The 48,196-nt window shown below is 65.1% G+C and carries 55 protein-coding genes and 2 pseudogenes; 15 read left to right on the top strand and 42 right to left on the bottom strand.

Annotated features, from left to right (window positions below):
• Nucleotides 1-141: 141 nt before the first annotated feature.
• Complete coding sequence (locus tag FFS72_RS23130) at nucleotides 142-570, bottom strand: VOC family protein (protein ID WP_137876142.1); 429 nt, start codon at nucleotides 568-570, stop codon at nucleotides 142-144.
• Between the two features lie 104 nt (nucleotides 571-674).
• Here FFS72_RS23130 and FFS72_RS23125 point away from each other — a divergent pair, with 104 nt between their 5' ends.
• Nucleotides 675-1,331, top strand: coding sequence for a HEAT repeat domain-containing protein (locus tag FFS72_RS23125; protein ID WP_137876141.1), 657 nt, complete (start codon nucleotides 675-677; stop codon nucleotides 1,329-1,331).
• A gap of 29 nt (nucleotides 1,332-1,360) precedes the next feature.
• Entirely contained in the window at nucleotides 1,361-2,380 is a 1,020-nt protein-coding gene (locus FFS72_RS23120; RefSeq protein WP_137876140.1) for a MerR family transcriptional regulator, read from the top strand.
• On the opposite strand, the gene FFS72_RS26590 is transcribed toward FFS72_RS23120, so the two are convergent.
• Nucleotides 2,368-2,511, bottom strand: a complete 144-nt coding sequence (locus tag FFS72_RS26590; RefSeq protein ID WP_171018798.1) for a hypothetical protein — start codon at nucleotides 2,509-2,511, stop codon at nucleotides 2,368-2,370. The genes FFS72_RS23120 and FFS72_RS26590 overlap by 13 nt on opposite strands.
• 130 nt (nucleotides 2,512-2,641) lie before the next feature.
• Between FFS72_RS26590 and FFS72_RS23115 the strand changes: the two genes are divergently transcribed.
• Nucleotides 2,642-3,322, top strand: a complete 681-nt coding sequence (locus FFS72_RS23115; RefSeq protein WP_137876139.1) for an alpha-ketoglutarate-dependent dioxygenase AlkB — start codon at nucleotides 2,642-2,644, stop codon at nucleotides 3,320-3,322.
• Here the strand turns inward: FFS72_RS23115 and FFS72_RS23110 are convergent.
• The gene (locus tag FFS72_RS23110; RefSeq protein WP_137876138.1) at nucleotides 3,288-4,385 is read right to left on the bottom strand and encodes a 3-deoxy-7-phosphoheptulonate synthase; all 1,098 of its coding nucleotides are present in this window, start codon (nucleotides 4,383-4,385) and stop codon (nucleotides 3,288-3,290) included. The two genes, FFS72_RS23115 and FFS72_RS23110, sit on opposite strands and share 35 nt — an antisense overlap.
• 208 nt (nucleotides 4,386-4,593) lie before the next feature.
• The gene (locus FFS72_RS23105; protein ID WP_137876137.1) at nucleotides 4,594-5,031 is read right to left on the bottom strand and encodes a hypothetical protein; all 438 of its coding nucleotides are present in this window, start codon (nucleotides 5,029-5,031) and stop codon (nucleotides 4,594-4,596) included.
• Nucleotides 5,032-5,533: 502 nt separating this feature from the next.
• Between FFS72_RS23105 and FFS72_RS23100 the strand changes: the two genes are divergently transcribed.
• Both FFS72_RS23100 and FFS72_RS23095 read left to right on the top strand, forming a co-directional pair.
• Nucleotides 5,534-5,758 (top strand): hypothetical protein, encoded by a 225-nt coding sequence (locus FFS72_RS23100; RefSeq protein ID WP_137876136.1) that lies wholly within the window; start codon nucleotides 5,534-5,536, stop codon nucleotides 5,756-5,758.
• A gap of 219 nt (nucleotides 5,759-5,977) precedes the next feature.
• A pseudogene (locus FFS72_RS23095) lies at nucleotides 5,978-6,398 on the top strand (integrase core domain-containing protein); the annotation flags it as partial.
• 463 nt (nucleotides 6,399-6,861) lie between these two features.
• Here FFS72_RS23095 and FFS72_RS23090 read toward each other — a convergent pair.
• The 21 genes from FFS72_RS23090 to FFS72_RS27020 form a co-directional block, all read right to left on the bottom strand.
• Nucleotides 6,862-7,296 carry a hypothetical protein gene (locus tag FFS72_RS23090; RefSeq protein ID WP_137876135.1) on the bottom strand — a complete coding sequence of 145 codons (435 nt, stop codon included), beginning with the start codon at nucleotides 7,294-7,296 and terminating at the stop codon, nucleotides 6,862-6,864.
• Nucleotides 7,297-7,322: 26 nt separating this feature from the next.
• The gene (locus FFS72_RS23085; RefSeq protein ID WP_137876134.1) at nucleotides 7,323-7,673 is read right to left on the bottom strand and encodes a phage tail fiber protein; all 351 of its coding nucleotides are present in this window, start codon (nucleotides 7,671-7,673) and stop codon (nucleotides 7,323-7,325) included.
• 62 nt (nucleotides 7,674-7,735) lie between these two features.
• Nucleotides 7,736-8,071 (bottom strand): LtfC-like domain-containing protein, encoded by a 336-nt coding sequence (locus FFS72_RS23080; RefSeq protein WP_137876133.1) that lies wholly within the window; start codon nucleotides 8,069-8,071, stop codon nucleotides 7,736-7,738.
• Complete coding sequence (locus tag FFS72_RS23075; RefSeq protein WP_137876132.1) at nucleotides 8,068-8,460, bottom strand: hypothetical protein; 393 nt, start codon at nucleotides 8,458-8,460, stop codon at nucleotides 8,068-8,070. The genes FFS72_RS23080 and FFS72_RS23075 overlap by 4 nt, the downstream gene beginning before the upstream one ends.
• A 139-nt stretch (nucleotides 8,461-8,599) precedes the next feature.
• Entirely contained in the window at nucleotides 8,600-10,558 is a 1,959-nt protein-coding gene (locus FFS72_RS23070; RefSeq protein WP_137876131.1) for a DUF7257 domain-containing protein, read from the bottom strand.
• Between the two features lie 156 nt (nucleotides 10,559-10,714).
• Nucleotides 10,715-12,097, bottom strand: coding sequence for a hypothetical protein (locus FFS72_RS23065; protein ID WP_137876130.1), 1,383 nt, complete (start codon nucleotides 12,095-12,097; stop codon nucleotides 10,715-10,717).
• A complete protein-coding gene (locus FFS72_RS23060) occupies nucleotides 12,094-12,414 on the bottom strand; it encodes a hypothetical protein (protein WP_137876129.1) in 321 nt (106 codons plus the stop codon). The genes FFS72_RS23065 and FFS72_RS23060 overlap by 4 nt, the downstream gene beginning before the upstream one ends.
• A gap of 103 nt (nucleotides 12,415-12,517) precedes the next feature.
• Nucleotides 12,518-12,931, bottom strand: coding sequence for a phage gene 29 protein family protein (locus FFS72_RS23055; RefSeq protein ID WP_097211140.1), 414 nt, complete (start codon nucleotides 12,929-12,931; stop codon nucleotides 12,518-12,520).
• A gap of 41 nt (nucleotides 12,932-12,972) precedes the next feature.
• Nucleotides 12,973-14,652 (bottom strand): Gp37-like protein, encoded by a 1,680-nt coding sequence (locus tag FFS72_RS23050; RefSeq protein ID WP_137876128.1) that lies wholly within the window; start codon nucleotides 14,650-14,652, stop codon nucleotides 12,973-12,975.
• Nucleotides 14,649-15,404 carry a phage tail protein gene (locus FFS72_RS23045; RefSeq protein ID WP_249353474.1) on the bottom strand — a complete coding sequence of 252 codons (756 nt, stop codon included), beginning with the start codon at nucleotides 15,402-15,404 and terminating at the stop codon, nucleotides 14,649-14,651. The genes FFS72_RS23050 and FFS72_RS23045 overlap by 4 nt, the downstream gene beginning before the upstream one ends.
• Before the next feature lie 288 nt (nucleotides 15,405-15,692).
• Nucleotides 15,693-16,925 carry a hypothetical protein gene (locus tag FFS72_RS23040; RefSeq protein WP_137876126.1) on the bottom strand — a complete coding sequence of 411 codons (1,233 nt, stop codon included), beginning with the start codon at nucleotides 16,923-16,925 and terminating at the stop codon, nucleotides 15,693-15,695.
• Nucleotides 16,926-17,050: 125 nt separating this feature from the next.
• Nucleotides 17,051-17,581, bottom strand: coding sequence for a hypothetical protein (locus FFS72_RS23035; protein ID WP_171018797.1), 531 nt, complete (start codon nucleotides 17,579-17,581; stop codon nucleotides 17,051-17,053).
• A 115-nt stretch (nucleotides 17,582-17,696) separates the two neighbouring features.
• Nucleotides 17,697-18,086: a hypothetical protein gene (locus tag FFS72_RS23030; RefSeq protein ID WP_137876124.1), complete on the bottom strand. Its 390-nt coding sequence runs from the start codon at nucleotides 18,084-18,086 to the stop codon at nucleotides 17,697-17,699.
• Nucleotides 18,083-18,529 carry a hypothetical protein gene (locus tag FFS72_RS23025; protein ID WP_137876123.1) on the bottom strand — a complete coding sequence of 149 codons (447 nt, stop codon included), beginning with the start codon at nucleotides 18,527-18,529 and terminating at the stop codon, nucleotides 18,083-18,085. The genes FFS72_RS23030 and FFS72_RS23025 overlap by 4 nt, the downstream gene beginning before the upstream one ends.
• Nucleotides 18,530-18,567: 38 nt before the next feature.
• On the bottom strand, nucleotides 18,568-18,900 hold the full coding sequence (locus FFS72_RS23020; protein ID WP_137876122.1) for a hypothetical protein: 333 nt from the start codon (nucleotides 18,898-18,900) through the stop codon (nucleotides 18,568-18,570).
• Nucleotides 18,901-18,928: 28 nt separating this feature from the next.
• Nucleotides 18,929-19,102: a hypothetical protein gene (locus tag FFS72_RS26585; protein ID WP_171018796.1), complete on the bottom strand. Its 174-nt coding sequence runs from the start codon at nucleotides 19,100-19,102 to the stop codon at nucleotides 18,929-18,931.
• 140 nt (nucleotides 19,103-19,242) lie between these two features.
• Nucleotides 19,243-19,905, bottom strand: coding sequence for a phage tail tube protein (locus FFS72_RS23015; RefSeq protein WP_137876121.1), 663 nt, complete (start codon nucleotides 19,903-19,905; stop codon nucleotides 19,243-19,245).
• 101 nt (nucleotides 19,906-20,006) lie between these two features.
• Complete coding sequence (locus tag FFS72_RS23010) at nucleotides 20,007-20,456, bottom strand: phage tail termination protein (protein WP_137876120.1); 450 nt, start codon at nucleotides 20,454-20,456, stop codon at nucleotides 20,007-20,009.
• Nucleotides 20,456-20,689 (bottom strand): hypothetical protein, encoded by a 234-nt coding sequence (locus FFS72_RS23005; RefSeq protein ID WP_137876119.1) that lies wholly within the window; start codon nucleotides 20,687-20,689, stop codon nucleotides 20,456-20,458. The genes FFS72_RS23010 and FFS72_RS23005 overlap by 1 nt, the downstream gene beginning before the upstream one ends.
• 243 nt (nucleotides 20,690-20,932) lie before the next feature.
• Nucleotides 20,933-21,598, bottom strand: a complete 666-nt coding sequence (locus tag FFS72_RS23000) for a hypothetical protein (RefSeq protein WP_137876118.1) — start codon at nucleotides 21,596-21,598, stop codon at nucleotides 20,933-20,935.
• Nucleotides 21,599-21,618: 20 nt separating this feature from the next.
• On the bottom strand, nucleotides 21,619-21,753 hold the full coding sequence (locus FFS72_RS27020) for a hypothetical protein (RefSeq protein ID WP_283235445.1): 135 nt from the start codon (nucleotides 21,751-21,753) through the stop codon (nucleotides 21,619-21,621).
• Between the two features lie 548 nt (nucleotides 21,754-22,301).
• Between FFS72_RS27020 and FFS72_RS22995 the strand changes: the two are divergent.
• A pseudogene (locus FFS72_RS22995) lies at nucleotides 22,302-22,418 on the top strand (IS3 family transposase); the annotation flags it as partial.
• Nucleotides 22,419-23,018: 600 nt separating this feature from the next.
• Here the strand turns inward: FFS72_RS22995 and FFS72_RS22985 are convergent.
• The 4 genes from FFS72_RS22985 to FFS72_RS27150 all read right to left on the bottom strand — a co-directional run bounded on the left by FFS72_RS22985 (nucleotide 23,019) and on the right by FFS72_RS27150 (nucleotide 28,812).
• Complete coding sequence (locus tag FFS72_RS22985; protein WP_137876117.1) at nucleotides 23,019-23,504, bottom strand: DUF6301 family protein; 486 nt, start codon at nucleotides 23,502-23,504, stop codon at nucleotides 23,019-23,021.
• A gap of 79 nt (nucleotides 23,505-23,583) precedes the next feature.
• A complete protein-coding gene (locus FFS72_RS22980; RefSeq protein WP_137876116.1) occupies nucleotides 23,584-26,499 on the bottom strand; it encodes a hypothetical protein in 2,916 nt (971 codons plus the stop codon).
• Between the two features lie 863 nt (nucleotides 26,500-27,362).
• On the bottom strand, nucleotides 27,363-28,142 hold the full coding sequence (locus FFS72_RS22975; RefSeq protein WP_137876115.1) for a peptidoglycan recognition protein family protein: 780 nt from the start codon (nucleotides 28,140-28,142) through the stop codon (nucleotides 27,363-27,365).
• Between the two features lie 499 nt (nucleotides 28,143-28,641).
• Entirely contained in the window at nucleotides 28,642-28,812 is a 171-nt protein-coding gene (locus tag FFS72_RS27150) for a hypothetical protein (protein WP_171018795.1), read from the bottom strand.
• A gap of 551 nt (nucleotides 28,813-29,363) precedes the next feature.
• Here FFS72_RS27150 and FFS72_RS22970 point away from each other — a divergent pair.
• Nucleotides 29,364-29,933, top strand: coding sequence for an ImmA/IrrE family metallo-endopeptidase (locus FFS72_RS22970; RefSeq protein ID WP_137876114.1), 570 nt, complete (start codon nucleotides 29,364-29,366; stop codon nucleotides 29,931-29,933).
• 27 nt (nucleotides 29,934-29,960) lie between these two features.
• Here the strand turns inward: FFS72_RS22970 and FFS72_RS22965 are convergent, their stop codons facing one another.
• Nucleotides 29,961-30,704 (bottom strand): hypothetical protein, encoded by a 744-nt coding sequence (locus FFS72_RS22965; protein ID WP_137876113.1) that lies wholly within the window; start codon nucleotides 30,702-30,704, stop codon nucleotides 29,961-29,963.
• Between the two features lie 13 nt (nucleotides 30,705-30,717).
• A complete protein-coding gene (locus FFS72_RS22960; RefSeq protein WP_137876112.1) occupies nucleotides 30,718-30,987 on the bottom strand; it encodes a hypothetical protein in 270 nt (89 codons plus the stop codon).
• A gap of 267 nt (nucleotides 30,988-31,254) precedes the next feature.
• On the opposite strand from FFS72_RS22960, the gene FFS72_RS22955 reads away from it, so the two are divergent.
• The gene (locus tag FFS72_RS22955; protein WP_137876111.1) at nucleotides 31,255-31,635 is read left to right on the top strand and encodes a helix-turn-helix domain-containing protein; all 381 of its coding nucleotides are present in this window, start codon (nucleotides 31,255-31,257) and stop codon (nucleotides 31,633-31,635) included.
• A 746-nt stretch (nucleotides 31,636-32,381) separates the two neighbouring features.
• Here FFS72_RS22955 and FFS72_RS22950 read toward each other — a convergent pair.
• From FFS72_RS22950 to FFS72_RS22930, 5 genes are all read right to left on the bottom strand, one after another.
• Nucleotides 32,382-34,022: an amidohydrolase family protein gene (locus FFS72_RS22950; RefSeq protein ID WP_137876110.1), complete on the bottom strand. Its 1,641-nt coding sequence runs from the start codon at nucleotides 34,020-34,022 to the stop codon at nucleotides 32,382-32,384.
• A 425-nt stretch (nucleotides 34,023-34,447) separates the two neighbouring features.
• Nucleotides 34,448-35,404: a M56 family metallopeptidase gene (locus FFS72_RS22945; RefSeq protein WP_137876109.1), complete on the bottom strand. Its 957-nt coding sequence runs from the start codon at nucleotides 35,402-35,404 to the stop codon at nucleotides 34,448-34,450.
• The gene (locus tag FFS72_RS22940; RefSeq protein WP_137876108.1) at nucleotides 35,401-35,766 is read right to left on the bottom strand and encodes a BlaI/MecI/CopY family transcriptional regulator; all 366 of its coding nucleotides are present in this window, start codon (nucleotides 35,764-35,766) and stop codon (nucleotides 35,401-35,403) included. Before FFS72_RS22940 ends, FFS72_RS22945 begins: the two co-directional genes overlap by 4 nt.
• A 438-nt stretch (nucleotides 35,767-36,204) precedes the next feature.
• The gene (locus FFS72_RS22935) at nucleotides 36,205-36,729 is read right to left on the bottom strand and encodes a VOC family protein (RefSeq protein WP_171018799.1); all 525 of its coding nucleotides are present in this window, start codon (nucleotides 36,727-36,729) and stop codon (nucleotides 36,205-36,207) included.
• Nucleotides 36,730-36,741: 12 nt separating this feature from the next.
• Nucleotides 36,742-37,620 carry an oxidoreductase gene (locus tag FFS72_RS22930; protein WP_137876106.1) on the bottom strand — a complete coding sequence of 293 codons (879 nt, stop codon included), beginning with the start codon at nucleotides 37,618-37,620 and terminating at the stop codon, nucleotides 36,742-36,744.
• Nucleotides 37,621-37,860: 240 nt separating this feature from the next.
• Between FFS72_RS22930 and FFS72_RS22925 the strand changes: the two genes are divergently transcribed.
• On the top strand, nucleotides 37,861-38,520 hold the full coding sequence (locus FFS72_RS22925; protein WP_137876105.1) for a leucine-rich repeat domain-containing protein: 660 nt from the start codon (nucleotides 37,861-37,863) through the stop codon (nucleotides 38,518-38,520).
• A gap of 17 nt (nucleotides 38,521-38,537) precedes the next feature.
• Here FFS72_RS22925 and FFS72_RS22920 read toward each other — a convergent pair whose 3' ends face one another.
• A complete protein-coding gene (locus FFS72_RS22920) occupies nucleotides 38,538-39,062 on the bottom strand; it encodes a VOC family protein (protein WP_137876104.1) in 525 nt (174 codons plus the stop codon).
• Between the two features lie 92 nt (nucleotides 39,063-39,154).
• On the opposite strand from FFS72_RS22920, the gene FFS72_RS22915 reads away from it, so the two are divergent.
• The 4 genes from FFS72_RS22915 (at nucleotide 39,155) to FFS72_RS22900 (ending at nucleotide 42,851) form a co-directional block, all read left to right on the top strand.
• Entirely contained in the window at nucleotides 39,155-40,192 is a 1,038-nt protein-coding gene (locus FFS72_RS22915) for a helix-turn-helix transcriptional regulator (RefSeq protein WP_137876103.1), read from the top strand.
• Between the two features lie 34 nt (nucleotides 40,193-40,226).
• Nucleotides 40,227-40,823, top strand: a complete 597-nt coding sequence (locus FFS72_RS22910; RefSeq protein ID WP_137876102.1) for a DUF4178 domain-containing protein — start codon at nucleotides 40,227-40,229, stop codon at nucleotides 40,821-40,823.
• Nucleotides 40,824-41,113: 290 nt separating this feature from the next.
• Nucleotides 41,114-41,707, top strand: coding sequence for a hypothetical protein (locus tag FFS72_RS22905; RefSeq protein ID WP_137876101.1), 594 nt, complete (start codon nucleotides 41,114-41,116; stop codon nucleotides 41,705-41,707).
• A gap of 142 nt (nucleotides 41,708-41,849) precedes the next feature.
• On the top strand, nucleotides 41,850-42,851 hold the full coding sequence (locus FFS72_RS22900) for an ankyrin repeat domain-containing protein (protein WP_137876100.1): 1,002 nt from the start codon (nucleotides 41,850-41,852) through the stop codon (nucleotides 42,849-42,851).
• A 361-nt stretch (nucleotides 42,852-43,212) separates the two neighbouring features.
• On the opposite strand, the gene FFS72_RS22895 is transcribed toward FFS72_RS22900, so the two are convergent.
• From FFS72_RS22895 to FFS72_RS22885, 3 genes are all read right to left on the bottom strand, one after another.
• Nucleotides 43,213-44,280 (bottom strand): alcohol dehydrogenase catalytic domain-containing protein, encoded by a 1,068-nt coding sequence (locus tag FFS72_RS22895; protein ID WP_137876099.1) that lies wholly within the window; start codon nucleotides 44,278-44,280, stop codon nucleotides 43,213-43,215.
• Nucleotides 44,277-45,470: an LLM class flavin-dependent oxidoreductase gene (locus FFS72_RS22890; protein ID WP_137876098.1), complete on the bottom strand. Its 1,194-nt coding sequence runs from the start codon at nucleotides 45,468-45,470 to the stop codon at nucleotides 44,277-44,279. Before FFS72_RS22890 ends, FFS72_RS22895 begins: the two co-directional genes overlap by 4 nt.
• A gap of 169 nt (nucleotides 45,471-45,639) precedes the next feature.
• Complete coding sequence (locus tag FFS72_RS22885) at nucleotides 45,640-46,278, bottom strand: TetR/AcrR family transcriptional regulator (RefSeq protein WP_137876097.1); 639 nt, start codon at nucleotides 46,276-46,278, stop codon at nucleotides 45,640-45,642.
• Nucleotides 46,279-46,469: 191 nt separating this feature from the next.
• Here FFS72_RS22885 and FFS72_RS22880 point away from each other — a divergent pair, with 191 nt between their 5' ends.
• Nucleotides 46,470-46,706 (top strand): hypothetical protein, encoded by a 237-nt coding sequence (locus FFS72_RS22880; RefSeq protein WP_137876096.1) that lies wholly within the window; start codon nucleotides 46,470-46,472, stop codon nucleotides 46,704-46,706.
• 31 nt (nucleotides 46,707-46,737) lie between these two features.
• On the opposite strand, the gene FFS72_RS22875 is transcribed toward FFS72_RS22880, so the two are convergent.
• Nucleotides 46,738-47,187, bottom strand: coding sequence for an OsmC family protein (locus FFS72_RS22875; protein WP_137876095.1), 450 nt, complete (start codon nucleotides 47,185-47,187; stop codon nucleotides 46,738-46,740).
• Between the two features lie 164 nt (nucleotides 47,188-47,351).
• Between FFS72_RS22875 and FFS72_RS22870 the strand changes: the two genes are divergently transcribed.
• Nucleotides 47,352-47,984 (top strand): sugar O-acetyltransferase, encoded by a 633-nt coding sequence (locus FFS72_RS22870; RefSeq protein ID WP_137876094.1) that lies wholly within the window; start codon nucleotides 47,352-47,354, stop codon nucleotides 47,982-47,984.
• A gap of 111 nt (nucleotides 47,985-48,095) precedes the next feature.
• Here the strand turns inward: FFS72_RS22870 and FFS72_RS22865 are convergent.
• On the bottom strand, nucleotides 48,096-48,196 hold a 101-nt coding region (locus FFS72_RS22865), incomplete at its 5' end, for an integrase core domain-containing protein (protein WP_137873022.1).

Raw genomic sequence — 48,196 nt, 5'->3', positions numbered from 1 at the left:
CTGACGGCGGTGCCGTCGATTCCGTGCTGACGGCGGTGCCGTCGATTCCGTGCTGACGGCGGTGCCGTCGATTCCGTGCTGACGGCGGTGCCGTCGATTCCGTGCTGACGGCGGTGCCGTCGATCGTGAGCCGGCCCTCCCTCAGGTGAGGCAGAACTCGTTGCCTTCGGGATCGGTCATGGTGATCCACCGGTACGGGCCCTGCTCGGCGTGGTGCAGCACCGATGCACCGCGTTCGACCAGAGCATCGGAGACCGCCTGGCGGTCCTCGTCGCCGACGCGCACGTCGAGGTGCATGCGGTTCTTGACGGTCTTGCCCTCGGGCACCAGTTGGAACAGCAGTCGGGGCCGTTCGGGATGTTCGGGGTCGTGCAGTGCCGCCCCGACCTTCCAGACCAGCACCCCGTCGTAGACCATGGTGTCCTCTTCGTTGGCATGACCTGCCGCGAGGAGCCCCCGGATCATTTCCTCGTTGCCCGGCTCGACCTGCCAGCCGAGGGTCTGTGCCCACCACTTCGCCTGGTCGTGCGGCCGTTGAGAATCCACCGTCACCTGGAATTCGTAGCCCATGGTGGGACGGTACCTCCGGGCACCGACATCGTCAGGATGCGTCGGCGACTTGACCTTGACACTGTGACAGGGCGTTCAGTGATTTCCGAAGGAGGTGGTGACCCATGAACACCACAGATCGGGATCGGTCCTACAGCCGCATCGCCGCCGCGTTGGCGGGCGCCGATTCGTCGAGTCGCCTACGGGCGGCCCTGGCCGCGGGCACACAGCCCGATCCGCGTCTGGTCGAGACGCTGGTCGCGCGGTGTGCGGTCGAACCGGACTTCTTCGTCCGCGACATGCTCACCTGGGCGTTGTGCCGCCTCCCCGCGGACGTCACGGTTCCGCGGCTCCTCGCCGAGCTCCGGTCCGACGTTCCGCAGGCGCGTAGCCAGGCTCTGCACACCCTGTCGAAGATCGGGGACCTGCAGACGTTCGCGTCGGTGACGACACTGCTGCACGACGGGGACGACGAGGTCGCCCGGAGCGCCTGGCGGGCGGCGGTCGCACTGGTGCCGCCGGGCGGGGAGGGAACGCTCGCCGCCGACCTGGCGACGGCACTCGGCCGCGGCGACCGGGACATGCGGCTGAGCCTGAGCCGCGCCCTCGCCGGGCTCGGCGAGCCGGTGGTGCCGGTGCTCGACGCCGCCGCGACCAGCCCGGATCCGTATGTCCGCGCACATGCGGAGGCCACGGCGCAGCTGTACCGGGACCCCGACAGCGGGTTCGACGACTCGCTGAAGGCGGCGACGCGCGTCGCCAACATCGGGCCCCGCGAATAGGGCACGGTGGTCGGGAGAGGAGGCGACGGATGTTGATCGGTGAGGTGGCGCAGCGCTCCGGCGTCAGCGCGCGGATGTTGCGCCACTACGACAGGTTGGGGCTGGTCACGCCGACCGGTCGCACCTCCGGCGGGTACCGCGAGTACTCCCCCGAGGACATCCGTCGCCTCTTCCACGTCGAGTCACTGCGCACACTCGGCCTGTCGCTCGACGACGCCCGGCGGGCACTCGACGAGCCGGGTTTCGCCCCGTCCGACCTGGTGGGCGACCTGATCCGGCTGACGCGGCAGCGGATCGCCGCCGAGCAGGAATTGCTCACGAGACTCGAGCGGGTGGACGCGTCCGCCCCGGCACAGTGGGGTGACGTGCTGCAGATCGTCACCCTGCTGCGCGGCCTCGAATCGGAGTTCGGGGCGCGGCGTCAGCAGGCGATCCTGTCGCAGGACGAGTCGGCGACCCTTCCCGCCGAGGCGCTGGCCGCGGCCGTGCTCGAGGAGAAAGACCTCAACGTGGCGGGCGCACTGCAGTGGTCGTTGGCGAGGGCGTCCGGGCAGGGCGTCGCGACGTTGGCCGCCGGCCTGGACTCCGCGGACGTCGCGGTCCGCCGACGCGCGGTCGCCGCGATCGCGTCGGTGCCGTCCGCCGAGGCGACGGCGGTTCTGCGCCGGGCGCTGAGCGATCCGGACGACACGGTGCGGGACCGGGCCTCCCTCGCGGTCGGCGCACGTGGAAGCGTCGACGCGATCCCGCTACTGCTGGCGATGGTCGTCGCCGGGCGACGCGACGTCGAGGCCGCCGAGGTGTTGGGACAGCTGACGCAGGTGTCGGCGTCCGCCGAGGACATCGTCTCCGCCCTGCAGGACGAGCTCGACGGCACGGACGACGCAGCCGTCCGCCTGCGAATCACGCAGGCGCTGGCGGAGATTCCGGGCGACGCGCCTCGCGCAGCCCTGACCGTGCTGACCACCGATGGCGACAGGACGGTCGCGGCGACTGCCGCGGCGATCCTGACCGTGCAGGACCGCTCCGGTCGCGCTCAGAAAGGCTGACCGAACAGCACCGCGATCAGCTGCAACGGCATCGTGATGAACGACGCCCCCACGAACAGCGCCGATGCCACGGGATCACCTGCCAGGTATCCCTCGCGCATCCACTCCAGTGCGTCTGTCGCTGAACCCATTGTCGTTCCTCCCCAGTCGAGTGTGATTCACCTGGACAGTCGGCCGCGACGCCCATCCCGTTACGACCCGCCTGACGAACCCGAGACAATGATTGCGAACACACGTTCGATTATCGAGTACGATCACGGCATGGAGTTGGGCCTGCAGGCGTCGTTGTTCGACGATCCGGCCGCCGGCACCCGGTTCACGCCGCTCGCCGGGTCGGTGCGGCGACGGCAGCTGACCGCAGGGGCGTGGGTCGACGTCCTGCCGGGCTGGCTGACCGGCTCGGACGCCCTGTTCACCCGGCTCGCCGACGGCGCGGCGTGGCGCGCGGAGCGCAGGCAGATGTACGACCGCGTCGTGGACGTGCCGCGACTGGTCGCGTTCTACGACGAGGCGGCGACGCTCCCCGACCCGTTACTCGACGAGGCCCGAAACATGTTGAGCGAGCACTATTCCCCCGAACTCGGCGAACCGTTCGTCTCGGCGGGTCTGTGTCTGTACCGGGACGGCACCGACAGCGTCGCCTGGCACGGCGACACCATCGGCCGCAGCGCCACCGAGGACACGATGGTCGCGATCCTGTCGCTCGGCGCGGCACGGACCTTGGCGCTGCGCCCCTGTGACGTCGATGCACGGCACCGCCGTGATGGTGTCGACGCGCGGCACCGCCGCGGGGGCGACGTTCTCAGGTTCGCCCTCGGCCACGGCGACCTCGTCGTGATGGGCGGATCCTGTCAGCGGACCTGGGAGCACGCCGTCCCGAAGACGACGCGCCCCACCGGCCCGCGGATCAGTGTGCAGTTCCGGACGCGCGGCGTGCGGTAGCGACTGCCTCGGCCAGCCGGTCCAGCTGCGCGGCCGTGGTGTTCCAGTCGATGCAGGCGTCGGTGATGGACTGCCCGTAGGTCAGCTCGTCCGACTTGCCGAGGGTGAGATCCTGACGGCCCGCCTCGATGAAGCTCTCGAGCATGATGCCGACGACGCCCTTCTCGCCACCCGCGATCCGCTCGGCGATGTCGGTGACGACGTCGACCTGACGCTCGTGGTTCTTCTGGCTGTTGCCGTGGCTGGCGTCGATGACGACCCGCTCCGGCAGGCCCGACTTGGCAAGGCGCGCAAGGGTGTCCGCAACGGACTCGCGGTCGTAGTTCGTGCCGGCGTTGTGGCCGCGAAGGATGACGTGGCAGTCGGGGTTGCCGACGGTGCGGATCAGCGCGGAGTGCCCGTCGAGGTCGGTGCCCGGGAACACGTGGCTCGCACCGGCGGCGCGGGTGCCGTCGACCGCGACCTGCACGTCACCCTCGGTGGAGTTCTTGATTCCGACGGGCATCGACAGTGCGCTGCACAACTGGCGGTGCACCTGGCTCGCGGCGGTGCGAGCGCCGATCGAGCCGTAGCTGACGAGGTCCGCGATGTACTGCGGGGTGATCGGGTCGAGGAACTCGCAGCCGACGGGCAGCCCCAGTTCGGTGATGTCGACGAGCAGTTTGCGGCCGATCCGCAGGCCAGTGTTGATGTCGAAGCTGCCGTCGAGGTGCGGATCGTTGATCAGACCCTTCCACCCCAGCGTCGTGCGCGGCTTCTCGAAGTACACGCGCATCACGACGTGCAGGTTGTCGCGGTGCTCCTCCGCCTTCGCGGCCAGCCGGCGCGCGTAGTCCATCGCGGCCTCGGTGTCGTGCACGGAGCACGGCCCGACGACGACCATCAGCCGGTCGTCGCGACCGGTGAGAATATCGACGGTAGCGCCGCGACCAGCGCGAACGGTGGCTGCGACGGCATCCTCGGCGGGATGCTCGGCGCGGATCTCACGCGGCGCGGCGAGAGGAGAAATCGATATGGTCCGCTGATCGTCGAGATCGCGTGCGGTGTCGATCGTGAGAGACATTCGTCATCCTGTTCATCGGTGGCAGTTCTTCGAAGGCCGACCCAGGAGACAAAACACATCCGCGAGCCGGTCTGTTCCGGCTCGGGGTGGAGAAGTCAGCGCGTGGTCACGCCGACCGACCCACCCGGGGCCGGCCTGCTAAACCAGAAATATGCGCGCTGCATGGCGGCCACTGTAGCAGGTGCCGAAAGATTCCCGCTGCTAGCAGCTACCTGGGGACGGTGATCGCGGTGTTCACACCCGGCAGCAACAGGCAGGTTTGATCCTCGGCGTCGGTGTAGAGACCGTAGACCGCGGCCATCACGTGGCCTGGCCCGGACGAGACCGTAGCCTTCGGTTCCGCCTCGTCCCCCTGCGGCGTCAGCATGACGGTGCCGAACTGCCAATTGTCGGTGTTCACCCACACCACGTTCGCTCCGGTCCCGGCGCCATCATCGATCTCGAACTCGACCGTTCCGGGAGCCAGCTCGGACTCCTCGGTGCCGGTCTCCGCTTCGACGGTGGCGTCGCCAAGGCCGATCGGGACACAGCTAGGTGGAGGATCATCGAACGATGTTCCGGCCCACGCCGCGGACGGCGCGAGGACCACGCCGGCGCAGAGCCCGAACGCGGCTGCGCTTCGCTTGAGGTACGTCGAGACCGTCATATCTCCTCCACTCTCGTCCCCGCCCCGCCTTGAGAGCGCTGCGTTTCTCCGGGCGACCTTCCGATTCGGAGAACCGTGACCGCGCAACGCTCGGCGCACACTGTCTGCCGGTGTGCTTGACCGTTCAGCACTGCCGAGTGATGCCCGACTCGGCAGTAGCGCAAACATGGACCAACTCAGCGACTCGCTGTCCTCCTCGAGACCGCGGCGACGTTCGGCCTCCAACGCGAAAGCGAGCAGCAGCCGACGCCCGTCGAACGAGACAAGAAGTACGGGTTCGACATCGACCTCGCCGAGATCCGGCCCACGGTGTGGTTGCCCGACTGTCTTGCCAATTGACCAACTGTCGTCGCGATTCACATCGCTCGTTGTCAGCGTGTCGTATTTGGTGGTGTTCCGCCGAAACGGACGCAGCACGGCTACCGGGCGGGCGACTGAGTGTGCCGGCTGCCAATGGGGTGTCGTGCTGCCCGAAGCAGTCGCCGACCATAGGCTGCAATCCGTGCGTGCCGACCACAACTACGAGATCACCACGATCCAGCTCGGACCCCACGACGACCTCGCAAAGCTGATGGCCGATCTGGCGAATCACGCATCGACGGCGGCCACTCTCGCGTGGCAGACCGAGGGCAAGGTTGTGGTCTCCATCTCGCACTCGATCACATTGATCGACGGAAAGCTCTTCGGCACCGTGCTTCTGACAACCGACGAGCCGGACCTGCACTGACGAGGTGGCAACCTTCCCGCAGTCCCGGTGGTCCTGGAGGGCTCACCTGGTCGCGAAGGGATCTCCTGTACTCGCTCGCACCCTGCCGTGTTCCGCGATCACCAGCGCGGCGCCGATCAGGAGCAGCACTGGCCCCGTGATTCCCGCAATCCAGGCCCAGCCCTCGAAGCCGTATCCAGCGGCCACGAGCACCGGGAGCGGGACTACTCGACGAAGGTTGGATTCGACTACGTTCACTCGGTCGTCGACGACCATTCCAGGCTTGCCTACTCGAAGGTCCTGCCGGACGAGAAAGGCGCCACCTGTGCGGGTTTCCTGATCCGCGCGATCGACTACTTCGCCGGCAACGGGATCACCAGGATCGAACGGCTGATGACCGACCACGCCTGGGCCTACCGGTGGTCATTGCGTGCGGTCTGCGCCGAGCACGGCATCCGTCAGAAGTTCATCAAACCGCACTGCCCATGGCAGAACGGCAAGGTCGAACGACTGAACCGCACCCTGCAGGCCGAGTGGGCCTACCGGCAGGTGTTCACCAGTAACGCCGAGCTTGCGCCCTGGATCGAGTACTACAACACTCGACGACGTCACAGCGCACTCGCAAGGCCTGCCGACGATCAGCCGGCTGTCACCAACCTGATGGCCGGGTACACCTAGTGCGACTGCGCAAGCTATCGATTTTCAGGAATGACAGCGAGGCGGGCCGGCCGCAGCCTCAACCGACCTCATATCTACTCGTTTTCGGCGCTCTGCTCGATTTCGTCGCGCCATTGCTGGTATGCAGGACTGACCAGCGGCCATAGGTGTCCGGCAGACCGTAGATATCTGACACGGCTCATCGCCTCCTCAAAGAATTTCAGGCGCGTCGCGACCGGACTCGAAATGCTGCAAGCTACGCGGCACCCAGATGAGTAGCGGCGGCGAGCAATTCGGCGTGCGCGCGCAGAGAATTTGCCGACCGGTCTGTGACAAGTCGAGAAAAGACATGTGCCGCGCTCAACCAATGGATGAGCGCGGCACATGAAAGAACACGATCCCCGACATCGGGAATGGCTATACACCTCTAGATTTGGTGTAGCCCGAGTGCGGGAATGAGCACCGAGTTACGGTGCGATCGCGAACGAAAGGTCGCCGGTGGCGGTGGCGAGCGCGTTGGTGGTACGGGTCGCCACCGCGGTGCCGAAGCCCGCGGCCAGGACAACCTGGCCGGACCCGACCGCGACAAGCGCCGTAGCCGCCCCTTCACCACCGAGCGAAACAGTCTCCTTCAGTGAGGGTTTCGTGAGGGCGGTCAAAGACCCGATCCCGGTCGCCTCGGCCGCGAGCGTGGCCGACGGCTTGAAGGTCACGGCTGGGGTGGTGGTTCCGCCGAACGCGGCGTACACGAACACCGGGATGACCGGGACCTGTGTACCGTCGACCCGGCTGACCGGCGACCCCGGCAGTGCCACCACCATCGTCGGTGGCGCCGCGACGGCGGTGAGCACTGTCGGTTGCGTGGGCAGTGCGTCCACGATCACCTGTGCTGGTGCTGGCATGGCAGCCTCCAAATCGAAGAGGTGAATCAGCTCACGGCGAAGGTCGGGGTGATCAGCAGGGTGCCCTGGGCGCCCAGCGTGGTCGGGGCGATCGCGACCTTGTCGATGAACGTGCCGCCGGTGGCGGCGCTCCACAGACCGGCGTGGGTGTAGGTGCCGGCGGGCAGGTTCACGGTGACCTGGCTGCCGGTCATCTGGCCGTTGGCCGGCGCGCCCCAGGTAGTGGCCACACGGACGTAGGCCGGCGCACCACCCGAGGCTTCCGCGAGGCCGGTGGGGCCCGGGTCGCCGGTATGGACCGAAACGTACACAGTGGTCGCCGTATTGGCGTAGGCGGCGCACAGCGCGTTCTTCGTTGACGTGACAGCGATGGCCATGATGTTCTCCTTGAGAATGGTTTCTTTGCAATGAATTTCGCCGAGTCGAGCGGCGAATGAGGTCAGTTGCGGATGACGGAGCCGACGTACCAGGCGTAGGTGGTTGCCGGAGTGGTCGTGTAGGTGACCAACATCGTGTAGCGCGAGTTGGTGGGGATCGGATCGGACGTCGCTGCAGGTACGGTCCAGCTGGCCGCGGTCGGGGTGACGGTGGCGGGCCAGGTACCCAGCGAAGCGCCGCCCGGCGCGGTGAGCACGATGGAGACCGTTGTTCCGGAGGGGAATACGGCCCCATCGGAGGGCTGAATGGTCTGCACGAAGCCGGCGCCGGTGGTGAGTTTGAGTGGTTCGATCTTCGGCTGGTAGCCGAGGTATCCGGGATCGATCGATGATGTCATGCGATTCCTCTGCTGTGTTCGACCTCGTCCATGAGTTCTCTGGACAGGTTCAGTTCCGGGATGCGGCCGTGCTGGGCCGCTTCGATTACGCCGCGCAGTACGGCGAGCGCCTCGCGGAAGAGGCCGGTGACACGGTCCAATTCCTGCATGGACGCCGCTTGCGCGGCCTCTACTCCGTCGAGCCGCAGGGAGACGACCCGCAGTTCTTCGGACACACGGGACAGGGTCGCCAGGGCGATGTCGTTGACCTGTTTGGCGGCGGACACTTCGTGGCGAATATTCTGTGCTGGTTGAGCTTTCCGGACCCGAAGCCAGGAGTAGAAGCTGGTGGCGCCGGAGCCGCCCAGAAAGGTGGCGGCGCTGATCAGCGTTGTTTCGAGAAGAGGCATCAGGTCCCTTCGGGCCTGGGCACGGCCGGCTGGTGATGGCTCTGCGCCATTGTGGACTCCAGGGGCTAGTAGGGTCGCCAACGGGAGAGGGCTCGACCGAGTCGGCCCTGCGAAGGCATCGGGCTTGGGGTGGGCACCGCTAGGCGCGGTTGATCAGTGCCCCGTCGAAATAGGTGTTGGAGCCGATGAGATTGTTGTTGACGCTGGAGCTGTAGCCAGGAGCGACGACTGCCCCCGCGGGCAGGAAGACGACGAACGTGGCCTCGACGCTCCAGGAATCCTGGGTGTCAACGGTCTTGGGCCCGGTGCGCAACTGCTGCCAGGTCGCGCCGGGGCTCGCGACCCACCAGAGGTCGGCCCCGATCTCGGTGGTCAGCGCCTTGGCGTAGGTCAGGCCGACGCTCATCCGGTACCAGCCTGAGACCGGCACCTGAACTTGTCCGGGTCCCAGGGCGGAAACCGTCACTGCCGAGCTATGTCGAACGGTGTCGAAGGTACCTGCCGCGACGGGACGGGACCCGGCTGTCTGGAGCGCGTTCGTGGAACCGATGCGGGCCAGCGCCCAGCCGATACCGGTGACCGGCGGGGATGCGAGGTCACCAGCCGTCAACGCGGCGATGGCGAAGGAGAAGAACCCTATCAGGCCCGACCAGTAGTACCAGCTGTCGAATCCGAAGGATCTGTTTCCCGCCCCGACGGGTGAGCTCATGGCACTGTCGTTGTAGGCCACCACCGGGACCCCGTTGATCAGCACCTGGTAGTTCGCTCCGACCGCGCGCAGGGTGACGGTATCGCCGGTTCGGACAGGAACTTCCGCAGCGACCCATTGGTTGTAGTTCAACCCGGTTGTGCGGGTGCCTCGTCCGAGCCGCACCTCATTGCCCATGATGACGACGTAGACGAAGGTAGCCAAGTCGGGCGCGGCACGAATGTAGAGCGTGGTGCCGCGCTTGATGCCGATAGTGCCTGCTTGATTCGCTCGGCCCATGACCGCCGACACCGATTGATCGTCGGTTCGGAGCACCGTATTCGACAGCGCGACAACATTGCCGGTGCCTGTGTCACCTTGCTGGTTCAGTTGAACCTGACCGCTGACAATGGTCAGGTCTGCGACCTGACCGAATTTATAGGTGGAGTAGCCGGATCCGAGCTGCGTGCGCTCGAAGTCATCAGAGAAGGTGGCACCGCTGGGCTGTTCGACAGGTGGGGGCGGTGTCAGGGCCTCGATTGTGGCTCTGGTGCTGTCGGCGACCGCCTTCCAGTTTCCGTCGATGTCGGTCATGCCCGCGAACGAGCCGATGACACCGGTGACCGGTGGGGATGCGAGGTCACCAGCCGTCAACGCGGCGATGGCGAAGGAGAAGAACCCGAACAGGCCCGACCAGTAGTACCAGCTGTCGAATCCGAAGGATCTGTTTCCCGCCCCGACGGGTGAGCTCATGGCACTGTCGTTGTAGGCCACCACCGGGACCCCGTTGATCAGCACCTGGTAGTTCGCTCCGACCGCGCGCAGGGTGACGGTATCGCCGGTTCGGACAGGAACTTCCGCAGCGACCCATTGGTTGTAGTTCAACCCGGTTGTGCGGGTGCCTCGTCCGAGCCGCACCTCATCGTCCATGATGACGACGTAGACGAAGGTAGCCAAGTCGGGCGCGGCACGAATGTAGAGCGTGGTGCCGCGCTTGATGCCGATAGTGCCTGCTTGATTCGCTCGGCCCATGACCGCCGACACCGATTGATCGTCGGTTCGGAGCACCGTCTTCGACAGCGCGACAACATTGCCGGTTCCTTTGTCACCTTGTTGGTTCAGTTGGACCTGACCGCCGACAATGGTCAGGTCTGCGACCTGACCGAATTTATAGGTGGAGTAGCCGGATCCGAGCTGCGTGCGCTCGAAGTCATCAGAGAAGGTGGCACCGCTGGGCTGTTCGACAGGTGGGGGCGGTGTCAGGGCCTCGATTGTGGCTCTGGTGCTGTCGGCGACCGCCTGCGCACTGGCGACTGTCCAGGTGGCATCGGAAGACCGTGTTTGCGCTGTTGTCGTGGCGGATTGGGATCTTTCGGTGATCGCCTTCCAGTTGCCGCCGATGGCGGCCACGCCCGCGAACGAGCCGATGACACCGGAAACGATCGACGCTCGGGCACCCTCCCAGGTCAGCTTCTGGAGGTTGCCGATGTTGTTCGGGTCCGCCGCGTCGCCGACGTACGCGCCGGCGGGGACCCATTTGTCAGGTGAGGTCACAGTTATGCTCCATCAGTAGCTCAGCAACGCGCCATCGAAGTAGGATGTCGTGCCATTGGTTGCCGTGCCATTGGTTGCCGCGCCTACGAACCCGTTGTCGTCACTGAGGCGGTAGCCCGGCGCCACCACCGATCCCTGCTGGAGAAAGACGGTGAATGAGCTGCCGACACTGTAGGACCTTTCGTTGTCAGCCGTGCTAGCGCCGACCCGCGACAACGACCAGGTTCCGCCGAGCGCCGGCGCGGTCCACAGTCCGACGCACGCTCCGGTGGTAGACGAAGACAGGGCAAATGCGGTCGTGATCGCGTACCAACCCGTCTTCTCGATCTGCACCTCGCCGCGTCCGACACTGAGTAGGGCGACGTTTCTGGCGGGGCCGAGGTTATCGAAGGTGCCATCCGCCACGCGTGCTACACCTTCCGGCTGGGCGACAGCCTCGGGGTTGAGGCGGCACAGCGACCATCCGGTGCCGACGATCGGCGGCGAGGAGAGATCAGCGGCGACGAGCGCGTTGATCGCGAACGAGAAGTATCCGAGCGACCCGGTCCAGTAGTACTGGCAGCCGAGCCCGAAGGACCGGTTGTTCGCTCCGATCGGAGACGTGGGGGGCACGGCGGTATCCTCATCCGTGTAAGCGGTGACGAGAACGCCGTTCACCAGGACACTGTAGGTGCGACCCACGGCTTCAACGGTGACGGTATCGCCGGTACCAACCGCGGTGTCCCCCGACTTCCAAAAGTTGTACACGGTGGTGCTGCCACTGCGCGTGCCCCAGCCGAGATGAACACTGTCGCGATAGACATGGGCGTACACGAAACTCGACAGGTCCGTCGCGGAGCGGACGATGATCCGGGCAGCGGCGCTGTGGTGATCCTGAATCCGGCCGACCACCACGGACACGCGCTGATCATCGGTCCCCGTCACGGTTCTGGACAGGGCGACAACGTCGCCGGTGGTCCTGTCACCGGGGCGATCGAGTTGCACCTGGCCGTCGATGAGCCTCAGATCCGTCACCGGGCCGGTCTTGAATGTGGTGTAGTCCGGACCCAACTGACTGCGGTTGAATGCGTCGGAAAACGCTGTGCCGCCCGTGGCTTGGCCGATCTGAGTGGCAACCAGTCCCTCCAGGGACGCGGCGTTTTCGGTCGTGGTCTTCTGCACGGCCACAGCCGACGCCTGAGCTCGGGCGGCGCCGGACTGCGCGTCGGTGGCAGCGTTCAACGCCAGCTTGGTCGCCGAGTTCAGATTCGAGCCGATCGCCCCCACACCGGCGAACGACGCTGTGACGCTGGACAGGATCTGCGCCCGTGCCGAGTCCCAGGTGACCTTCTGCAGGTTGCGAATCGAGCTGCCGGTATATGCGCCCGGCGGTACCCACCCATCCGGGCTGGTCATCGGGCACCGCCCGTCGAAGGATGTCCCGCCACCGCATCGTCGGAGTCCGAGACTCCGACCGCGTCGGTGAACGACTCCACCAGCTCGGCCGCAGCGTCCGCAGCGGCTTCCAGCACCGGCTCGTTCTTGACGATCCACACGTTGACGGTGCGCAGCACTTCGAGTGCGGTGAGCACTGCAACGCTCGCGCCGACCGCGGAAGCCGGTGCGTACTGCAGCAATGCCACCAAAACGGTGAGCACGCTGATGACGCCGCCGATCAGCGACACCACCGCTTTCGCGTTGCGAGCGACGAAAGCTCCAACGTTCTGAGCCATGAGGAACTCCTAGGGAGACAAGTGCGCCGGAAGGCGCGAGAAGTGAATTGGGGGCGGGCCGGATCCGCGACAACAGCGATCCTCGACACCGTCGGTCCGGGGATCACTCGGCAGAACCGACTTTCGCGGTGTTCAGGTCGAGATCACGCGGGTCCACCAAGTGCTTGAGTTCACCGGATTCCCTGAGCTGCTCTACCAGGTGAGCCCTTTCGTCCGGCGTCAGCTCGGTGACATCCGGTACCGAACTCTCCGGCGGACACGGCGCGCCCTTCTCGGCCCATTGGCCGGCGCCGTTGAGCCAATGCGAGAGACCGCGCGCGGGCGGGTGGTACTCCTTGGTCTGCTCGCCGGCGTAGTGGCGAAATCCGAGGTCCCACAGATGTTTCGACCACTGTCGAAGCACGTCGGGGTGCACGAGAAGTGGTGAGTTCTGGGGGCCGGGCAGGCCGACCAGCGCCCACACGAAGGCCTCGCTGGGATCGTCGGGGTTGCACTGCTCGAGGGAAGGGATGGACATGTTCTCTCCGGAGGGTTTCGATAGGGATTCGGCGGGCAGAACTACATCTGGACGGCGAGTGCGTGGATGTCGTCGACGATGTCGGCGACCACGCGCATGGACTTGGCGAAGGGCATGTCGTGGTCACGTTCCGAGCCGACGGTGACCTGCCACGCCGGGCTCGCGGTCCGCGACCAAGCCAGTTCGAGTTCGGTGACCTGGTCGACGTACACCGAGCCTTCGGGCATTCCCTTCACGGTGGAACCGACACGATCGCCGAGGAAGAAATGCCCCTGCCCCTGGTCGCCGATCAGATACGGCTCGCCGTTGGCGACGATGAACTTGTGGGTGAAGTGCTGGCGGGTCTTCCACATACCCTCACCCAGGGTCAGCAACGAGCCGAGGGTGTAGGCCCGGTCGGCGCTGTTCTCGAAGTGCTCCCAGTAGTGCGACCAGCCCGCGTCCCGGACACGCTGTCCCGATTTGTGTTTCTGCCAGGCCAACAGCGTGTCCGACAACAGCGACGTCGCGATCGTGTTCGCCACCGCCGTGGAGGCGTTCACCACACCACCGGCGATGGAGCCGCCGAACGGAATCTCACCGAGGGCGCCGGCGACCAGCATGCCGACCACCTGGATCGCCGAGGAGATCGCCTCGTTCACACCGGGCATCGAGTGACCGCCGGTGAGAACCTGCACCGCCGACGAGGGGTTGACGATGAACTGTGAGGTCTGAATGCCCGTGTTGTCGTTCTGCCGGTAGACCACCCACGGATTCGACGGGAGCGTGCCCATCCAGCCCGGATTCTTGTACAGCTCAGGCACATTCTGATCCGGCAGCACACTCGGGCTGTAGTCGAGCATGGTGTTGTCGTACACCTGCTTGGTGCGCTCGAGCCCATCCCACATGTCGCCGCCGGTGCTCGTACCGGTCCAGAAGCCGGACTTGTCGACGATGTCGACAACCAGGCAGCCGTGCCGGACCTGCGCGCCCGGCCACGGTGGCGGATCACCCTGCAACCAGCGCCGCGTGACGATCGCCAGCTGAGCCGTTTCCAGGGTGCCCGCCGAGGCTTCGTGGAAGTTCTGGAAGCGAGACCCGAAGATCGTCCACATCGACGTATCAGATCGGAACTCGCCAGGTTTCACCACGACACCCCACGTGGACTGATCCAGGCTGCCCCACTGACTGGGATCCATCGGATCGTCGGGCAACGTCCACAGCCCGCCCTGCAGGCGGAGCAGGTTCAGATGCAACGCGGTCTTGAGCACCCAGACGCTGGGCCCCGCGAGCAGGAACTGACGCGGGAACTGAACCTGTTCCGGCAGAAACGGATTCGACCAGCAGTAGATGTGCTTGAGATCCTGGTACGAGTGCATGAACAGTAGCTCGACGGTGGTGACACCGTGGCCGTCGGTCTTGATGACAGCCTTCTCCAGCCGCCCGTCCCAGCGCGCGCCATCCTTGTCGACCGTGATGTGCACGTTCTTCTTGGTGCGGCTATTGATGTCGACCGCCCACTTCGCCAAGTAGTAGTCGTAGGGAAGCACCAGCAGACCGGTGCCGGCCTGGTTCAGAATCCAGCGGAAATCAGCGCTGATCTCCGCGCCGCACACTCCGCGCAGGTTCCAGTCACCATCCCACAGCCGAATCAGAGGCCGCGAGAACCGCTGCTGCTTGCGAACCGTCTTGGCCGATTGGGCATCCGCGTAGATCGCGGGGAGGTCCAGCACGGAAGTCACTGCAGCCCCCACGGGCGCGACCAGTTACGCGGCTGTACCACCAGCACCGACGCGCCGGTCGGCGCACCGCTCACGGAGACCGGGACCGCGGTCGCCGGTGTGTACGGGGGCACCGGATAGAGGAAGCTGACGCCGTTCATCTGCGCCCAGACCTGGGAGCCGTCCTTGGCGACGATCATCTCTTCCATCGGGTCGGTATCGACCGTCAGATCCTTGCCCGCGGCAGTCAGCGGCAAGGTGATCACCCGCGCGCTGTCGCGATCGACCGCACCCCACGAGAAGTCCGGCAGTGTCCACTTGCCCGGCGCCGAACACACCCACTTGAGCCACATCGGCTGATCGGTCGGGTTGGCGATGGTGATCGTGCCGGACTGGCTCTTGCCCGCGCCGGTGGTGTCGGTCGTGGAGGTCCAGGACCCGGTCACATCGGACTCGACCCACCACGGATTGCCCGCTGTACAGGTCATGACGACCTTGCCGATCGACTTCAGATGCGGATCCTTGTCCGGCTTGAAGTCCGGCTGCTCCGACATCCGCAGCTTCAGCGTTCGCGTGCCGAAATCGGTCGTGATCGTCAACGTCGCGTCGCGGTCGTAGGCCCAGGCCTTGCGCCACGCGGAGTCCACCGCCTCCCACGAACTACCCGCGGCCTGAGAGACATTGACCGCGAATACGACATCGCGCTTGTTCGTCCGGTAACCACCGAACGAGGAGCCGGCCTGAAACGCCGACTGATTCCAGATCGTCGTCACCGGCGCGTCATACAACCCGGTCGGCGACGTAGCCAGCTCTACACCCTCACGACCACTCCCCTGACCGGCGATGGTCCATCGTGAACCATCGACTCCGGTCACCGTGATCATCGCAGCATTGGACGCCACAAATTCACCTCATTTCTTGTTTCTGCCGCGCCGAGCAGGAGGAAAACCTCAACTGCCGCACGCACTTTCGATTTCCATCGATGTCTCATCGACCCGACATCGAGATAGGTAGGCAACCGACCAACCAAGGGCCAGCTCCGAATAATGAAGCCCGGCCGACTAGCCGTGCATCAGCTCCCACTGCTGGGAAAGAACTTTCAACCTGGCAACGACGTCTTCCGAGCTCGACATCGAGATGTTAACCGTGGCAGGCTGCCCCGACTGGCCCCGCTGGCCATCGCTGGGACCACTGCCCTGGGTTCGTTCGGAACTCTGTGCCAGCATCTTCTGCAAGAAGAAGGGATCAGCATTCAAGGCCTGCAGAAACGGGCGATTCACCGAAGTCGACCGGGCATTCATGACGAACTCGCCGTCGGACAGGTAGGCCGGAATCTTGTCGCCGATAGACGAACCCGGGCCTTTGACGTCTCCGCCGCTCGCGAATCTACCGGTCATCATTGCGCCGATCCGTCCCAGTGCCCCCGCCGCCGACGAAATCCAGTCCTGGATACCGGAGCCACTGTTGTTCAGATTCGCACTGACGAAGTTGGCACTGTTCGACTGATACGGCACATCGCCTTTCCCGGGATCCTCGTCCACCAGCGTGTACCGAAGTGAAACAGGGTCGGTGACCGGGTTGTAGGCATCAATCGCAGAAACACCCATGTCGTTGATGAAGCGCTCGAAATCATCGGGGGACATAGTATTGCAGCCAGCGCTGGCGACATCGCCCTCGCGCCCACCATGCCAGAACATCGTATCGCCGCCGATACCTCGATAATTCTCGCTGAAAGAACCGTCGTGATTGACATCGTATTCGGCCTGCGCTTCCGTCCCAGCCGGCATGCCGAAAATATTGCCATTACCTACGGTGCCAATCTTTTGATTGTCGAACCGATGCTCCAAATAGTATGAGCCAACTGGAAGGCGGCCCAATTCCATCACACCGTCGCCATTTACGTCCCGAGTGGCGTCTTCAACGTTGAGGTACTTGCCGATAGGATCGGCATTGGCACGGTATCGGCTGACATGCTTCCGACCGTCGTCATCGATCCACAGAAGTGCCGCCGTGTCGTCGTATACACCTTTATCGTCGTTGGCGTGGACATTCGTCTCGTGACGGATCGTCACGAGATTCTTCTTCCCGACGCTGGACTCGAAGACTCCGTAGTTCCGCTTGATCATTGCCTTGTAGTAGTCGTACTCGGCATCGATTGCCAACTGTGCCGATCCGAGCGGGCCCGGCGCTAGCCAGTCACCTTTGACTGGCCGTACCGCGGATGACCGTCTGATGTAGTCGGTCAGCAGTTGCCGGGCACCACTGTCGGGTGCACCGCTTTCTCCGCTGGGCATGAATTGTTTCCTTTCGATATAGATAGCTTGTGCCCACCGACATACCCGGATCAGCCTCGGCGCACGATCGATCACAAGCTCGAGAATCTATTCGAAAGGTATCGCGGAATACCGCTCGAAGGTCACTATTGGTAGTAGTACCAAGAATTTCCGAGCTCGTGATACTGCGCAAATTCCCCATCGATCGGTTTACGGTGGGGTAGATAGCGGAATCCGCTGCGGGATACCGGATAGCCCCGCTGGAGAACGAACTTGCATCCGCCGTCGGTCTCCCGCTCGACATGGTCGAAGGTGTACACGCCGATCTTTTGCGTTGTGAACTCACCACTGGACGCACCGGCTGTCGGTGCGTCGCATTCGGCGGCGGCCCGGTCCATCGCGCTGCGCGAGATCATCCAGCCGATTCGGCCCGGGATCTGGAAATGGTTCAGGGCCACGGTGAGTGCGATGAATATCGGCACCAGAAGTCCCAGACGCCGCCAGCCCGTGTACTTCACGTAGCCGAGGACTGCGAGCACCAACCACACCACCAGCGGTATCGCCAAGGCGATGCCGAGCCAGATCACGGCGTCGACATCGTCGAACGCCGTCAAGTCGGCCCACATGGCCCACAGGCAGGACGCGAGGGTCGCCGCGGCAGTCACACCCATCGCCACCGTCCAAGCCGACGGGACAGGTCTTTTCGAAACAAGATTCGTGCTCACACGCCCAAGCTACCGGACTATATGGTCTGTTTCGATTCGGTTCAGCCGAGATCGATTCTGCTAGGTGTCAGCTTACGAACACGGAGACAAACAGACCTGCGGAGACCGCTTGGCCAGTCCCGTTCTGGCGCAACTGGACGTCGATGACGTCGCCGGCACGCAGTACCGGCTCCGATGTCAACGGCACGGTGACCGGGATTTCCGGCGAGAGGGAAAGACCCGCGGCCACCTCGAGGCTAGCAAAGGTTTGCTGCACAACCCCATTGCGTAGTTGCCGCACGATGATGGTCACGTTGTTGGTCGCCGCACCCGTGACGGTGAGATACCCCGGCGGGGCGACGAGCTGGACATCGGTGACAGTGTCGCCGCTGTAGAAGGCCGGGGAATAGACCCCGGCCAGGGTTGTGGTGTCGGCCGCGCCGGCAGCTTGGGCCGGCAGCGTTGCGGAATAGATCATTCGTCCTCCCAGGTGGATCCGGTGAACTGGTCGATGAGGCCTTGCATCGACTCGTCTCGTTGTGCGTCGCGAACGATGTCCACCGCGGTGACCGGTCGGGGCATCGGCGTCATCCGGGGCGGATCGCCACCGGCGGCGGCGATCACCGCGGCCTGCACGCCCTGGAGTGCGTCGATGATCGACAGCAGCAGATAGCTGTCGATGGTGTATCCCTCCGGCGTCGGGCCGGCGGGATCGGCCTTCTCTTCGTACAGGTCGAGTTCGGCCTCGGCTTGTTCGGCGACGAGCATCTGCTCGGCCAGCTCGCGATCCATCGCTAGCGCCGAGCGATATTGTGAACCGTGCGGCAGTCTGTCCTTGAGGGACCAGATCGTGCGCCAATCACGGTTGCGAATGGTGTGGGGCCCGAAGCATTCCCGGATGTCGATGCCGCGCTCGAGCAAGTCGTAGTCGAGCGCGGCACCGAAACGTTCCCAGAACTCTACGAGCCCTGCGATCCCCCCGGCAGCTCCGAGGAGCCCTGGCCGAAGAGGTGGGCGTAAAGGTCCTTCTGGAAGGCGAACCACTCGTCGAGCGGCCGATCGGCGAACAGTTCTTCGACGGCTTCGTACTGGTCGCCCAGCACGATGGCCATCTGCTCGTCATCGCCGGCGGTCCGGCGCAAGGCCAGGACCTGGCTGCGGGTGACCGGTGCGATCGCGATGTCGTCGGTCAGGCGGTAGGGCGCGCGTCGGCGCGGGGCGAGCTCTTGCTGCAGCTCGTAGAAACGACCGCCGACCTCGGCCTGGTCGGCCGCTTCGGATGTGGATGCCATGATGCTGTTTTCTCCGGGTTGTGTGGTGTTACTGGGACTTCGAGGCGCGGCTGCGGGAAGGCTTGTCGACGGCTTCGACCTCGGCCTTCTCGGCGTGGCCGAGCTTGAAGACCGCGGTGACGTATTCGGTCGCATTGGCAACGAGGTAGTCGTCGACGCCGTCGGTCATGGTGACGGGGTACTCGGTGGGGATGGCGGACACGGTGGACCCGCTTTCTTCTCCGGCAAGAATGGATAAGGAATGTGTGGGGCGCGCCATGACCGGAGACACATGACACGCCCCACGCCCAAGTCCGTGGACCTGGGAGATCGAGAGACCGTCAGGAGACGGTCGGGGGTGCTTTACGCAGCGTTCGGGATGTTGGTCTGGGCCAGGATCTTCTTCCAGCCCGACCCGCCGAAGCCATGGGCGATGGCGTAGCCGGCGGTGTCGTCCTTGAAGGCGACCATGGTCAGCTTCTGGGCGAGAACCTCGGTGGGGTTCCACTGCTCGCCGCCGTACTTGCTGACCGCGACCTTCGGCAGCACCTTGTAGACGTAGATCGGGTTGGCGTCGTTGCCGTCCTTGCCGATGATGATCGCCGAGTAGTAGGTGATTTCTTCCGAGGTCGGCTGGGCGAAGAACACTTCACCGGAGGCGGCATTGGCCTTGATCGCCGACAGCGCGGTGCCAGTGGCCAGGTTCAGCGTCAACGCGGTCGTCTGCTGCGGCTGGAACTCGATGGTGGTGATATCGCTGGTGACGTCGTTGCGCACCGGCTGCAGTTCACCGTAGGACTCGATCGGCGCGGCAGTGATGCCACGAGCGAAGGCCACACCGGTCTTCTTGTCGATCAGGCCGACAGGCTGGTAGGCCGGCGGCAGCGTCTGCAGGGCGCCGGAGGCGTCGGTCAGCGCGGACGGCGCCGCCGTGTAGTGCGGTGCGATGAAAACGGCCGCGTCGAGCGGCTTGAGCAGCAGCGACCGCTGCGCGTTCTTCAGCGCGGTGAGGTTGGTGGCAGGCATGTGTCTCCATTCGAGCGCCCGCGGATGCGGGCATGGTTAACAGGAATCGGCACCGAGTGGCGCCGGTGAAAGCCCCGTCAAGGACGGGATTCACCCACCGCCTACTGGCGGCGAGCTTCGATCGAGAACGCGACCTCGACCATCTGGTTGAGCGGGTCCAGGTCGGGCACCTCGGTGAGACCGCGGCTGCGACGCAGGATCGGCGGATGGAACTTCGGTTCCTCCGCCGCGATCTCCTCGGTGTAGTCGACGAGCACACCGTTGACCCGATTGGCCGGGGCATCGAGCATCGCCGTTCGGATCTGCACCGAAAGCTGCTGCGCCTGAGCGCGAGTGGCACCGAAAGCCACCACGCTGACTTTCGCCTTGTAGGTGATCGCATTGATGTCGAGCGTTCCCCCGGTGGTCCGCACCCAGATCAAGGGCAGGGTGGACTGCAGGTCCGCCGAGGTGGCGGGCAAGGTGGTGACGGTGGTCGCGGTCGGGGTGAACAGGTCGACCATGAACTGCTCGAAGTCGGGGAACTCCCCCGGTGCGGGATAGGTCGGCATCACGCTGCTTCCGGTGCCGGGCCGACTGTCACCTCGGCGCCGAGCGCGCCCTCGGGGGCACCCTCGGACGTCTCCGGCGGCGGAATGGCCGCGGCTGCTGTCATCGCGACGCCCTGGGCGAGGTTGAACAGCACATTGACATCGGCCTTCAACGTCGCGAGTCGCGCGACCACGGCCTGCACGTCGGTCTGGATGCGTTCGGCGAGACCACTGGGATCATCGGAACTGGGCACGAGATTCTCCAAATGTTGGGTTCACGGGTGATCCGTGGAAGCGAATGGTTCGGATTCGGTCCGGAGGCATCGACTGCGCTCTTGGACCCAGCGGGGGTTCCACGAACCCCGTTCTGGTACTGCGTGTTAAATACCGAGAAGCGGAAGCAACAGCGGAAGGATCACGCTGACAATTCTGAGGACATCGACGACGGTACCGAGCATTTCTCATCACCCCCTTTCACTCTTGCGAGCGGGAGCGCTTCAGCGCACGTGGCTCAGATAGGTTGCGAGTCGGTCGCGCAACGGGTCGTTGGTGAAAGCCGCGCCGTGGGGGGCGGTCTTGATCACGTTGATGGTGGTACTCCGGTCGATCTCCGGGCTCATACGCCCTTCGAGGGTGCGCCATCGGGGCTGTACCAGCTTCGGGGCGTTCTGGCGGCGGCCCTGCGATGCGGAGGACAGGGTCTGCACCACGGTGCTGACCGTGCTCGTCAACGCTGTGGCCGCCCCCGTGGCAGCGGCTCCGGCCGGACCGGTGACGGCGCCGATCATAGACGTGATGGCAGCTTCGCCACCTGCAGAGACGATTTCGTCTCGGGTGCCCCTGTAGATGTTGTACCAGTTGTGCCACTGCAGGAAAGGGAAGAGCGAGCCGACCGGAGCCGTGGAGAGGAAGCCGCCGGCGTCGGTGGGACCGTGTTCATCCTCCACTTCGCCACCGGAAGCGTAGGCCTTCGCATTGACCATTGCCTTGGTCGGGCCCTTCAGCGCACTGCTGGCGATCGACGCCCACTGCAGGAAGGGAAGCAGGCGGCTGGGTCGTGAGACCGACAGTGCGCCATCGTCATAGCCGGTCCGGCGGCCTTCCCATTCGCCGTCGGCGAAACGCACGAACTGTGCGTCATCTCGTATATCTTCGAAAGACATTGTCGACCATCCATTTGGTTCTAGGCGGTGACCGCGGGTCGGTGCGCATTGAGCAGCGCGGCGAGCCGGTCGCAGTAACCGTCGGTTCGGTAGTTCACGTTGTGGGCGCCGCCGCGGCCTTTCCAGACTGCGGAAATCCCTGTGCGGGAATCCATTCGATGAGGTGGAGGAGTCCCGCCCCCGGAGCCGAGGGGAATGCTCCGGGGGCGGGACTGTGACGCCCCTGCGCTGCGACGACATCTGCGACCGCGGATCACCCGCGGGAGACGGGCGCGCTAGGGGCGGGGCATGCGGAACGCTCTCAACCCGCTTTTCAACCAGATAGTTGTTCGGGGGCGAGCCGCATGGGCTGGGAGTGACGAGCTGTCGGCACCGTCACGTTTGTTGCACTCGAGAGGCGAGAAACATTGGAAGGACTTCCGATTCGATTCTTGCCTGTGGCTCAAGCCTACAACAGGGTGTGTGACAACTGGCCGGAAAACGACCAACAGTGCAGGTAAACAGTGGTTTGGACTACCGCCGTGTCTCCGAAGACTCCATTTCTTGGATCGCCGCCGAGATCCGCCATGCACACCTCTCCGATTGCGCGGCAATCGATTCCGTCGCAGGCATGCTCGGGTGAGATAGTGCTCAGACGCTCCACGACTGGATCCGAAAGGCGCAGGTCGATTTGAGTTAACGCGCCGGCGCGACCTCCGACGCCGTCTACGGCGCACGGGAGGTGTGGGTGCAGTGCCGTCGCGAGGTCATCGAGGTGGCCCGCTGCACCGTCGAGCGGTCGATGGATGAACTCGGCCTCCAGGCCGCGCGACACGGAAAGAAGCCGCTGGTCCTCGGCGCCATCGAACACGCGATATGGGCCCGTAGGTGTGAGGGAACCACCGACCTGGCGGCGCTGATCCGCCACAATGACCGCGGATCCCAGGGCGAATGCAAACGGTGGTCGCAGTGCCTCGATCACGGAAATTCGCGATTGGACGTGGTGGGAAGTGGATGCCGGAAGCACCTTTGGGCGCGTGGCGGCAGTGGGCTGCGGATCGGGCATTGTGACCGCCGGTGGGACACTCGGGACGAGCTTCGCCACTTGGATCGAACGGACCTCCAATCGGCGACGTCGCCAACGGGGGCTCAGGCGACTTACCCCGGTCGAACATGAGGCCCTCAATCAGGCTTCACTCGCGGCATGAAACTACACACCCCGCGGGTCGACCGAGCTCAGGGCAGTCCTCATCGGCCTTGCGCGGCGACGAGGCCCACGAGGATGAGGACCTCGCTACTCCCTCCACTCGCCCGAATCACCGGGTAACCAGCCACCGTTCGATGTCAGTGGTCCAATACGCGGGAGAAGCGCGCAAACCCGTTCCCGCACCACGATCTCGCCGACCGCGAGCCCGCACCGCGATCTCGCCGACCGCGACTACTAGTCCTCGTACTCCGACTCGGGCTCATCGACCCATGCCTGATACCCCGGACTCGTCAGATGCAGGCGGATCGCGCTGACACTCAGGTTCAGTGAAATGACCGCTTTCGGCAGGTCCCACCTGATGAATGCCTGTGGTCCGGGTTCGGCGCTCGGGGCTGTCCCCAGGAGTGCGGTAAGTGCCACATCGAGGTTCGTGAATCCGTCGTCCAGCAACGGGCGCACCACTGTCATGGGCGTGGCGTCATCGGCCACATCCGTGACCAAGATCGAGATGTAGCGCATCGAACGGTTCCGCCTGTGCACGTCCGCCTCCGGCCGGCCGACATGAAAGTTCGTCCGTATCGAGGCGCCATACTGCCTGAGTTCGACGAGCTCCCATCCAGCTTGTGCGCAGAAGGGTTCCAGGTCATCGATGGTCCAGGTCCAGTCGAATTCTGTGGCGAGGCGGGCGATGCGTGTCGCGCCTTCGGTATCGACGTGCATGTGTGGATGCTACTTCCTTCTTGATCGTTGATGTCGGCCCAATCGCTGGGGCGGCGAGGTGAGGCTGGCGGGTTGTCGGTCATCGGATGTGAGCGCCGTAGGTCAGCACCTTGCCAGCCTCGCGTGGGTCCACGTCGGTGACAGGTGGTTGCGGCATGCTGATGTTGACGACCATCGACTGGTCGACCTTCTCGTCGGTGTTCGCAAGCCATGCGAGGCCGGTGAGGGGCGCGAGGGCGGGCAACGCCAGCGCAGTCCAGGTGTTCAGATTGTTCAGGCCCGACGACCTCAGGTCGGTGATCCATTGTGGTGGCGCGATCGGCGGCGCACCCACGCCTGCTGCTGGCGTTGGCGTGAGGGCGGACTCGGGCTGTGTGAGGTGGAACGACTTCGCGGTGCCCGGATCGAACTCGTAGGCGGTGATCTTGTTGGTTCCGGGTTCGGTATGCACCAACACATAGTCAAAGTCCTCGCCGTCCAGGAGCCTCTGCGCCAACTGCGGATCGTAGTCACGCAGAGCCTGCAGCGCTTCGGAGTCCTTCCGCAAGAATTCATCCTGTGCGTAGGGAAAGGTCCCTTGCTCGACTCTGATCTCCCCGCCGACACCGGTCTCGTTCACATCACCCCGAGAACTCAGACTGTTGGGCTTGGCCCCGCCTTTATACTCCAACAGGACGACTCTTTTGTTTCCTGCGGCGTCGGTGAATACCCCGACCCGGTCCGCAGTGTACTTACCGGATCCCCTGTGGATGATTTCAATTCCGGCTTGCGCGGCAAAGTAGTCGCCGCCGATCTCACCCCGACGCTCGGACAAATCCGTGACCGCGCCTCTACGGGTGCTCAGATCGCTCGCGAGAATCTCAAGCCTGTCGACGTCACCCGTTCCGTACTGGTGCTGGTTGCGTAGCCTATTGAGCGTCTCCCTGAGTTTCTTTTTCGAAAGGTCGTCGATGGTAAGTTCGCGGAAGGTGCCATCTCTGTTCTTGATCCTCATGGGGTGATTTCCCATAAAGCCCTCCAGCTCGAGCTCGGCTTGGTCGCGCGCAGCTTTGCCGTGGTTTTGCAGTACGTTTATTTCGTCGAGCATGCGTTGTTCGTACCCGGGCAAGCCGGTTCTGATGACTGCGATAGGATCCTCGACGAGCTTGCCGAACATGATGGTGTCGGAAGGGCCTTTTGCCCAACTTGGCATGTCTACCGTTTTCGGAAGCGACTGCCCGGGAACTCTCCTGTACCACTGGCCGGTTTTTGGGCTTGCGTAGACACCAACTGGCCAGTACCCAATAGGTGTTTCATCGGTTTTTCCAGTCCAAGGAATAAGCGTTTCCACGCTATTGCTACGAACATTTACGTGTTCGCCGGGGCTGCGGCGCGGAATGATGTCGCCGGGACGACCCGGTTTCGGCCCTCCCATATAGACGATCGGGTCCTCGAGCATGCCGATGGGGAGACCCGATTCGTCAAATCGGGCTAAAGGACTGCTGAGGAGGCCGGGACCACGGACCGGTGGGATAGTGCGTGGTGCGACCGCCACCGGGGCCTCGATGCCATGGGTGTACGAGGGCAACTCCTCGGGTTTCGGGTAGTCCACGATGCCGGGGCGAGAACCCACCAATGGGCCGTCGGCGAGGAAGGGCGTGGGGACGTCCGGGAACGCCTGTGCAGCACCGGGCAACGATTGGATGGGGAACGGGGAAACCCCGAAGGCCTTCTGTGCGGCAACCTCGGCTTCCGCGAGTCTCAACGCCTCGGGTGCGACCTCGAGTCCTTCGTCGACCCACTTCGCGACGCGAGCGCCTACCTTGCCGGCTAACGTACTGACTCCCTTGCCGATCGGGCCCTCGGCCAAGGTCAAAGCTGTATTCACGCCGCCCCAGAGAGCTTGTCCCACATTGCCGTCCACGATGCCCTCGGTGAGGTCGTTGAGGCCGATGAAGTCACCGATCACGTCGTCTAGGTTGTGGTGATCCAGATCGAGTCCCGGCTCATCCGGGATGTCGTAGGGGATCCCCGGATTGTTCGGGTCGGCCGCATACAACCTGGGTTTGTTCTCGAGCTGTTTGACCTGTGCGGGAGAGAGGAGTTCGATGTGGGCGTGGTCGAGTCGATCGCGGGCGGCAAGGGACCGTTGAAAGATCACATTCTGTGCCTGCGCCGGGCTCAAGCCCTGAGCCCGTAGATCCTTGATTCTCGGGTCGTCGGGCGGCAGGTAGTGGATCTGCGCCGCGATCTGGTCGTCGTCCTGTTCCTTCTTGGTATAGGCGTTCTTCTCGAGCCGTTGCTGGGCTTCACGACGCAGCTGAGTGCTGCGATCATCCAGATTGCCCGTTGTCGAAGCCACACTCAGGTCGTTCGCCAGCTGCACCGCGCTGTAATCGAGCCCGGGCACTACGATGCTGCCGTCAGTGAAGGCCGGCAGCGCGGATTGATCCCAGTGCGCGTTCAATCGTGCGGTCGCGGCCTGCCGGGCGGCCGCTTCCGCCGCCGCACCGGCCTCGGTGTACGGGCCGTACCCACGACGACCATTGAGCAAGGCCAGATCTCGGTCGCGGTCGGCGGGCGTGTACGCCGCATCCGTGGCGAACAGCCCCGCCATCTGCTCGGGTGAGATGGCCACCCCTGGAGTGGACACCACGGTTGGGCTCCCTGCGGGCAGGGTGGCCGTGGTCGTCTCTCCGATCAGCTTGTTCCCCAGCGGGACCAGATCTGTCCGCATGGTGGTGCCGCTGGGCAAGGTCACCGACTGGCCTGTGGGTGTCTCGTCCTGCATCCACGCCATCAAGTCCTCCGTACCACCGGCCGGCGGCGGTTGCTGCGGTTGGCTCGCCTGTCCCTGCACCAACATCAGATCCGCCAAGGCCTGCTGATCAGCGGTGGGCGGCGCCGGTGTGGCGGGCAAAGTCGGCCGATTCACCAGCGGGGAGACGGGACCGATGAAGCCAGGCTCGACGGGCTTGGACGCGGTCGGGGGTCGAACTGGACGGCTGGGTGCCATGGGAGTACCTCGGTGTTTCATGAAAGAGGCCGCTCCCCGAGGTGGGGAGCGGCCGAAAGAAGGGGGCGGAAGAGGAAGGCGCGGTACCCGACCGAAGGGTATCTACCGGTGCGGAGGCGATGAGGTATCGGTCATGTGGACCGCGGTGTGCTCAATGGTGAAATAGGTTGGCAGCCAGGCACGTTTCATCCAAACACGCCAGGGCCGACAACGACCGGTGGATGAGAGAAGGACCAAGCAGCCTGCGTCGGAAACGATTCTTGGGCAAAGCGACTGGTGACCAGTTGAGGTGTTCTCGAATCTCGATCGGCCACTACGGACCACCTCACACCGAGAGAATCAGCCCATCGCGTGTGTTGTGACAGCCCTATGAAAACGACCACAGCGCAAGCAGAGCACTGTTTCGGCAAACAGGCTGCGGGCAGGCCGTGTGGCCGGTCCGTGCCCAGCGGGATTGCCTCGAGTTTGGCCAGTTCCGACTGGTGAGGATGCGTCCTCGCCCAACCGAGTTCGAGGCCCTCCACCACGGCAATAACCGAACTCAGCCTGCGGCTGAATTCTCAAACCAGTAGGTCTCCGAACTACCAGGCGACAGCGATCATGCGGCGGAGCTTCTAGCGGGATTGATCCGGCACCAAATTTAATTATTACGGAGGCGGATTCGAGAGAGTAGTAGTCCCGCCCTGGGGTATGAGCCGACCCGAGGGCGGGACCTGGGCACCCCGGGTGGCAGCGTTGCGACCGTGGACTTGCACGGGGGACGGGCGCAACGGGGCAGGCCTGAGCAGACACCAGGCCCGACTGCTGTTCAGAGAGCCGTGGACGGTTCGAGCGGGGCGAGGCACAAGGGTGGCCAGTGGGGGTTAGAGGGCGGGCGGAACGAAGCGGCTTTCGAGCTCCTCCAACCGTCCGATGACGTCAGCGAGGGCGTCGACCAGGGTACGGCCGCCGAGCTGCGGCCAGCCTGCGTACTGCCCCAGGTCGCGTTGCCCGAGTCCGCACAGCTGTTCGCGGATATCCTTGACATCGCTGCTGATCGGGCCGCAGAACTTGGTGATGAAGTCCTGGAGCTGGGTGACTTCTGAGGCGCTCATCGGCGCGTCCTTTCTCTCAAGGAAGGCCGCTACGTCGCGGCGGAATTCGTTCATGTCGATGCCGGCAGGGTCGATCTTTCCCTCCCGGCTGTACTCCCGGTGGGCCACGCAGTCATCGGCGGTGCGTCCGATGCGCCCCAGAATGGCGGCGCAGCCGCGTTTGTAAGCGTCGAGCTGAGCTGGGGTCCAGTCGGTTCCGTCGCCGCGGGAGACGGCTTCGATGCCGATCACGTGGTAGTTGGCGTTGTCGGTGGGCCAGCCAGGCCAGGAGCCGCGGCCGGCGTGCCAGCAGACGCCCGCGGCAATGACACGGAAGGTGCCGTCACGTTCCAGAACCAGCTGGGCGAGGGGGCCGTCCAGGTCGGGGCGGCCATACTGGACGATGCGCCAGTCCTCGGAGCCGCCGCCGGCGGTGTGGTGGCACAGCACGCCGCGCAGGTCGCGGAAGTCGCCGTGGCCCCGGTCGCGCCAGCCTTCGTGCTCGATCACCCGCAGGCCGGCCGCGCGCAGCACGTCGGCCAGCCAGATCGGGTCTCCGGTCCAAGACATCGGATGTTTCCTTTGCTGTATGTATTCGTCTGCTGGGACATTCGGTGGTCCTGCAAGCACTGAAAGTGCGGAGGGGAGGTAACTCCGTGGGCCGGCCAGGAATGTGGCGCCGACTAGACGGAGGAGCCCAGGTACGCGAATGATGTTGTCAGACACTGACACAAAAGCGCGCATGACGACAACGCACTGGAAATATGTTGCTATACAACAGATCTGCATCCACACCATCCGACGGCCCGAGCCTATCAGTGGGTCCGTGACGAATCCGGGAAAAGTGGCCAACACCCCAGGTAAATAACCATTTTGAATCGTCCCCGGTGAGTTTGGAGAACTACGAACTCGAGAACTCATCGACGGACCGATTTCGATGACCCCGGCTGCGGAAGGCCTCGTACCCCACTGGCGGCAGGTCGCCGCAGTGCTCGCACAGCCTGCAGTGGTTGAACCAGTCGATCCATTCGAGGGTGACGACTTCGACCTGGTCAACGGTCCGCCACGGTCAGCCCCGAGCATTGATCAGATCGGTCTTGTCGAGGCCGTTGATCGATTCGGCGAGCGCGTTGTCGTACGAGTTGCCGGTAGCGCCGATCGAGGCATCGGTACCGGCAACTACGAGGCATACGGTGAAGGCCGGAGAATCCCCTGAGATGGCGGGGATCGGGTAGGGCATCACCGGCCCCGGTGATGGGTGTGTCGTTCCCTCAGCGAGCGTGGGCCATCGCGTAGTGGTTAACGCTTTACCTGCCAAAGTGACTCAATTCGATGCGCTACGCTCTCCCCAGATGAAGTCTCCGGACTCACCGGGGCGGTTCATTCCAGCGTGCGGGAACCGCCGTCACACCGCCCCGATCGCAGGTGACGGATGCCCGGCCGGATCCGTCAACCTGCGACCGACTGCAGGCGGCTCGGCCCGTGCCTGCGCCGCACGGATGAACGGTAAACTCGCAACTATGACATACGAGTTGGACCCGCAGACCCCTGACGAGTTCGATGGTGACATCACCTCGACCTTGGATTCGGGACTGGCAGGTACGGCCGGCTACGACGGGCGATCGAACGGAGTCCCCCCGAGGGTCGGTGATTTGTCCGACCTGAACGAGAATGACAAGCGCCTGTACGACGAGTTCCTGGCGACTCTGAGGTAGCGGCAGCAACATACGCGCTAATCCAGCAACCCATGAGGTCTCCATCGATCCAATTTCGAACGAGGTATCAGCAGGAATGGCCAGCCGTAGGGCCAGCAAACGGTACGACGCGCCCGTCCAGGCGGCGAAACTTGACGTCACAATCGGCCATGTCGGCTTCGCAGCACCGATCGTCATCTGGCAACCCAAGTTCCGGGCGATCCTGGTCACCGCGGACCTGACCACAGTGGACCGTCGAGAAGCACTCGCCCATGCGCTCGCACACGCGCAACTGGAGCACTCGGAGACTGTCCGAAAAGCACGTGCAGGCCGCGAATCTCGTCAGACGGTGGAACTCCGCGTTTACGAGCTGGCGTGTCGCAACCTGATTCCTATCGCGGATCTCAGAGATGCGCTCGCGCGTTACACCACCGTGGAGGACGTTGCCGACTGGCTCCAGGTGAGTCCCGATACGGTGCGCTATCGACTCCACCACCTGTCGCGCACGGAGCGACGCGTGCTGCCCCCGGAGATCCTGAATCGTCTCGACTGGTACGCAGACGCGAAGTACCCGCTGCAGGTCAGCTGCATCTGGACCAACTCCGAGCCGCTGCCGGTATACCGGAAACTGCCCGAGGCCCTCAGACAGCTTCGGCAGTCCCAATAGCAGATGTTTCCTATAATCTGTTGCGACTCAAGCTGATCGACGATGATCCCGCAGCGTCAGCTCACAAAGGTCGATCACATCGCCCAGCCGGTACACGGTGCCGTTTCCCACTACCTGGCCAGTCAGCTTGCCTCGACGCGCCCACTGCCTGATCCGCTCGGCGGAGATGCGGTCACCAGAGCTGTCGGACAGCAGCCGCGCGAGCTGAGCCGCAGTACCCATGATTTCACAAGCCTGGTCCAACATTTCACGGCGGCGACGCCGCACCGCGACGACGGTCCCGCAGCCCTCGCACCGGACGAGATCGGCATCGGACGGCGCGAAGAGTCCCCGGCCGCACTCACAGTTGCCAACACCGACCCGAGATTCCGGGCGGTCGATCGTGCGGTATCCCAACCGAACAGCCCTGGACAATGCGGCATCCAATCCGACGAGGGCATCCGAGTCATCGGGAATCGCGGGCAGGTGACGGATGAGGAACCGGCACTGCTCCTTGGTGGTGGCCGGAGCAGGCTGTGCGATGGCAGCCGAGACCTTCGCGGCATAGTTGGTCAGCACCCCCGCGATGTCTCGGCGCACTTTCGCGGCACCGCTATTGAACGGCAGGACCGGCTCAGCTCTCGTCGTGCGCACATACCCCAGCGAACCCGCGGAGGTGATGGCGTCTGTGCGACTGAGAGTGATGTCGAGTTCCGTCAACAGAGTTGGGACGACCTCGAGGGCCGCCATGACAGTGGCGCGACGCTCGGGGGTGAGCTGTTCGGTGTACATACGACCTTCTTGACTAGGCGATCAGATCCAGCGCTGCCGCGGGTTGCTGCGGGTTGTATCGGACGTACACGACTCCTGCGCGCACCTCCGACTCGAAGCCCGGACCGAACGCGGCCGCCATTCCAGTGCGGAGACGATGTTTGGTGGAGTGCGGATATCGCGTCGGCCACGGATACATCGCCCACCACCCAGGACGTCTGCGCAATTCTTCGGCGAACTGCCGATTCACGCGTTCACGGGCACGGGTCTGCGGAGGAGGCAGCTGGACAGGGTTGGTGGCCATGAGATTCCTTCTGGATGCCCAGCGCATGTCGGGGATCACCGATGCAACCTGGACGGGCACCAATCCTCGCGACAGCGCCGTCGCGGGGCGCGACGCAGGACCGAGATTACAATGTTACATGCAACACTGCAACGTTTTGCAGATACCCAGGGCCGACGAAGCGGGCCTGGATGCGGCTTATTTACCTCCCCCACCAGGCGTTTGGACACAAAGAAGCGCGGCTGTACTGATGTGTGTAATTGTTGGTAATGGTATAGAATCGGAAGCATGAGCAATCGTCAAAGCGCCCCGGTGCCCAGGGAGGTCAGCGAGGCGATCCGCAGCACGAGACAGGCCAAAGGTCTGTCTCGTGCTGCTGCAGCACGAGCGGCCGGGGTCAGCGTCAGCCTCTGGACGCAGGTCGAATTAGGCACCCAGTACAAAGGCGAGAAGAAGGTCGACGCCCGAACCACAGCGCGCACGCTCCAGGCCATGGCCGAGGCCGTGGGGGTGGATCCTGCGCCATTGCTGCGCAAGACGGGATTGGACCAGACCGCGGCCGGCGCCCCATCCACTTCGCGTCCGCAGCCCCTTCTCGACTTGACGGGATTGTCGAATGAGGACCTGGGCATGGTCGCGGCGTTCGTCGCCGGCCTCAGGGCGCGCTGAGTTCCTACATTCACTACACATTCGGTGCATACAACGTGCAATGCATGTTGTAGCCTGGCGCTGTGAACGATCAACCACCTTGCCTTGGACTACCCGGATTCCTACAGCCCAAGGACACGAGCGGCTGGCAGGTACTGCCGGCAACCATCGCTGCAAAGGCGCTGTGTCAGGACAGATGTCCGCGCGACATCTTCCTGGCGTGCGCGCGTTCAGCTTTGACCGGCGGGACCTGCTGTGGGGACGAAGAGCCCCGCGTCGCTGCCGGCGTGGTGATGGCGGGAATCGTCTGCCGCGGCGATGCCCTGACCGAGAAGGCGCTCCGCCGAGTAATCAAGCAACTCGTGCAAGCGCCGACGGCACGCCCTACCCACTGCCGGAATTGCCACAAACCCATGACCACGCGCCGCCGCAAACTTGTCGGCCACGTCGTCCATGAAGGGGGCGGAAGGTGCACAGGGTGCCGCCGCGCAGAGCAACGATCGGCGTGACTCGACGCACGGGAGTGCCCCCACTTCAGTTGACTCGCGGAGTGGACAGTTTCAGGCACCGGCGCGGGAGGCGGAACCGCGACATCGAGGTTTCGCCTTCACCCCCCGTGGGCTTCGGGCCGGACGACGTCGGCGATCGCTCGATCGAGCGGCGGACAGATCAGCAGCGCGCACAGGTACCCACCCGCGGCAATCAGGCAGGGTGCGAGCTCTCCCACGACTTTCTGTTCCACCCCGAGAGTCGGATGCAGTCGTTCGTCACCTCACGCCTTCCCACATTCGCAGGTAGATCTCGGCGCCACGGAACACATCGGCCATGACATCCGGGCCGCCGAGCACGCGGACCGCCTCGAGCCAATCCGCATAGGCCCCATATGTGGCGGTGCCGTCTGTGTTGAAGTCGAAAGTGCGCTCACCCCAACGTTCCTGGTCGAATGTCACCCGCCCGTCATGCGATGTGAACGGGTACTGGATCGTTCCCGCTCCGGGTGCCGCGCCCTGCCCGGCGATGCCGTTCATATCGGAGCCGAAGCCGAAACCGAAGTCGTCACCAGGGCGGGACATGGCACGCGCCTCACGCCAGGAGCGCAGGAAGGTTGCCGGCTCGCTGGCGTAGGGCACAGCGAAACCACCCGCGGCATAAACCCGCGCAGTGGTCCTCTCCGAATCCCATCCGTGTGAGGAGATCACACCGGAATAGCCGCGCTTTTCGATGATGGCCATCACTTCGTCGGCGGTCGCTTCACTCAGGTGATCCACCTCGATGAGAAATCCGTGGTCGATCATCCTGTTGATCAGATACTCGCCGAGGTCCGTCAAACCGCGGGCATTGCAGTGCGGCCCGGCCGGATAGAGCGGCAGTGGTGCACCGCCGATCAGGGGGCCGGTGAGATGTGCGAGGAACTGGTTGACATCCCCACCAGCTGGCACCGAGGGCTGGGTGCTGTCGTGGTCGGCACCGGGGCAGGGCTGCACATTCCAGAAGGTGCCGGTTTGCATGAAGTTGCCGGCGTTGACCAGCAACCCGGTCAGGTTGCTGTCCATTTTCGTGCCGCCGAACGCGTTGTCGAATTTGTGGACCGGGAAGAAGCTGCTGACACCGATTTCTCTGAGTTCGATCAGCCGACGATCGACATCGGCCCGCGTGCACTCGGGCTGCCCGAGTAGTACCCCGCACCCCAGTGGATTGGACAGCTCCATGCCCAACACCACGGCGAGTTTGCCGGACGCGGCGATGCGTCGTGCTTGGTCCGGGTCGGTGGCGATGCGGAAGAAGCCCTGCCCGGGACCACCTGCCTGTGCATCGATGTAGTCCTGCAGCGCGTGCAGCCCGGCGGCCTGAATGCGCACGGAAGTCATGTCATCGCACGGGTTTCGGCGGTCGGTCATCATGATGCACAGCGACTCGTTGTCCACGAGGTCCACTGTCATCACACGCAGACCCGCCTTCCAGGACCGCTCGATACTGGTCCAGTAGGCACCTTCGGTGGTGAGTACGGACGGTTTCGGCCAGTCGCGGAAGGTGGGCCAGCCACCGGTGTCGGAGTTGTGGGAGGGTTCGCCGTGATCGAGGAAGTTCGCGATCACGCCGTTGGTACCGGTGCGGTATTGCGCGCAGTCGGGCAGCGCGTATTCCACCCCGTAGGGGTGCCACGGGCGGCCGCAATGGAAGTTCCCGCCCATGAACTCGTAGGCGGTGATGTGTGCGTGCGCGTCGATGGTGCCCTGGATCGAGCCGTCGGCAGCCACGCCGGGACCCGGTGTCCCGGTGGCGCCCGACTGTGCCTCAGGGAAGTCCGCGCAGCCGGTCTCCGGGGTGAAGGTGGCGGACATACTCTTTCCCGTTGCAGCGTTGGTGATCGTGAACCCGCTTGCGCCGGACCCGTCCACCTTCCACACTGCGGCATCCGAGGGTGCCTCGGCGGGCTCGATCGACTGCGCCGAGTCCTCCAGTACCTCACCACCGCGCCCGTAGAAGAGGTACTCGCCGAGACTGGTTGCGTGCAGCCGGTACGGGCCCGCTGACGGAACCAGCTGCCCGGCCGGGGTGTCGATCTGGAAGCAGCCGTTGACCAGCGAATAGCGCGTCTGCCCGGGGTCGGCCGTGGCGAGTCCCGAGCTGGAACCGGCGAGGCCCGCGGCGACCAGGGTTGCGGCGACCAGTACCGGCCTCCAGCGCGTGTGTCGTGGGCGGGCAACGGTGAAACGCAAGACTTCTCACTTCCGACCTAGAACTGCTTCATTTTGGGCGCAGTCGAATCCCGGGACGCCTAAGGCAACCCGGCCGCCAAACTACTATGAAGGATAGTTTTTTCGTGGCGCTTTCAGATCAGGGCCACAGTCGCCGCCGCGGAACCGAGCCCGAGCGCGATCACCGAACAGGCCGGTACCAGCAGCATCGCCCCCACCAGAGCCCTCGCTGCCCGGCGCCGGGACGCCGAACGACACTCCGGTGCCGCCGTCAGGCATTCCAGACGCACCGTCAACGAGTCATCGTCCGGCTCCGGCACCGCAGCGGGCACAGGCACAGCTCCCCCGTGTACGGCCACGGTGCGCAAGGCACTGCAGAGCGACTGCGGATCGGTGCGGACCGCGGCGGTGCGATCGGCCGCGAGTTCGACCAGCGTTGTCAGGGCCGACGGCGCAGCGGCGAACAGTGGGATCCACGGGAAGGCGCCGGCGAGAACCTGACATACACCGAGGATGTGATGGTGGCGCCCCCGCAGATGCGCACGCTCGTGGGCGAGCACCGCATGCCACTGGGCCTCAGTCAGGCAGCGCGCGAGCCCGTCTGTGACCACGACATACCCGTCGCGCCCGGAAACGCTGTAGGCCAACGGCACCGGATGGTCGAGCCAGACCAGGCCCGCGCCTCCCGGATCGACGCGGCCGAGCAGCCCGATCAGTTCCGCGTGCCGCCGCCGCAACGCCAATCCTCGCCGCAAATGGACGACGGAGACGCGCGCCACGAGTGCGGCGGGAACGACGAAACCGAGGAACGCAATCGGCCTGATCAGTTCCGCTGTCCAGGTGACGATGGTCGGCTCGACCGCGGCCAGACTCTGCACCACGGCGCCCGCACGCAGGTTTCCTGGTGGATCACCCGGCCAGGCCAGGGCGATCAGTGCCAGCGCGCCGACACCGATCATTGCTACCACCGCACCGAGCCAGGCCACGATCCCCACCACCGGAGCGCCACCGAAATCGACGCGAGTCAAGACCACCGGCGCGATCATGGCCAGCGCCATGCCTGCAGCTACCAGCGCGATGAGCAGGATCATGGATTGTCTTCACCGGCGGACAGCCCCCGTCGCAGCGCTTCGACCTCGCGCGCACTGGCGGTGCGGGCCAGGTGCAGCAGCGCGCTGGTGGCGTCGGGGCTGGCGTCGAGGATTTCACGCAACAGATCGGTGGTCGCCTCGGCACGGGAACGACTGGGGCGATACTGATAGCGTCGGCCGACCTTCTCCCGCTGAACCCAACCCTTCTCCCACAGATGCGTCACCACCGTCAACACCGTGGTGTAGGCCGGAGTCCGCTGTTCCCCACCGAGCCGATCGACCAGTTCGTGAACCGAGAGCGCGTCGGGGACCTCCCACAGCACAGCCATCACCTGGTTCTCCAGCGATCCGAGCCCTTTCATCACCACTCCATCCGATCTCGCTGCCCCGGTCGCACCGCGCACACCGATGCCGCAGGCACAACATACTGAACCGTTCCGGCCCTATGGCCCGCTTCCAGTCCTGTGACGGAGGCTCGGATGAACCGAGCGCCAGGTGTGCAACTCGGCCGCTCGGCAGGGACGTAGCCGCGACCGCGCGCGACGACGAGCGGCCGAGTCGTGGGCCACACGACGCTGCTCGTCGGGCCCGCGAACAACTGCCAACATGTGACGCGATCGCGACCGGTCGTGGTCACGACACTTGTCACCCCGCAGGTCAGAGCATCGGCAATTGTCAACTGTGTTGGCGATTCACAGTTGCTGTGTATCGCCACCGTGGTTGGCAACTTGCCAGGTAGTTGGCACAGCGCATGGCGACCAACAGAAGGAGAACCCGAGATGCCGGCGCCACCAGCACCCTCAGCGGCCCGCGAAGACCCGCTGCCACACGGCCGGGTCGGTGCGCGGGCCACCGAGGGTGTCGGCGCCGTAGCGTTCGATCTCCGCGGCGATGTCCAGCGGTCGGGTCGGCGGCATCCCCGGCACCAACTCCTCCTCGACCCGGTCGTCGGGAACCAGCCAGCACACCTCGAACTCGATGCCGTCGGGGTCGCGGGCGTACAGGGCCTTGGTCGAGCCGTGGTTGCTCGCCCCGGTCAGCGCGTCTGCGGCAACCAGCTTTTCGGCGATCTCCCCGAGCTCGGTGAGCGTCCCGACCTCCCAGGCCAGGTGATAGAGACCGACGTCGCCCGGCCTACGTACGCCCGGGCCGTTGGGGCTCTGGAACAGGCCGAGGTCGTGGTCGTTGGCGGACCCCGCGGCCTGCAGGAACGCCGCCCCGGCAAAACCTCCCGGCAGCGGACGGAAGCCGAGCACATCGCGATAGAACGCGAGGCTGCGCTGCAGGTCCGACACGAACAGGACCGCGTGGTTGAGTCGACGAATCACGTTCGCACCCTACTTCCCGAACCGATAGGTGACACCGGTGAGTCGCTCCGACTCGCGCCACAGCGACACCGCGACGGCCCGGTCGTGGGATTTGGCGGACGAGCCGACCAACTTCGGGTGCCCGCGCTGTTCGAACGGCCCGTCCGGACCGACGTAGCTGCCGGACGCCACGGAATCGTCGGTGGCCGCATAAAGCTCGGGCAGGGCGCCCATCGCGGCGCTCTGCCCGAACAGGTTGCCGACAACCATCACGTGATCCCAGACCGACTGGGTGTGACTCTGGAGTCCGGTCCGCGCGTAACCTGGGTGCGCGGCAAGCGATTTCACCGAGGATCCGGATGCCGACAACCGCCGGTCCAGCTCGTAGGCGAACATCAGGTTCGCCAGCTTCGACTGCCCGTACGCCCCCCACCGGCTGTATCGCCGTCGCTGCCAGTTCAGGTCGTCGAGCTTGATGGTGCCCATCCGATGCACCTGACTCGACATCGTCACCACCCGGTCGGCGATCCGGTCCAGGAGCAGTCCGGTCAGCGCGAAGTGCCCGAGATGGTTCGTACCGAACTGCATCTCGAAGCCGTCGACGGTGGTCGACTTCGGCACCGCCATGACGCCGGCATTGTTGATCAGCACGTCGACCTGCTCGACACCGTCCGCGAACTCACGCACCGACGAGAGGTCGGCGAGGTCGAGCCGACGCACCTCGGCGTTGGCGCCGATCCGCGCGGCCACCGGGCCGGCCTTGTCCACATTGCGGCAGGCCAGGATCACGGTCGCGCCGGCGGCACCGAGCGCCGTCGCCGCCTCCGCACCGAGCCCACTGTTCGCGCCGGTCACCACGAAGGTGCGGCCGGTCTGGTCGGCGAGATCGCGAGGGGTCCATTTCCCCATGTCGTCAGCCTACGTCGACGGCGCGGTCCCGCGGCAGAAGAAAGTCCACCAACCTCCGCCGACAGCGTGACCAACCCTCAACCTGTCGGGGGGCAACCACGACGGTCCGAGCGAACCTGCTGCCGTAGAGCACTCGCATACTGTGCGGGTGCGATCCGAGATGCCCCCTGCCGCTGCACGCGCCCTCCCAGGGAGCGTGACCCGCCGGACCATGTCCCGAACACACGAAGGATCGGAACGATGAGCCCGAGACGTAGCGCGCGCCGGGGGGCGGCTGGTGTGCTCGCTGCGGTGAACGCACAGCTGGGGCGTCCGAGCTCGACACCTCTGGATTCCGAGGCCATCGCCCGGACCGAGTTCCTCGAGCTTGATCAGCTGCCCGCGACGGACTTGGCCCCGTTGTCCGAACTGTCGAACCTGACCGAACTGCGATTGCACGGGGAGGTGGTGATCGATCTTCGCCCGCTGTCGACGCTGACCGCGTTGCAGAGGCTCGACCTACGTTGGTCGCCTGTACGGGACGTGTCCCCGGTGGCGGGTCTGAACGGTCTCACCCACCTCTACCTCAGCGGAACGGAAGTCAGTGATGTGTCCCCGCTTGCCAGTCTGACCGGACTGGAGTTTCTGGACCTGCGCTGGACCCCACTCCGGGACGTCGACCCCCTGGGGAGCCTGAGCCGCCTCACCTGCCTCAAACTCGCGGAGACCGAGGTGGTCGACGTCGCTGCGCTGGCGGGTCTGACCGGCCTGACCTCGCTCGACCTCGAGGGGACCTCGATCACGGACGTCTCTCCACTGGCCGGCCTGCCGCATCTGGGAATGCTCGAACTCTCCGGATCACACGTCACAGATGTTTCCTCACTGGACAGCATGGCCAACCTGACCATCATCAACGGGTGAGTGACAGGGCCGAGAGGTCAGCGCACCGGTGCGCTGCTGCGTCCCTGCGTGCGGCCGCTCAGCTCGGCGTCGAGGGTCGCCTGTGCCACTCGCATCTGCTCGGCGTAGACGGGGTCCTGCATCCGCTGCCACATCACGTCCTCGGGGACGTCCTCGACATGGCTCGTCACCCACCAGATGTTGCCGAACGGATCCTTGATGCGCCCTCCGCGCTGCCCGAACGCGCTGTCGCCCAGCTCCGTGACCACCTCGGCGCCGGCGGCGAGCGACTTCGCGAACGCCTCGTCGGCGTTCGGAACGAACACGCGCAGCAGGCTCGGCATGGTCGGCCACTCCGGCCGTCGGTCGAAGGCCAGCACGACGGTGTCGCCGACCCGGATTTCTCCGTGACCGATCGATCCGTCCTCGGTCGACACTCGGGCGAGCTCTTCGCCGTCGAACACATCGGAGACGAAGTCGAGGAAAGCACCGGTGTCGGCGGTGACGACCCAGGGGGCGACGCTCGTGTAGCCGGGCGGAGTGCCGTTGCGCAGATCGGACATGTTCGGTTCCTTTCGAGGCTTTCGCTGGTGTGCCCCCGACGCTAGATGCAAAATAGGTCTGATCCTGTCCTAGATGTGCCGAGAATGAGGGAATGACCGGACCCACCTCACGCCTGCTCACCCTGCTGTCGCTGCTCCAGACCCCTCGCACCTGGTCCGGCAGCGAACTCGCCGCGCGATTGGAGGTCACGCATCGCACGGTTCGCCGAGATGTCGACCGACTGCGCGATATGGGCTATCCCATCGACGCCGACCTCGGTGCCCACGGCGGGTACCGCTTGGTGGCGGGAACGTCGATGCCACCCTTACTCCTCGAGGACGACGAGGCGATCGCCGTCGCGCTCGGGCTGCGCACGATCGCCGTCCATGGCCTGCCCGAGCTCGAGGATGCCGGCGTCCGCGCGCTCGCCAAGCTGAGCCAGTCGCTCCCCGCCCGGCTACGGCACCGGGTGCGCACCCTGGGTGCTGCTGCCGTTCCGTGGGCACGCTCGCCGGGGAACACGGTCGACGCGGACGTCCTGACCGTGCTCTCGGCCGCGATCGCGAATCGGGAACGAGTCCGCCTGGACTACGAGGATCGGGGCGGCAGTCTCAGCGCCCGACACGTCGAACCGCAGCGGCTGGTGACCGTGCATCACCGGTGGTATCTCGTCGCGTTCGACCTCGACCGCGACGACTGGCGCCAGTTCCGGGCAGACCGAATCTCCGCACCGCGAGGCACCGGGGCTCGCGCACGCGAGCTCATGCCCGCTGAGGACGTACTCGCACACCTCGAACGCACCGAACTCGCGATGGCGCCGACGTACCGGGCGGATGTGACGCTGCGGCTCCCGCTCGAGGTTGCCCGGGTGCGGTTGCGTGATCACCTCGGTGACGGTGAGCTCACGTCGGAGGCGGATGCCACCAGGTGGCGCAGCGCGTCGGACACGGTGGAGTGGCTGGCGATTCGGCTGCTCGCGTTGGATTGCCGCTTCGTCGTGCACGGGCCGGAGGAGCTGAGGGATCACCTCGGCTGGATCCACGAGCGGACAAGCGTCGGCGGTGAGGCGCGCAGCTCAGCTGAGATTCATGGGGCGAGTCCGAAGCAGCTGTCCGGTCCTGTTCGCCGATCGCCCAACAGGCCGCAGTAGGTGTCGAGTTCAACGCGAGGGGAACACTGTCGGGATGGGTATCGTGATTCTTCTACTCGCCCTGTTGGTTCTGATCTCGATCGCGGGAAACGTCATACGTGTCCGGCGCGCAAGCACTCTCGGTGCGCAACCACAGGTCCATTCGCCAGCCACCACACCGGAGGGCTACGACCCGCTCCGGATCGGTGTCGGTGACATCGTCTCGTGCACCGGTGTCGACCACGTCGTCAGCGGCACGATCAACTTCGACCAGGAGGGATTTCGCTGGCACGAGCACCTGCTCGCCGGCCCGAACGGCCGTCGCCGGCTCACGGTCGAGTACGAAGAAGGCGAACTGGAGATGACGCTGTGGACGCCGTGCGAGGGGACCTGCCTCGAGCCCGGCGAAGAAGTGGCTCTCGACAACCGCGTGTACCGGCAGGTCGAGTCCGGTGCTGTTCAGTTCACCGCGGAGGGAACGACCGGTACGCCGCCGTCCGGATCGATGGACTATGCGGACTATGCGACCGCCGACAGAAGCGGTCGGCTCGCGTTCGAGCGGTGGACGAAGAACGCGTCATGGGAGGTGTCGACCGTGCACGCTGTCACGCGCGGCGAGCTCAGGGTCATCCACACGCGGTCCGTCGAGTGAGCGTGCACCTGTCAACTCGGAACCGCACCATCACTTTTCATTGCACCGCCTGGAGGAACGGCAGTCGCGGCTGCAGTCGAGCGGGCCGTCTTCCAGTCCTCGCAGTGTCGCCGTGCAATGCAGCCTGCCGCACGATTGTCGGAATCGGCTCCTGTGCATCGTGATCCGCACGAGGAGCAGAAATTGCCGCGAGCACCACCCCAGAGCCCGCAATCGCGGCTGCTTTCGCCGTTGTGCCGATCGACATGTGACCACCTCGAGGTGTCGTCTCCTGCTGTTACGGTGAGCCCGTGTTCGACTTTGCCGACCTCGACGCGGCGATCCTCAGTACCCTCCGCGCGTGCGTCGCGGATCTCCGCGATGCCGATAACTCTCTCGCAATGGTGGCCTGCGGCATGGTCGAAGACCTCACCGGGTTCTTCGTTGCCGGGGCCGGTGCGACCTGGGTCTCTGGGCTCGAGGGGCCCAGCGCAGACAAGGCGCAGTGGGCCTGGTGTCCATCGGAGTGGCCGCTCGAGGCTGACGACCCGAACGATGTTGCGCCAGGGCGGGTGACGAGCGCAATCTGGGCGCTGTCTGGCACCCAGGCGATGATCGACGGGACAGGCCAGGTGCTCGAGGCGGATGCCTACGATGCCCTTCGGCTGCACTACGAGAACCGGATCGTGCAGGCGATCCAGCGGATGCAGGCAGACGGCGAGTTTCGCGATGCCGCGGGAAATGACGTGTGGATCTGGCTGCACTCCGCCGACGACGCTGATCCCGAGCTCGACGCGCGCACCTTTGCGGCCCTCCAAGGACCCGAACTCGCCCGCGATTTCGGTGACCGTTTCGGCGCCGGCAGCGATCGCCTGCTCGCGCGTATCGCGGCCCGCGAGGCCTAGCGCAGCACTGCAGGCGTCTTCTCGGTGACCTGTGCGGCGCTCTACGTCTTCACCTGCGAATCAACGGCCGGACCCTGACCGTCGAGCAGACGACCTGATCGGTCAGGCACGATCATGCCCATCCGTCGGAACAGGGGTCCCCATGCGCTCGAATCATCAACTCGGCCAGGCCGCCGCACGCGGCGACCTCGACACGCTGTCTGCGCGGATCGACGCCGGCGACGACATCGAAGAACGGCACAAGGGCACCGGGCGAACCCCGCTCGTGGAGGCCGCCATCGCCGGGCATCCCGAGATCGTGGAACGGCTTCTCGCCTGCGGCGCGGATTGCACGGCGTCGTGCACCGCGGTCGGTCACACCGCGCTGGAGTGGGCTGCCGTTCAAGGCCACGTCGAGGTGGCCAGGGTGCTGCTTGCTCACGGTTCCGATCCCAACGGGGTTTCGGCGAACAGCTTCATGGGCCACACCGCCCTCATGCTCGCCGCCTCTACCGGGCAGACCGAGGTACTCCGACTGCTGATCGACGCGGGCAGTGACCCTCAGTTGGAGGACAATCGCGGACGCAACGCGCTCTCGCTCGCGGAACAACACCGACACGGCGAGGCGGTGACGATCCTCCTCGAGGCGGGAGCAACTCCCCCCGCACCCCGGGAACCAGTGACGGCGCGCCCCTGGCCCGAACTGACGTGGGAGCCGGAAGGACCCGATGGTCTTGGTTCTGCGATCCCCGACACAGCATCACCCGCTCAGGTGGTCTGGAGCTACATTCGGGCCGTTCATGCGTGGGAAACCGCGGCCTGGCAGGCGCTGCAGGCTGCCGAGTCGAAGGGCGAGCACTACGACTTCGTCGCGGCCCTCGAGGTCGCAGGCGCAATCACAGACGCCCACTGCACCACCGGAAGGCGCTACGTGCGCGCCTCCATCAGTGCGATTCCGGACATCTCACCCGAATTCGCGCTCGTGGACGAGACCGAACCGACCGCATCCCGTTGTGAGCTCCACCTCCGGCATCTCGAGCCGACCGAGTTCGTTCACGAATACGAGTGGATCTTCGTCTGCGTCCGGAGAAACAGGCGATGGCGAATCGAGTCGGCGAAGTCCCGCTTGGTCGGCACCGACAAGTGGGAGCAGGCCGTGCTGTGAAGGATCGAGCTTCGTGAACCACACCATCGACGCTCTTCCGGTTGGCCGCGCATTCTCACAGAGGACCAAGGCCCTCGCGATCATCGACGCCATCGGATTCACATCCTACGAACCCGAGAGTCTTTTGGTGCCAACGCCTTCCGATGGCTGGCAGCCACCTACTACGACCTGACCCCGCGGACCGAGCAGGTCGAGGCGCTGCGGCACCTGCTCGACGGCAAACCCCTGACCGGCGAGATCGTGGCCGTACTGAACCCCTCCACGAGCATCGTCGACATCACGGAGATCGGGTGGCCAACCGCGGTGTAGACGTTGCTCTCACTGCGGTTTGCGAGACGATCCGCCGGTCAGGGTCCCCAGTTCATTCCTGGGGCAGGACCAGGATCTTCACGTGTTCATCCGGGTCGCGCAGCGCTGTGAAGGCATCCGCCACGCCGTCCAGCCCAACTCGGCCGGTGATGATCGCCTCGGCGTCGATCTCGCCGTCGGCCAGCCGCTGCAGGGTGATGTCGTAGGCGTTCTCGTAAGGACCGTGACCGAAGTTGATCGCGATCCGCCGGAACTGCCCGACCACGGGGATGATCACCTCGTCGCCGAACGGCGCCGCCAACACCTGGATCCGCGAGTTGAACGGCATGGTGTGCATCAGGGTGCCGAGGATCCCGGCGCGGCCACTGCACTCGTAGGCGATGAGGATGCCCGCGCCCGCCTGGCCCACCAGGGTGTTGCCCTCGGCGACCATCCGGTTCCACAACTCGATGGGGTCCTGCTCGTTGGGGTCGACGACGATGTCGGCGCCCATCTTCGCCGCGAGCTCGCGCCGTTTCGGCGACGGCTCGGACGCGATCACCAGTTGCGCCCCGCGGGCCTTCGCCGCGACGATGGCGCCGAGTCCGATGGTGCCGCAACCGATCACCAGTGCCGAGTCGGCAGGGGCGAGGCCGGACTGCTGCATGTGCATCTCGCCGACGTGCAACGGCTCGGCGAGGGTGGCGTGCTCGAGCGAGAGCCCCTCCGGCACGTGCCGTACCCAGAACGCGTCGACGACGATCTGCTCACCGAACGCGCCGTGGTACTCGTTGGAGTAACCGATGATCTTCGGGATTCCGGTCGCGGTGTCGGTGGCCAGCCCGATGCCCGCCACCCGGTCACCGACTGCGAAGTCGGTTACGGAAGAGCCGATTTCGGACACGATTCCCGCGTACTCGTGGCCGAGGACGACGGGTCGGTCGGTGTCGAAGGTGGCCAGCGGGTAGCCCGCGTTCTCGGCAACGTGCACGAACCGACACGGGTCCTTCGACATGCTCAGGTCGCTGCCGCAGATGCCGCAGGCGGTGACGTCGATGCGGAGCTGGGCGGGCGCGAGAGGAGGTGCGTCCGGGACGTCGGCGACAGCGAACCCGCCGTTGCTGAACTGTGCTGCCTTCATGCCTGCGCTCCTGCGGTCTCGGCGGGCTGGCCGTAGTAGTCGGTGTGCGCCTTGGTGATCGCGCCGACCAGGCCGCCGATGAGGTAGTCGCGGTTGTCCTCGGCGAACTGGAGGCTGGCCTCGCGGCCACGGTTGCGGTTCTTGAAGTGCGGGATCACCTCGGAGGCGAACAGGTCGTAGCTGCGCTTGGTGTCTTCCCAGTTCGCCATGTCGACGTGCAGGATCAGCAGGGTGCCGAAGCCACCGGTCTTCTCGATCAGGCGCTCGATCTGGGCGATCGCCTCGTCGGGCGTGCCGATGATCGCCTGGCCGAACTCACCGAGAGTGTCACCCCGCCACTGGTCGATGATGCCCTTGGGGGTTTGCGCCCAGTCCGGGTTCTGGCCGGTCTGGCGGTTGACGTAGGCCGCCATCGAGTCGATTCGTCGGCTCACCGCGCGCTCTGCGTCTGCTCGCGTCTCGGCGAGGAACATCGGGTTGACCAGCCGCCAGGTGGACCGGTCGGCAACATGGCCATTCTCGGCACAGACCTTCTCGTAGACGCCCCAGTTGCGGTCGAGGACGTCGAAACCGCTGGGAGAGCTGGCGGCGAGCGACAGCAGTGAGAGGCCGTGGGTGCCGGCCAGGACCGAGCCGTTGGGTGACATCGTCGATGCGGTCGCGATCTCGATGCCTGCCGGGTCGTAGGTGGGCAGCTGGGCGCGGGCGTCGCGCAAGGTGAACCAGTCCGTCTCCATGTTCACGACCTCGCCGCGCAGCAGCGGCAGGATCGCCTCGAGGGCCTCGCCCTGCATCCGGCGCTGGTCCGAGGGGTTGATCCCCATCATGTGCGCGTCGAGCGGGATCTTGCCGGGGCCGGTGCCGAAGATCAGCCGGCCGCGGGTCTGCAGGTCCAGCTGCGTGATCCGGTCCGCGGTGACCAGGGGATGGTGGTATGGCAGCGAGGTGACGCCGGTGCCGAACCGGATGCGTTCGGTGCGCTCGGCGGCGGCAGCGATGAACATGTCGGGTGCCGGCACGATCTCGGCGCCGGTGGAGTGGTGCTCACCCATCCACGCCTCGTCGAAGCCGAGGTGGTCGAGGTGTTCCATGAGGTCGATGTCCCGGCGCAACTGCAGCGCGGGATCGACGTTCAGCGGGTGGTAGGGCGCGAGGAAGGCGCCGAACTTGATCGAATCCGAGGTCCACATGGGCGTGCTCTCCTGGGAGTGAGTGGGGCACAGCAAGGGCGAGAACGTGTCCGACATCACATCGATGCCGGATTTCGTTCTACCACAGAGTTGGATCAAGTGATCCAGAAAATTCCCGCTGAGCGGGCGGCGCGGAGCGACGATCGCGGGGCGCGGGTGCGGAGAGGCGCTAGGTTCGCAGGAGTCGGTCGAGGCCGCCGACAACGAACTCGACGAGATCCTCGTAGAAGGCGGTCATGCCCTCGGGCGACGGGTGCCTGCCGTCGCGGTTCCACTCGTCAACGCGCCCCAGAGCCTGCAAGAAGCTGGTGACCGAGATGGCCCAGCGCAGCTCCAACCGGTCCGGATCGGTATCCGGATACGTTCTGCGAACCTCGCGCAGCAGGGCGGCATCCACGTCCTGGCCGGTCGAACGCAGCGCGGGATGATCCTCCGGAGACAGTTGCGCAACGATCTTCACCCACCGAAGACCCCGAACTCGGTGCTGCACAAGTAGTTCGAGGTACGGATCGGTCAGTGCACGCACCAGTGCGTCGGGATCCGCGGGCTCCGGGGCGGCAGCGAGGGTCGCGACATTGGCTGCGATCCGGTCGCGTACGGGCCCGCCGAGGTCGAGGAGAACCGCCGAGAGCAGGTCGTCCTTGGATCCGAAGTGATAGTGCACCGAGGCCGGTCCGAGGCCGGCCGCGGCGTTGACGGCGCGCACCGACACCGCATCCACTCCCTGGGCGGCGAAGAGTCGCTCGGCCACCTTGATCAGCTTCACGCGGGTTGCCGTGCCCTGTCGATTCCCGGTGGCGGTGGACATGGTCAGAGCATGTCACATCTTGACGGACACCCCGGGGATGGCTTCCAATGGCAACGAATTGGATCAACTGATTCAATTCGTGATCAATGGATGCCGAAGGGGGCGTGCACGTCATGCAGCTCGAGGTGAATCTGGAATCAGTCGTGCCGACTGTCGTACTGACCAGGGTCGACGAGTGCACGAGGCTAGCGGTGACGATCGTCGGCGATCCCGACTCCCCTCGCGCGAACGCCGCGCTCGCCGACTGGGGCGTGGTGGAGGACGAACACGTATGGCTCGAGATCGGCCAACTCGAGCACGCTCTGAACTCGCACCCCGACCGCCTGCCGGACTGGCGACCCCGATTCGTCGCGATGATCGACTACGCCGCATCCAAGGGCTGGGTCGACGAAGACAACCGGCGAGTTCGAGCTCACCGCGAACGCTGACCAGCCAGCCACACGCCAGATCACCGAAGGTCTAGCGCTCGATCCGTGTGGTGGGCAGGTGCCGGACCGCGAAGTTCACCGATCTGGCGATGAAGCACATCTCGTTCGCCCTCTCGTGTAGCGACTCGATCGTGGTCAGCAGGTTGGCGCCGAGGGCGTCCCGTGGGTCCAGGTCGCGCACCGTGACATCGGGGTTGAGCGTTACCTCGGTGAACTGCCCTGCGCCGCTGGGTTCCTCGGCCATCGTCCCGGTGGGACGGTCGGTGTACCCGGTGACCACGATGCCGGCGGACGCGGCCAGGCTGAGGAACCAGAGCATGTGGCACTGAGCCAGCGAGGCGACCAGGAGCTCCTCGGGGTTCCACCGCGCGGGGTCACCCCGGAAGGCGGGATCCGAGCTGCCGGGCAGGTCGGGCTTCCCTTGGGCCGAGGCTCGGTGCTCGCGGCCGTAGGCGCGGTGATCGGCCGTGCCGACGCCCAGGTTCCCGGTCCAAGCGACTGTGAGGGCGTAGTGGTGTTAGCGCACACGCCGATCCTCTCAGACCGGCGCGAGCCACCGGCCATTGTCCGGGAGAGGATCGGTCCGACCACGCCCTTCAGTGTTCCTGGATCTGAACGTGTCTCCTCGCCTGCCACAATCGGTTCATGGGGGAACAGGCTGATCGACTTGAACGTGGCGAGTGGTATCTCGATGATGCGGAGCTGAGACAGCGGCGCCTGGACTGCTGGCGTCAGCTCGACTCCTTCAACGGCGCAGCCGCAGAGGACGAGGCCACACGGGTGCAGGTTCTCGCCGGCCTTCTCGGTGAGTTCGCAGATGAAGCCGTCGTCGTGCCGCGATTTCAATGCAGCTACGGATACAACATCCGGCTCGGCGCGAACTCGTTCGTCAACGCCAACGCGTTCTTCATGGATGACTCGACGATCACCATCGGCGCCAACGTCAGAATCGGTCCGGGTGCACAGCTGATGACGGCACTGCACCCTGTCGACGATCATCGCCGGCGCCGTGAGGGGTGGGAGCGAGCCGCACCGATTGTCGTCGGTGAAAATACCTGGCTCGGGGCCTCGGTAACTGTCGGTGCCGGCGTTTCCATCGGCCGCAACACCGTCATCGGCGCCGGGAGTGTGGTGCTACACGACATACCTGATCACGTCGTCGCCGCAGGTTCACCGGCAGTGGTTATCCGGAAGACTCCCGTTGAATCAGGATCTCGAGTCACCGAAGTCCGCCGACCCGGTCCCAGAATCCATACGAATCCTGACACCTCGATCTGAGCGAAGGTAAGGACTTGCCGGAGAACATCATTCGCGTCTCACTCGTCGGCACCTGGGACCGGATCCTCGAAGGCCACAAACTGTCAGACACGCCCTAGCTGTACCCGGCCATCAGGTTGGTGTCAGGCGGCTGACCGGCGGGAGCCCTCCGAGTGCGCTGTGGCGTCGTCGAGTGTTGTAGTACTCGACCCAGGGCGCAAGTGCTTCGGCGC

This window comes from Rhodococcus sp. Q (genome assembly GCF_005503035.1).
Taxonomy (GTDB): domain Bacteria; phylum Actinomycetota; class Actinomycetes; order Mycobacteriales; family Mycobacteriaceae; genus Rhodococcus_G.
This window is presented reverse-complemented; position numbering and strand designations above follow the sequence as displayed.

Coding starts and splice junctions, on each gene's coding strand:
- FFS72_RS23130 (WP_137876142.1), bottom strand. CDS start 570: ATGGGCTACGAATTCCAGGTGACGGTGGATTCTCAACGGCCGCACGAC.
- FFS72_RS23125 (WP_137876141.1), top strand. CDS start 675: ATGAACACCACAGATCGGGATCGGTCCTACAGCCGCATCGCCGCCGCG.
- FFS72_RS23120 (WP_137876140.1), top strand. CDS start 1,361: ATGTTGATCGGTGAGGTGGCGCAGCGCTCCGGCGTCAGCGCGCGGATG.
- FFS72_RS26590 (WP_171018798.1), bottom strand. CDS start 2,511: ATGGGTTCAGCGACAGACGCACTGGAGTGGATGCGCGAGGGATACCTG.
- FFS72_RS23115 (WP_137876139.1), top strand. CDS start 2,642: ATGGAGTTGGGCCTGCAGGCGTCGTTGTTCGACGATCCGGCCGCCGGC.
- FFS72_RS23110 (WP_137876138.1), bottom strand. CDS start 4,385: ATGTCTCTCACGATCGACACCGCACGCGATCTCGACGATCAGCGGACC.
- FFS72_RS23105 (WP_137876137.1), bottom strand. CDS start 5,031: ATGACGGTCTCGACGTACCTCAAGCGAAGCGCAGCCGCGTTCGGGCTC.
- FFS72_RS23090 (WP_137876135.1), bottom strand. CDS start 7,296: ATGCCAGCACCAGCACAGGTGATCGTGGACGCACTGCCCACGCAACCG.
- FFS72_RS23085 (WP_137876134.1), bottom strand. CDS start 7,673: ATGGCCATCGCTGTCACGTCAACGAAGAACGCGCTGTGCGCCGCCTAC.
- FFS72_RS23080 (WP_137876133.1), bottom strand. CDS start 8,071: ATGACATCATCGATCGATCCCGGATACCTCGGCTACCAGCCGAAGATC.
- FFS72_RS23075 (WP_137876132.1), bottom strand. CDS start 8,460: ATGCCTCTTCTCGAAACAACGCTGATCAGCGCCGCCACCTTTCTGGGC.
- FFS72_RS23065 (WP_137876130.1), bottom strand. CDS start 12,097: ATGACCAGCCCGGATGGGTGGGTACCGCCGGGCGCATATACCGGCAGC.
- FFS72_RS23060 (WP_137876129.1), bottom strand. CDS start 12,414: ATGGCTCAGAACGTTGGAGCTTTCGTCGCTCGCAACGCGAAAGCGGTG.
- FFS72_RS23055 (WP_097211140.1), bottom strand. CDS start 12,931: ATGTCCATCCCTTCCCTCGAGCAGTGCAACCCCGACGATCCCAGCGAG.
- FFS72_RS23040 (WP_137876126.1), bottom strand. CDS start 16,925: ATGCCCAGCGGAGAAAGCGGTGCACCCGACAGTGGTGCCCGGCAACTG.
- FFS72_RS23030 (WP_137876124.1), bottom strand. CDS start 18,086: ATGATCTATTCCGCAACGCTGCCGGCCCAAGCTGCCGGCGCGGCCGAC.
- FFS72_RS23020 (WP_137876122.1), bottom strand. CDS start 18,900: ATGGCATCCACATCCGAAGCGGCCGACCAGGCCGAGGTCGGCGGTCGT.
- FFS72_RS23015 (WP_137876121.1), bottom strand. CDS start 19,905: ATGCCTGCCACCAACCTCACCGCGCTGAAGAACGCGCAGCGGTCGCTG.
- FFS72_RS23010 (WP_137876120.1), bottom strand. CDS start 20,456: ATGCCGACCTATCCCGCACCGGGGGAGTTCCCCGACTTCGAGCAGTTC.
- FFS72_RS23000 (WP_137876118.1), bottom strand. CDS start 21,598: ATGTCTTTCGAAGATATACGAGATGACGCACAGTTCGTGCGTTTCGCC.
- FFS72_RS27020 (WP_283235445.1), bottom strand. CDS start 21,753: ATGGATTCCCGCACAGGGATTTCCGCAGTCTGGAAAGGCCGCGGCGGC.
- FFS72_RS22985 (WP_137876117.1), bottom strand. CDS start 23,504: ATGCACGTCGATACCGAAGGCGCGACACGCATCGCCCGCCTCGCCACA.
- FFS72_RS22980 (WP_137876116.1), bottom strand. CDS start 26,499: ATGGCACCCAGCCGTCCAGTTCGACCCCCGACCGCGTCCAAGCCCGTC.
- FFS72_RS22975 (WP_137876115.1), bottom strand. CDS start 28,142: ATGTCTTGGACCGGAGACCCGATCTGGCTGGCCGACGTGCTGCGCGCG.
- FFS72_RS27150 (WP_171018795.1), bottom strand. CDS start 28,812: ATGCCCTACCCGATCCCCGCCATCTCAGGGGATTCTCCGGCCTTCACC.
- FFS72_RS22970 (WP_137876114.1), top strand. CDS start 29,364: ATGGCCAGCCGTAGGGCCAGCAAACGGTACGACGCGCCCGTCCAGGCG.
- FFS72_RS22965 (WP_137876113.1), bottom strand. CDS start 30,704: ATGTACACCGAACAGCTCACCCCCGAGCGTCGCGCCACTGTCATGGCG.
- FFS72_RS22960 (WP_137876112.1), bottom strand. CDS start 30,987: ATGGCCACCAACCCTGTCCAGCTGCCTCCTCCGCAGACCCGTGCCCGT.
- FFS72_RS22955 (WP_137876111.1), top strand. CDS start 31,255: ATGAGCAATCGTCAAAGCGCCCCGGTGCCCAGGGAGGTCAGCGAGGCG.
- FFS72_RS22945 (WP_137876109.1), bottom strand. CDS start 35,404: ATGATCCTGCTCATCGCGCTGGTAGCTGCAGGCATGGCGCTGGCCATG.
- FFS72_RS22940 (WP_137876108.1), bottom strand. CDS start 35,766: ATGAAAGGGCTCGGATCGCTGGAGAACCAGGTGATGGCTGTGCTGTGG.
- FFS72_RS22930 (WP_137876106.1), bottom strand. CDS start 37,620: ATGGGGAAATGGACCCCTCGCGATCTCGCCGACCAGACCGGCCGCACC.
- FFS72_RS22925 (WP_137876105.1), top strand. CDS start 37,861: ATGAGCCCGAGACGTAGCGCGCGCCGGGGGGCGGCTGGTGTGCTCGCT.
- FFS72_RS22920 (WP_137876104.1), bottom strand. CDS start 39,062: ATGTCCGATCTGCGCAACGGCACTCCGCCCGGCTACACGAGCGTCGCC.
- FFS72_RS22915 (WP_137876103.1), top strand. CDS start 39,155: ATGACCGGACCCACCTCACGCCTGCTCACCCTGCTGTCGCTGCTCCAG.
- FFS72_RS22910 (WP_137876102.1), top strand. CDS start 40,227: ATGGGTATCGTGATTCTTCTACTCGCCCTGTTGGTTCTGATCTCGATC.
- FFS72_RS22900 (WP_137876100.1), top strand. CDS start 41,850: ATGCGCTCGAATCATCAACTCGGCCAGGCCGCCGCACGCGGCGACCTC.
- FFS72_RS22895 (WP_137876099.1), bottom strand. CDS start 44,280: ATGAAGGCAGCACAGTTCAGCAACGGCGGGTTCGCTGTCGCCGACGTC.
- FFS72_RS22890 (WP_137876098.1), bottom strand. CDS start 45,470: ATGTGGACCTCGGATTCGATCAAGTTCGGCGCCTTCCTCGCGCCCTAC.
- FFS72_RS22885 (WP_137876097.1), bottom strand. CDS start 46,278: ATGTCCACCGCCACCGGGAATCGACAGGGCACGGCAACCCGCGTGAAG.
- FFS72_RS22870 (WP_137876094.1), top strand. CDS start 47,352: ATGGGGGAACAGGCTGATCGACTTGAACGTGGCGAGTGGTATCTCGAT.